General features: G+C 69.9%; 51 protein-coding genes, 2 tRNA genes and 1 rRNA gene. 28 read left to right on the forward strand and 26 right to left on the reverse strand.

The window, feature by feature from the left end; translation table 11 throughout:
* Nucleotides 1-4: 4 nt before the first annotated feature.
* Nucleotides 5-119 (forward strand): 5S ribosomal RNA (gene rrf / locus VPH46_RS14690).
* Between the two features lie 48 nt (nucleotides 120-167).
* Nucleotides 168-244 (forward strand) — tRNA-Met (locus tag VPH46_RS14695).
* Nucleotides 245-592: 348 nt separating this feature from the next.
* Here VPH46_RS14695 and VPH46_RS14700 read toward each other — a convergent pair.
* Nucleotides 593-1,594 (reverse strand): LacI family DNA-binding transcriptional regulator, encoded by a 1,002-nt coding sequence (locus VPH46_RS14700; RefSeq protein WP_416612377.1) that lies wholly within the window; start codon nucleotides 1,592-1,594, stop codon nucleotides 593-595.
* A gap of 121 nt (nucleotides 1,595-1,715) precedes the next feature.
* On the opposite strand from VPH46_RS14700, the gene VPH46_RS14705 reads away from it, so the two are divergent.
* Genes VPH46_RS14705 through VPH46_RS14740 form a run of 8 tightly spaced genes read left to right on the forward strand, consistent with a single transcriptional unit; the run spans nucleotide 1,716 to nucleotide 9,621 of the window.
* Nucleotides 1,716-2,966, forward strand: a complete 1,251-nt coding sequence (locus tag VPH46_RS14705; RefSeq protein WP_416612379.1) for an MFS transporter — start codon at nucleotides 1,716-1,718, stop codon at nucleotides 2,964-2,966.
* Nucleotides 2,963-4,027: a sugar phosphate isomerase/epimerase family protein gene (locus VPH46_RS14710; RefSeq protein WP_416612381.1), complete on the forward strand. Its 1,065-nt coding sequence runs from the start codon at nucleotides 2,963-2,965 to the stop codon at nucleotides 4,025-4,027. Before VPH46_RS14705 ends, VPH46_RS14710 begins: the two co-directional genes overlap by 4 nt.
* Nucleotides 4,027-5,172 carry a Gfo/Idh/MocA family protein gene (locus VPH46_RS14715; RefSeq protein WP_416612383.1) on the forward strand — a complete coding sequence of 382 codons (1,146 nt, stop codon included), beginning with the start codon at nucleotides 4,027-4,029 and terminating at the stop codon, nucleotides 5,170-5,172. Before VPH46_RS14710 ends, VPH46_RS14715 begins: the two co-directional genes overlap by 1 nt.
* Nucleotides 5,169-5,540, forward strand: a complete 372-nt coding sequence (locus VPH46_RS14720) for a c-type cytochrome (RefSeq protein ID WP_125961338.1) — start codon at nucleotides 5,169-5,171, stop codon at nucleotides 5,538-5,540. The genes VPH46_RS14715 and VPH46_RS14720 overlap by 4 nt, the downstream gene beginning before the upstream one ends.
* A 13-nt stretch (nucleotides 5,541-5,553) precedes the next feature.
* On the forward strand, nucleotides 5,554-6,468 hold the full coding sequence (locus tag VPH46_RS14725) for a hydroxypyruvate isomerase family protein (protein WP_416612385.1): 915 nt from the start codon (nucleotides 5,554-5,556) through the stop codon (nucleotides 6,466-6,468).
* Nucleotides 6,469-6,512: 44 nt separating this feature from the next.
* Nucleotides 6,513-7,082, forward strand: a complete 570-nt coding sequence (locus tag VPH46_RS14730) for a gluconate 2-dehydrogenase subunit 3 family protein (protein WP_416612387.1) — start codon at nucleotides 6,513-6,515, stop codon at nucleotides 7,080-7,082.
* Complete coding sequence (locus VPH46_RS14735; protein WP_416612389.1) at nucleotides 7,079-7,921, forward strand: sugar phosphate isomerase/epimerase family protein; 843 nt, start codon at nucleotides 7,079-7,081, stop codon at nucleotides 7,919-7,921. The genes VPH46_RS14730 and VPH46_RS14735 overlap by 4 nt, the downstream gene beginning before the upstream one ends.
* 26 nt (nucleotides 7,922-7,947) lie before the next feature.
* On the forward strand, nucleotides 7,948-9,621 hold the full coding sequence (locus VPH46_RS14740) for a GMC family oxidoreductase (RefSeq protein WP_416612391.1): 1,674 nt from the start codon (nucleotides 7,948-7,950) through the stop codon (nucleotides 9,619-9,621).
* 96 nt (nucleotides 9,622-9,717) lie between these two features.
* On the opposite strand, the gene VPH46_RS14745 is transcribed toward VPH46_RS14740, so the two are convergent.
* The 4 genes from VPH46_RS14745 to VPH46_RS14760 form a co-directional block, all read right to left on the reverse strand.
* Complete coding sequence (locus VPH46_RS14745; RefSeq protein WP_416612393.1) at nucleotides 9,718-11,202, reverse strand: carbohydrate porin; 1,485 nt, start codon at nucleotides 11,200-11,202, stop codon at nucleotides 9,718-9,720.
* A 62-nt stretch (nucleotides 11,203-11,264) separates the two neighbouring features.
* The gene (gene dctA / locus VPH46_RS14750; protein ID WP_317893322.1) at nucleotides 11,265-12,584 is read right to left on the reverse strand and encodes a C4-dicarboxylate transporter DctA; all 1,320 of its coding nucleotides are present in this window, start codon (nucleotides 12,582-12,584) and stop codon (nucleotides 11,265-11,267) included.
* A 35-nt stretch (nucleotides 12,585-12,619) separates the two neighbouring features.
* The gene (locus VPH46_RS14755) at nucleotides 12,620-13,675 is read right to left on the reverse strand and encodes a 4-oxalomesaconate tautomerase (protein ID WP_416612395.1); all 1,056 of its coding nucleotides are present in this window, start codon (nucleotides 13,673-13,675) and stop codon (nucleotides 12,620-12,622) included.
* Nucleotides 13,668-14,339 carry a 4-carboxy-4-hydroxy-2-oxoadipate aldolase/oxaloacetate decarboxylase gene (locus VPH46_RS14760; protein ID WP_416612397.1) on the reverse strand — a complete coding sequence of 224 codons (672 nt, stop codon included), beginning with the start codon at nucleotides 14,337-14,339 and terminating at the stop codon, nucleotides 13,668-13,670. The genes VPH46_RS14755 and VPH46_RS14760 overlap by 8 nt, the downstream gene beginning before the upstream one ends.
* 104 nt (nucleotides 14,340-14,443) lie before the next feature.
* Here VPH46_RS14760 and VPH46_RS14765 point away from each other — a divergent pair, with 104 nt between their 5' ends.
* The 4 genes from VPH46_RS14765 to VPH46_RS14780 are packed head-to-tail and all read left to right on the forward strand — an operon-like array spanning nucleotide 14,444 to nucleotide 18,521.
* Complete coding sequence (locus VPH46_RS14765) at nucleotides 14,444-15,694, forward strand: LysR family transcriptional regulator (protein WP_416612399.1); 1,251 nt, start codon at nucleotides 14,444-14,446, stop codon at nucleotides 15,692-15,694.
* A gap of 27 nt (nucleotides 15,695-15,721) precedes the next feature.
* Nucleotides 15,722-16,609: a DUF1932 domain-containing protein gene (locus VPH46_RS14770; RefSeq protein WP_416612401.1), complete on the forward strand. Its 888-nt coding sequence runs from the start codon at nucleotides 15,722-15,724 to the stop codon at nucleotides 16,607-16,609.
* Complete coding sequence (locus VPH46_RS14775; RefSeq protein WP_416612403.1) at nucleotides 16,606-17,628, forward strand: amidohydrolase family protein; 1,023 nt, start codon at nucleotides 16,606-16,608, stop codon at nucleotides 17,626-17,628. The genes VPH46_RS14770 and VPH46_RS14775 overlap by 4 nt, the downstream gene beginning before the upstream one ends.
* Entirely contained in the window at nucleotides 17,628-18,521 is an 894-nt protein-coding gene (locus VPH46_RS14780) for an amidohydrolase family protein (RefSeq protein WP_416612405.1), read from the forward strand. Before VPH46_RS14775 ends, VPH46_RS14780 begins: the two co-directional genes overlap by 1 nt.
* Nucleotides 18,522-18,536: 15 nt before the next feature.
* Here VPH46_RS14780 and mgrA read toward each other — a convergent pair whose 3' ends face one another.
* The 7 genes from mgrA to VPH46_RS14815 all read right to left on the reverse strand — a co-directional run bounded on the left by mgrA (nucleotide 18,537) and on the right by VPH46_RS14815 (nucleotide 24,690).
* Nucleotides 18,537-19,616: an L-glyceraldehyde 3-phosphate reductase gene (gene mgrA / locus VPH46_RS14785; protein WP_416612407.1), complete on the reverse strand. Its 1,080-nt coding sequence runs from the start codon at nucleotides 19,614-19,616 to the stop codon at nucleotides 18,537-18,539.
* 159 nt (nucleotides 19,617-19,775) lie between these two features.
* Nucleotides 19,776-20,291, reverse strand: coding sequence for a hypothetical protein (locus VPH46_RS14790; protein WP_416612409.1), 516 nt, complete (start codon nucleotides 20,289-20,291; stop codon nucleotides 19,776-19,778).
* Between the two features lie 98 nt (nucleotides 20,292-20,389).
* Nucleotides 20,390-21,469, reverse strand: a complete 1,080-nt coding sequence (gene aroC / locus VPH46_RS14795; protein ID WP_416612411.1) for a chorismate synthase — start codon at nucleotides 21,467-21,469, stop codon at nucleotides 20,390-20,392.
* Nucleotides 21,466-21,993, reverse strand: coding sequence for a GNAT family N-acetyltransferase (locus VPH46_RS14800; protein ID WP_416612413.1), 528 nt, complete (start codon nucleotides 21,991-21,993; stop codon nucleotides 21,466-21,468). Before VPH46_RS14800 ends, aroC begins: the two co-directional genes overlap by 4 nt.
* Nucleotides 21,990-22,793 (reverse strand): enoyl-ACP reductase FabI, encoded by an 804-nt coding sequence (gene fabI, locus VPH46_RS14805; RefSeq protein ID WP_125961322.1) that lies wholly within the window; start codon nucleotides 22,791-22,793, stop codon nucleotides 21,990-21,992. Before fabI ends, VPH46_RS14800 begins: the two co-directional genes overlap by 4 nt.
* Nucleotides 22,790-23,665, reverse strand: coding sequence for a YihY/virulence factor BrkB family protein (locus VPH46_RS14810; protein ID WP_416612458.1), 876 nt, complete (start codon nucleotides 23,663-23,665; stop codon nucleotides 22,790-22,792). Before VPH46_RS14810 ends, fabI begins: the two co-directional genes overlap by 4 nt.
* A 95-nt stretch (nucleotides 23,666-23,760) precedes the next feature.
* On the reverse strand, nucleotides 23,761-24,690 hold the full coding sequence (locus VPH46_RS14815; protein WP_416612416.1) for a DnaJ C-terminal domain-containing protein: 930 nt from the start codon (nucleotides 24,688-24,690) through the stop codon (nucleotides 23,761-23,763).
* Nucleotides 24,691-24,786: 96 nt separating this feature from the next.
* On the opposite strand from VPH46_RS14815, the gene VPH46_RS14820 reads away from it, so the two are divergent.
* Complete coding sequence (locus VPH46_RS14820) at nucleotides 24,787-25,476, forward strand: DUF4197 domain-containing protein (RefSeq protein ID WP_416612418.1); 690 nt, start codon at nucleotides 24,787-24,789, stop codon at nucleotides 25,474-25,476.
* A 271-nt stretch (nucleotides 25,477-25,747) separates the two neighbouring features.
* Here the strand turns inward: VPH46_RS14820 and VPH46_RS14825 are convergent, their stop codons facing one another.
* The 4 genes from VPH46_RS14825 to VPH46_RS14840 form a co-directional block, all read right to left on the reverse strand.
* Nucleotides 25,748-26,629 carry a transglutaminase family protein gene (locus tag VPH46_RS14825; RefSeq protein WP_416612460.1) on the reverse strand — a complete coding sequence of 294 codons (882 nt, stop codon included), beginning with the start codon at nucleotides 26,627-26,629 and terminating at the stop codon, nucleotides 25,748-25,750.
* Nucleotides 26,629-29,115, reverse strand: a complete 2,487-nt coding sequence (locus VPH46_RS14830; RefSeq protein WP_416612420.1) for a circularly permuted type 2 ATP-grasp protein — start codon at nucleotides 29,113-29,115, stop codon at nucleotides 26,629-26,631. Before VPH46_RS14830 ends, VPH46_RS14825 begins: the two co-directional genes overlap by 1 nt.
* Nucleotides 29,116-29,196: 81 nt before the next feature.
* On the reverse strand, nucleotides 29,197-31,704 hold the full coding sequence (gene ligD, locus VPH46_RS14835) for a DNA ligase D (RefSeq protein WP_416612422.1): 2,508 nt from the start codon (nucleotides 31,702-31,704) through the stop codon (nucleotides 29,197-29,199).
* A 127-nt stretch (nucleotides 31,705-31,831) separates the two neighbouring features.
* Nucleotides 31,832-32,773 (reverse strand): Ku protein, encoded by a 942-nt coding sequence (locus tag VPH46_RS14840; protein ID WP_416612424.1) that lies wholly within the window; start codon nucleotides 32,771-32,773, stop codon nucleotides 31,832-31,834.
* A 122-nt stretch (nucleotides 32,774-32,895) separates the two neighbouring features.
* On the opposite strand from VPH46_RS14840, the gene pdxH reads away from it, so the two are divergent.
* From pdxH to VPH46_RS14855, 3 genes are read left to right on the forward strand one after another with little or no spacing between them, the layout of a single operon-like run.
* On the forward strand, nucleotides 32,896-33,477 hold the full coding sequence (pdxH, locus tag VPH46_RS14845) for a pyridoxamine 5'-phosphate oxidase (protein ID WP_416612426.1): 582 nt from the start codon (nucleotides 32,896-32,898) through the stop codon (nucleotides 33,475-33,477).
* On the forward strand, nucleotides 33,474-34,427 hold the full coding sequence (locus VPH46_RS14850) for a cation diffusion facilitator family transporter (RefSeq protein ID WP_416612428.1): 954 nt from the start codon (nucleotides 33,474-33,476) through the stop codon (nucleotides 34,425-34,427). The genes pdxH and VPH46_RS14850 overlap by 4 nt, the downstream gene beginning before the upstream one ends.
* Before the next feature lie 2 nt (nucleotides 34,428-34,429).
* On the forward strand, nucleotides 34,430-35,224 hold the full coding sequence (locus tag VPH46_RS14855) for a PhzF family phenazine biosynthesis protein (protein WP_416612462.1): 795 nt from the start codon (nucleotides 34,430-34,432) through the stop codon (nucleotides 35,222-35,224).
* Nucleotides 35,225-35,425: 201 nt separating this feature from the next.
* Here the strand turns inward: VPH46_RS14855 and mnmA are convergent, their stop codons facing one another.
* Nucleotides 35,426-36,535 carry a tRNA 2-thiouridine(34) synthase MnmA gene (mnmA, locus tag VPH46_RS14860; protein ID WP_416612430.1) on the reverse strand — a complete coding sequence of 370 codons (1,110 nt, stop codon included), beginning with the start codon at nucleotides 36,533-36,535 and terminating at the stop codon, nucleotides 35,426-35,428.
* A 124-nt stretch (nucleotides 36,536-36,659) separates the two neighbouring features.
* Between mnmA and VPH46_RS14865 the strand changes: the two genes are divergently transcribed.
* From VPH46_RS14865 to VPH46_RS14875, 3 genes are all read left to right on the forward strand, one after another.
* Nucleotides 36,660-36,905 carry a hypothetical protein gene (locus tag VPH46_RS14865; RefSeq protein WP_204991305.1) on the forward strand — a complete coding sequence of 82 codons (246 nt, stop codon included), beginning with the start codon at nucleotides 36,660-36,662 and terminating at the stop codon, nucleotides 36,903-36,905.
* Nucleotides 36,906-36,991: 86 nt separating this feature from the next.
* The gene (locus VPH46_RS14870; RefSeq protein ID WP_125961312.1) at nucleotides 36,992-37,291 is read left to right on the forward strand and encodes a DUF1153 domain-containing protein; all 300 of its coding nucleotides are present in this window, start codon (nucleotides 36,992-36,994) and stop codon (nucleotides 37,289-37,291) included.
* Between the two features lie 110 nt (nucleotides 37,292-37,401).
* On the forward strand, nucleotides 37,402-38,691 hold the full coding sequence (locus VPH46_RS14875; RefSeq protein WP_239436083.1) for an adenylosuccinate synthase: 1,290 nt from the start codon (nucleotides 37,402-37,404) through the stop codon (nucleotides 38,689-38,691).
* A 278-nt stretch (nucleotides 38,692-38,969) separates the two neighbouring features.
* Here the strand turns inward: VPH46_RS14875 and VPH46_RS14880 are convergent, their stop codons facing one another.
* From VPH46_RS14880 to VPH46_RS14900, 5 genes are all read right to left on the reverse strand, one after another.
* Nucleotides 38,970-39,878: a prephenate/arogenate dehydrogenase family protein gene (locus VPH46_RS14880; protein WP_416612433.1), complete on the reverse strand. Its 909-nt coding sequence runs from the start codon at nucleotides 39,876-39,878 to the stop codon at nucleotides 38,970-38,972.
* Nucleotides 39,878-40,969: a histidinol-phosphate transaminase gene (gene hisC, locus VPH46_RS14885; RefSeq protein WP_416612435.1), complete on the reverse strand. Its 1,092-nt coding sequence runs from the start codon at nucleotides 40,967-40,969 to the stop codon at nucleotides 39,878-39,880. Before hisC ends, VPH46_RS14880 begins: the two co-directional genes overlap by 1 nt.
* Before the next feature lie 151 nt (nucleotides 40,970-41,120).
* Nucleotides 41,121-41,528 (reverse strand): hypothetical protein, encoded by a 408-nt coding sequence (locus VPH46_RS14890; RefSeq protein ID WP_416612437.1) that lies wholly within the window; start codon nucleotides 41,526-41,528, stop codon nucleotides 41,121-41,123.
* 32 nt (nucleotides 41,529-41,560) lie between these two features.
* Nucleotides 41,561-42,253, reverse strand: a complete 693-nt coding sequence (locus VPH46_RS14895; protein WP_416612439.1) for an RlmE family RNA methyltransferase — start codon at nucleotides 42,251-42,253, stop codon at nucleotides 41,561-41,563.
* Nucleotides 42,250-43,293, reverse strand: coding sequence for a Ppx/GppA phosphatase family protein (locus VPH46_RS14900; protein ID WP_416612441.1), 1,044 nt, complete (start codon nucleotides 43,291-43,293; stop codon nucleotides 42,250-42,252). The genes VPH46_RS14895 and VPH46_RS14900 overlap by 4 nt, the downstream gene beginning before the upstream one ends.
* Before the next feature lie 250 nt (nucleotides 43,294-43,543).
* Between VPH46_RS14900 and VPH46_RS14905 the strand changes: the two genes are divergently transcribed.
* Together VPH46_RS14905 and VPH46_RS14910 are read left to right on the forward strand one after the other, a co-directional pair.
* Nucleotides 43,544-43,617 (forward strand) — tRNA-Gln (locus tag VPH46_RS14905).
* A gap of 114 nt (nucleotides 43,618-43,731) precedes the next feature.
* Nucleotides 43,732-44,601, forward strand: coding sequence for a PEP-CTERM sorting domain-containing protein (locus tag VPH46_RS14910; RefSeq protein ID WP_416612443.1), 870 nt, complete (start codon nucleotides 43,732-43,734; stop codon nucleotides 44,599-44,601).
* A 4-nt stretch (nucleotides 44,602-44,605) separates the two neighbouring features.
* On the opposite strand, the gene VPH46_RS14915 is transcribed toward VPH46_RS14910, so the two are convergent.
* Nucleotides 44,606-45,163, reverse strand: coding sequence for a hypothetical protein (locus tag VPH46_RS14915; protein ID WP_416612445.1), 558 nt, complete (start codon nucleotides 45,161-45,163; stop codon nucleotides 44,606-44,608).
* A 64-nt stretch (nucleotides 45,164-45,227) separates the two neighbouring features.
* Between VPH46_RS14915 and VPH46_RS14920 the strand changes: the two genes are divergently transcribed.
* Complete coding sequence (locus tag VPH46_RS14920) at nucleotides 45,228-45,899, forward strand: glutathione S-transferase family protein (protein WP_125961305.1); 672 nt, start codon at nucleotides 45,228-45,230, stop codon at nucleotides 45,897-45,899.
* Between the two features lie 255 nt (nucleotides 45,900-46,154).
* On the forward strand, nucleotides 46,155-47,006 hold the full coding sequence (locus VPH46_RS14925) for a glucose 1-dehydrogenase (RefSeq protein ID WP_125961304.1): 852 nt from the start codon (nucleotides 46,155-46,157) through the stop codon (nucleotides 47,004-47,006).
* A 60-nt stretch (nucleotides 47,007-47,066) separates the two neighbouring features.
* Here VPH46_RS14925 and VPH46_RS14930 read toward each other — a convergent pair whose 3' ends face one another.
* Nucleotides 47,067-47,690: a YbhB/YbcL family Raf kinase inhibitor-like protein gene (locus VPH46_RS14930; protein ID WP_416612448.1), complete on the reverse strand. Its 624-nt coding sequence runs from the start codon at nucleotides 47,688-47,690 to the stop codon at nucleotides 47,067-47,069.
* Between the two features lie 552 nt (nucleotides 47,691-48,242).
* A complete protein-coding gene (locus VPH46_RS14935) occupies nucleotides 48,243-48,806 on the reverse strand; it encodes a peroxiredoxin (RefSeq protein ID WP_416612450.1) in 564 nt (187 codons plus the stop codon).
* Between the two features lie 111 nt (nucleotides 48,807-48,917).
* Here VPH46_RS14935 and hisN point away from each other — a divergent pair, with 111 nt between their 5' ends.
* Nucleotides 48,918-49,703: a histidinol-phosphatase gene (gene hisN / locus VPH46_RS14940; protein ID WP_416612452.1), complete on the forward strand. Its 786-nt coding sequence runs from the start codon at nucleotides 48,918-48,920 to the stop codon at nucleotides 49,701-49,703.
* Nucleotides 49,704-49,852: 149 nt separating this feature from the next.
* On the opposite strand, the gene mscL is transcribed toward hisN, so the two are convergent.
* Nucleotides 49,853-50,350 carry a large conductance mechanosensitive channel protein MscL gene (gene mscL / locus VPH46_RS14945; RefSeq protein WP_416612454.1) on the reverse strand — a complete coding sequence of 166 codons (498 nt, stop codon included), beginning with the start codon at nucleotides 50,348-50,350 and terminating at the stop codon, nucleotides 49,853-49,855.
* A gap of 82 nt (nucleotides 50,351-50,432) precedes the next feature.
* On the opposite strand from mscL, the gene VPH46_RS14950 reads away from it, so the two are divergent.
* Entirely contained in the window at nucleotides 50,433-51,023 is a 591-nt protein-coding gene (locus tag VPH46_RS14950) for a LemA family protein (RefSeq protein WP_125961300.1), read from the forward strand.
* An 8-nt stretch (nucleotides 51,024-51,031) separates the two neighbouring features.
* A partial coding sequence (locus tag VPH46_RS14955) for a TPM domain-containing protein (RefSeq protein ID WP_416612456.1) occupies nucleotides 51,032-51,878 on the forward strand: 847 nt, incomplete at its 3' end.

Genomic DNA, 51,878 nt, shown 5'->3' on the forward strand with positions numbered 1-51,878 from the left:
ATTGCTTGGTGGCTATAGCGTCTGTGACCCACCCGATCCCATCCCGAACTCGGCCGTGAAACCAGACCGCGCCAATGGTACTATCGCTCAAGCGATGGAAGAGTAGGTCGTCGCCAGGCATTGAAGCCCGTGCACACACAACCCATTCACAATGCAATGCACCCTGGCGCGGGGTGGAGCAGCCCGGTAGCTCGTCAGGCTCATAACCTGAAGGTCACAGGTTCAAATCCTGTCCCCGCAACCAAACACCAAAGGCCGCTTGGTCTAACGACCTCGCGGGCTTTGTTGCGTCCGGGGCATGGGCCAGCCCGAGCTAAAGCAGGGCCGCTTGAGGCGCCCATCCGACCTTCGACGCTGTGGCCTGATCGCAGGCACCCCGCCACTCACCCCCACGCGCCCCGCTCCCCCACAAAGCGCACCCAACTGGACCCCGGCCTCCGCCGGGGTACGAAAAGGGCTGTCTGGAGGCGGGGGCGCCTTGGATCTCGGGCGCCTTGGGCAACTCTAGCGATCTAGCGGCCTAGTGGTCCGCGCAGAGTTGGCGAAGATCCTCAAGCACTGCTGCGGCCGGCCGACCAACTGCGGGAAGCGGCTAGCGGTGGGCTGGGGCGGTGCTGTTGCGGATCACGAGTTCGTGGGTGAGCGTCAGCTGGCGGCGGGCGGGCGTGGTGCCGCGCAGGATGTCGACCAGCAGTTCGACGGCGCGCTGGCCGATCAGGCCCTTGGGCTGGGCGACCGTGCTGAGCGGCGGCGAGAAGAAGCGGGCGAGCGGCAGGTCGTCGAAGCCGATCACCGAGACCTGGTCGGGACAGGAGAGCCCCGCCTGCGCGATCGCGCTGATCGCCCCCATCGCCATCTCGTCGCTGAAGCAGAAGATCGCAGTGACTCCGCCCGCAACCAGTTCTCCCGCGCGCTGGAAGGCGGAGGCGGCGGAATAGTCGCCGGCGCGCAGCTGCAGCTGGTCGCCGAGGCCGTGGCGGTCGGCCGCGCGCAGTGCGCCCGTCAGGCGATCGCGGCTGATCGGGCTGATCGCCGGGCCGGTGATGACGCCGATGTCGCGGTGCCCGAGCGCGATCAGATGCTCGATCGCGTCGCTGCTGGCGGCCGCGTTGTCGATGTGGACGCTCGGCACGCCGATGTCGGGGCTGTACTCACAGCCGTTGACGATCGGCGCTGCCGTCCCCTGGGCGGCGAGCAGCGGCGCGAGGCTGGCGGGCAGGCGGTGGCCGAGGAACACCAGCCCGTCGACCTCGCGGCGCGAGAGCATGTCGGCGTACTGATCCTCCACCTCCGGATCGTGGCGGGTGTCGCCCACCACCACCGAATAGCCGGCATCACGCGCCGCCTCTTCCGCGCCGCGGATGACGCTGGCGAAGAAGGGATTGGAGATGTCCGGGACGGTCAGCAGGATCTTGGCGGCGCGCAGCGTGCGCAGACTGCGCGCGGCGACGTTGGGCTGGTAGCCGAGCGCATCCACGGCATCGAGCACGCGCCGGCGCGTCTGTTCGGCCACGCGCGCAGGCTGGCTGAGCACGCGCGACACCGTCGCGGTGGAGACCCCGGCGACGGCGGCGACCTGGATGATCGTCGTCATCCCCGCTTCATGTCGCCTGCGGCCAAGCGTGTCGATAGGGGTGATGTAATCCTTTACATGCCGGTTCGCGCTGTTAGGCTGCCCCCAAGAGCAGGAAAACTGCAGCGGAGGGGATGAGCGCATGGTCGCTGCCGAAGGGACGTTGACGGGTGACGTGCGCCCGGCGTCGGGAATGCTGACGGGGCGGCTGAGCGCCCTGATGTTCATGCAGTTCTTCGTCTGGGGCGCGTGGAACGTGACCCTGGGCCTGGTGATGCAGACGGTCGGCATCGGCAACCTGATCGCCAACGCCTTTTCCGTGGGGCCGATCGCCTCGATCGTGGGCTCCTTCCTGCTCGGCATGGCGGCCGCGCGCTACTTCAGCCCCAAGATGCTGATGGTGATCCTGCACCTGGTGGGCGGCGTGCTGCTGTTCGTGCTGCCGTCGCTGGTGACGCCCGAGCATGGCGACAGCTTCGTCTGGCTGCTGCTGGGCTACATGATCCTCTACATGCCGACCGTGGGCCTGGCGAACACCATCGCCCTCAAGAGCTTCGGCGAGCGGGTCGACCGCTTTCCGTTCGTGCGCGCGTTCGGCACGCTGGGCTGGATCGCGGCCGGGCTCATCATCGGCTGGGCGGGCCTGTCGGCGAGCCCGCAGATCTTCACCATCGCCGCGGTCGTCTCGATCGCGCTCGGACTCTACAGCGTCACCCTCCCCAATGTGGAGGCGGACGCCCCGCGCGACGAGAGCGTGATCCGCCAGGTGCTGTGCGTCGAGGCGTTCGGCCTGATGCGCCAGCGCTCGTTCCTGATCTTCATCGCCTGCGCGACGCTGATCTCGATCCCGCTGGCGATGTATTACGCCTATGCCTCCGCCTATATCGGTACGGCCGGTATCGAGAACGTCGGTGGCACCATGTCGATCGGGCAGATGTCCGAGCTCGCCTTCATGTTCTCCATGCCGTGGCTCTATCGCCGCTTCGGGGTGAAGCCGCTGCTGCTGGTGGGCATGATCGCCTGGGCGGTGCGCTATGCGCTGTTCGCGATCGGTGACGGCGGTGACTCGCTGTGGGCGATCTACCTGGGCGTGGCGCTGCACGGCGTGTGCTACGACTTCTTTTTCGTGGCGGGCGCGATCTACACCGGCATCATCGCGTCGCCCAAGGGCGTCAACGCGCAGGCGCAGGGGATGCTGACGCTGTTCACCTATGGGGTGGGCATGCTGCTGGGCTCGCAGATCGGCGGGCTGCTCTATGCCCAGCTGCCCGAGACGCCGAGCGTCGCCGACTGGCAGCACATGTGGTGGTACCCCGCGATCGCGGCGGCGGTGGTCGCGATCCTGTTCCAGATCAGCTTCCGCGACGAGACCAAGGGAGAGGCGCGCGCATGACCGCGATGAAGGGGCCGGGCATCTTCCTGGCGCAGTTCCTGGGCGACACCGCGCCGTTCGACACGCTCGACGGGCTCGCCGAATGGGCGGCGGACCTGGGCTTCGTGGGCGTGCAGATCCCGTGCGACCCGCGGCTGATCGACCTGAAGACCGCGGCCGAGAGCAAGGACTATTGCGACGACCTGCGCGGGCGGCTCGCACGGTTCGGGATCGAGCCGACCGAATTGTCGACGCATCTCCAGGGGCAGCTGGTGGCGGTGCACCCGGCCTATGACGCGCTGTTCGACGGTTTCGCGCCGCCCGAGGTGCACGGCAGGCCCGCCGCGCGCCAGGCCTGGGCGGTCGAGCAGGTGACGCTGGCGGCCAGGGCGAGCGCCAACCTGGGGCTGTCGGCGCATGCGACCTTCTCCGGTGCGCTCGCCTGGCCCTATGTCTATCCCTGGCCGCAGCGGCCCGCCGGGCTGGTCGAGGAGGCGTTTGCCGAACTGGCGCGGCGCTGGACCCCGATCCTGGACGCGTTCGAGGATGCGGGCGTCGACTGTGCGTTCGAGGTCCACGCCGGCGAGGACATTCACGACGGCGCGTCCTGGGAGCGGTTCCTGGAAGCGCTTGACGGGCACCCCCGCGCGCGCCTCCTGTTCGATCCGTCGCACTATGTGCTGCAGCAGCTGGACTATCTCGACTTCATCGACCGCTATCACGACCGGATTGCGTGCTTCCATGTGAAGGACGCCGAGTTCAACCCGAGCGGTCGGTCGGGCGTCTATGGCGGCTATGAGAGCTGGGTGAACCGGGCCGGGCGCTTCCGCTCGACCGGGGACGGCCAGGTCGACTTCGTCGGCGTGTTCAGCAAGCTTGCCCAATATGGCTACAAAGGCTGGGCGGTGCTGGAGTGGGAATGCGCGCTCAAGCGTTCCGAGGACGGGGCGCGCGAAGGCGCACCGTTCATTCGCGACCACATCATCCGCGTGACCGAGCGCCCGTTCGACGACTTCGCGGCGAGCGGCGTCGATCGGGCCGCCATCCGATCGCTGCTGGGCCTGAAGGAAGGCGACGCGTGATGCGGCAGCCGCTCCGGCTCGGCATGGTGGGTGGCGGCGAGGGCGCGTTCATCGGCGCCGTGCATCGCATGGCCGCCGCGCTCGACGGCGACTGGCGGCTGACCGCGGGCGCGTTCAGCACCGATGCGGGGCGGAACAGCCGCACCGGCGAGCAGCTGGGGCTCGATCCCGCGCGCGTCTATGACTCGCTCGATGCCCTGCTGGCAGGCGAGCGTGCGCTGCCGGCCGAGGTGCGCATCGATGCGCTGGCGATCGTGACGCCGAACCACCTCCACGCGCCGATGGCGATCGCCGCGCTGGAGGCGGGCTTCCACGTGTTCTGCGAAAAGCCGATGGCGATGAGCGTCGCCGAGGCGGAGGCGATCGCGGCGGCGGCCGAGGCGAGCGGGCGCAAGTTCGCGCTGGCCTTCACCTACAGCGGCTATGCGCTGGTCGAGGAGGCGCGCGCCCGGATCGCGCGCGGCGACCTGGGCGCGATCCGGTTGGTGCAGGTCGAGTATCTGCAGGGCTGGCTGAGCGCGCCGATCGACGAGGCCGGCAACAAGCAGGCCGAGTGGCGCACCGACCCGGCGCGCGCCGGGATCGGCGGCTGCCTGGGCGACATCGCCACCCATGCGTTCCAGCTGGCCGAGCATGTGTCGGGGCTGCGCGCCGAGGCGGTGGCGGCGGACCTGACCATCCATGTGCCAGGACGGCGGCTCGACGACGACGTGAGCGCGCTGCTGCGCTTCGACGGCGGCGCGCGCGGCACGCTGAAGGCGAGCCAGGTCGCGGCCGGCGAGGAAAACGGCCTGAAGCTGCGCATCCATGGCGAGCGCGGCGGGCTGGAATGGGCGCAGATGGAGCCCAACACGCTGACGCTGCGCTGGCTGGACCGGCCGGCGGAGATCTTGCGCGCGGGCGGGCCGGGCTTGAGCGACGGTGCGAGCGGGCTGCTGCGCACGCCCGCCGGGCATCCCGAGGGCTATGTCGAGGCGTTCGCCAACCTCTACCGCGGCTTTGCCGCGGCGTTGCGCGGCGAGGGGGAGCGGTGGTTCCCCGGCGTCGGCGACGGGCTCCGCACCATGAAATTCGTCGAGGCCGTGGTCGCCAATGCGGCCTCGGACCGGAAGTGGACCAGCATCGATCCGGGAGAGAGTGTATGAAGCGTATCATCAGCCTGGGGGCGGCGGCAGCGATGCTGGCCGTCACCGCGGCACCTGCCGTCGCGCAGACCGCGCCGCCGCCGGCCTTTGCCGCCTGCAAGGCGTGCCACACGGTGGACAAGGGCGGCCGCAACGGCGTCGGCCCGAACCTGAACGGCGTGGTCGGCCGGCCCGCGGCTGCGGTGCCGGGCTTCAACTATTCCAACGCCATGAAGGCGTCGAAGCTGCGCTGGGACGAGGCGACGCTGGACCAGTTCCTGGCCGCCCCGACCAAGAAGGTGCCGGGCACGCGCATGCCGATCGGCATGGCCGACGCCGCCAAGCGCAAGGCGATCATCGCGTTCCTGAAGGCGCAGGGCGGCAAATGATCGGGCGGGGGGCATGACGGTCTCGCGTCGCACCGTGCTGGCTGCCGGCGCGGTTGCGCCGCTCGCGGCGAGCGCCGGACTGGCGCAGGGCGGCGGCGGCTCCAACGCCGCCCGCTTTTCGCTCGGCTATGCGCCGCACGAGGGCAGCTTCGCCAGCCGCGGCGGCCTGCTCGAGCAGATCGCCTATGCCGCCGACCAGGGCTTCACCGCCTGGGAAGACAATGAGGCGCGCAGCCGGCCGATCGCGGAACAGCAGCGCATGGCTAAGGCGCTGCAGCAGCGCGGCATGACCATGGGCGTGTTCGTCGCCAGCATGCCGAAATGGTCGCAGTCGCGGCCGCTGCTGGGTGCCAACGACGGGGCCGAGCGCGAGGCGTTCCTGGCCGACGTCCGCAGCGCCATCGACGTCGCCAAGCGGCTGAATGCCACGCGGATGACGGTCGTCACCGGCTTTATGGACCCTAAAGTGCCGGTGGAGATCCAGACCGCGCGGGTGATCGACGTCATGCGCCGCGCCGGCGACATCGTCGCGCCCCACGGCATCGCGATGGTGATGGAGCCGCTCAACACGCGCACCAACCATCCCGGCGTCTACATGCAGAGCATCGCCCAGGGCTATGCCGTGGCGCGCGGCGCCAACAGCCCGGGCGTGAAGATCCTGGCAGACCTCTATCACGAGCAGATCCAGTCCGGGAACCTGATCCCGGTGATGGACGCCTGCTGGAGCGAGATCGGCTATATCCAGTTCGGCGACAATCCCGGGCGCAACGAGCCCGGCACCGGCGAGATCCATTACGCCAACATCGTCCGGTGGCTGCGCCAGCGCCGCTGCGCCGGCGTGATCGGCATGGAACACGGCAACTCGGTCAAGGGCCGCGCGGGCGAGGACCGGCTGATCGCCGCCTATCGGGAAATCGACGCACAATAAGAAGGGGAGGGACGAATGCTCCGCACCACGGGAGGAGAGGCCAAGTGATCGATCGCAGAACGGCGCTTGCCGGCGTCGTCACGATGTTCGGGGCAGGGCTGTTCGCGCCGATCGCGCGCGCGGCCGGTGCGGCTCAGGCATCGCGGGTGCCGGTGATCTCCGACGGCCCGCCGAGCACGGCGGTGTTCACGCCGGACCAGCGCGCGCTGGTGACGGCGCTGAGCGAGCGGATCATCCCGACCACCGACACGCCGGGCGCGATCGCCGCGGGCGTGCCGATGTTCATCGAAAAGCTGCTCGCCGACTGGGGCGTCCCGGACGATCGCAAGCCGATCCTGGCCGGGCTCGACGCGGTCGAAGCCCGCAGCCTGAAGGACTATAAGGTCTCTGCCGCCAAGGCGACGCCCGAGCAGCAGGATGCGCTGCTGACGCTGGCGATGAACGGCCAGATCGCGGGCGGCAAGGACTTCTTCGAGGCGATGCGCCAGATGGTGATCACCGGCTATTACACGTCGGAGATCGGCATCACCCAGGAGCGCGAATATCTGCCGGTGCCGGGCGAATACAACGGCGCCTTCCCCTATTCCCAAGTCAACAAGGTCTACAGCGCATGATCAGCCGCCGTACCCTCCTCGCGGGCGCCGGGGGCGCCGCGGCCCTCGCCCTGTCGGACCGGATCGTTCCGGCCGCCCATGCCGCCCAGATCCCGGCCGTGGGGCTCCAGCTCTATACCGTGCGCGAGCTCTTCCAGAAGGACCCGGTGGCGACGCTGGGACAGGTGGCGCGCATCGGCTATCGCGAAGTCGAGTTCGGCGGCGGCGGCTATGACGCGATGGACCATGCGCTGCTGCGCCGGACGATGGACCGGCTGGGGCTGCGCGCGCCGTCGGTGCACATCGGCTATGACGCGCTGCTCGGCCAGTTCGAGCGATCGGTGACCATGGCGAAGACCTTGGGCGCCGACACGGTGGTGCTGCCGTACATGACGGACCAGCACCGCACGGAAGCCGGGTGGAAGGCGGCGCTGCCCAACATCGCGCGGTTCGGCGCCGATCTGAAGAAGGCGGGGCTGGGCTTTGCCTATCACAACCACGACTTCGAATTCACGGTGAAGCCGGGCGGCAAGAGCCTGTTCGACCGGCTGATCGAGGAGACCGACCCGTCGCTGGTGCAGGTGGAGCTCGACCTCTACTGGGCAGCACACGCGGGCGAGGACGTGGCCGGGCTGATCGAGCGGCTGAACCGCCGCATCTATGCCTATCACGTCAAGGACATGCGCGCCGACCGCAGCATGACCGCCGTAGGCCAGGGCAAGACCGACTTCGCCGCGCTGTTCCGCCTGAAGGGAAGCGCCGGGGTCCGCCACTTCTATGTCGAGAACGACGAGGCGCCCGCGCCCTATCTTCCGGACATCACCACCAGCTTCAAGACGCTCCGCGCGCTGCGGTTCTGAGCACGTACGGGCAGGGGAACAACATCATGGCTTCGACCAACAGGTTCGACGCGATCGTCATCGGATCGGGCGTGAGCGGAGGCTTCGCCGCCAAGGAACTGACCGAAAAGGGACTGCGCGTCCTGATGCTCGACCGGGGCGTCATGGTCGAGCACGGCGAGGGCTATCCGTACGACGGCAAGCCCGCGTTCGAGGTGCCGGCGCGCAACATCATGCCCAAGCCGGTGATGGACAGCAATTACTTCATCGCGCGCCACGGCTATGTGCAGCCCAGCAACCAGCGCTTCTACAACGACGACCGGCAGAACCCCTATGCCTATGACGAGGGGGAGAAATTCTACTGGATCCGTCCGGGCGCGGTGGGCGGCAAGTCGCTGATCTGGGGCCGGTGGAGCTTCCGCTGGGCACCCGAGGACTTCGAGGCGAACAAGCGCGACGGCATCGATGGCGTGTGGCCGATCGGCTATGACGACGTCGCGCCCTGGTACAGCTATGTCGAGAAATATGTCGGCGTGTCCGGCTCGCGCGAGAACCTGCCCTATCTGCCGGACAGCGAGTTCCAGCCGCCGATGCCGATGAACGTCGCCGAGCAGTGGCTGAAGCAGCGGCTGGAGACGAAGTTCCCGGGCCGCAAGCTGATCCACACCCGCCTGTCCAACCTGACCGAGGACAAGCCCGAGCAGAACCGCACCAAGTGCCAGATGCGCAACCAGTGCAGCAACGGCTGCTCGTTCGGGGCCTATTTCTCGACCCAGGCGGTGACGCTGCCGGCGGCGCGCGCGACCGGGCGGCTGACGCTGCAGTCCGACGCGGTGGTGACCAACGTCGAATATGATCCCGCGCGCAAGCGGGTGACGGGGGTGCGCTATGTCGATGCCAAGACGGGCCAGGCGCAGACGGTGTCGGCCGATCTGGTGTTCGTCTGCGCATCGGCCATGGCGTCGGTCCAGATCCTGATGAACTCGCGCGCGCCGGGAAGCGAGCGCAGCCATTTCGACAGCAGCGGGACGCTGGGCCGCTATGTGATGGACCATATCTTCCGCGTGGGCGTGTCGGGCGAGATCCCCGGCATGACCGACCTGATCGAATATGGCCGGCGGCCGGGCGGCGTCTATATCCCGCGTTTCCGCAACATCGGCGGCGAGGAGGGCGTCGGGTTCAAGCGCGGCTATGGCTATCAGGGCAGCGCCAGCCGCGACCCGTCGCCGCCGGTCGGCTTCGGCGCGTCGATGAAGCAGGGCCTGCGCCGCTATGCGCCGTGGAAGTTCAGCATGGGCGCGTTCGGCGAATGCCTGCCGTACAAGGACAATCGCGTCTCGCTCCACGCCAGCAAGGTGGACCGGTTCGGGATACCGCTGATGCGGTTCGACGTGCGCTTCCGCGACAACGAGCTCAAGATGATGGCGGACGCGCGGGTGCAGGGCGAGGCGATGCTGAAGGGCGCCGGCCTCCTCAACGTGCGCAGCTGGGAGGGCGAGCATGTGCCCGGCGACGCCATCCACGAGATGGGCGGCGCGCGCATGGGCGCCGATCCCCGCACCTCGGTGTTGAACGGCTGGAACCAGGCGCATGACGCGTCCAACCTCTATGTGACCGACGGCGCGCAGATGGCGTCGGCCTCCTGCGTCAACCCGTCGCTGACCTACATGGCGATGACCGCGCGCGCGGCGGACCATGCGGTGAAGCAGCTGCGGGCGTAACCGGCAGCGCCCCGGGGGATTGCCCCCGGGGCGCTGCGCCTGACCGCGAGAGGCTTTGCGCGTGCTGCTGCGGGTCGGGTCCGCCCCAGGCGGGGCCTAGCCTCCGAACAGCTGCGCCAGGTGCACGTCAACGCGCAGGCCCAGCACCACGGCGTCCGGAATGTCGGTCTTGCGGCTGGTCGCGTAGATCGGGTCCGGATTGATGACATATTGGACGTTGGGCATGATCCGGAGCCCGGGCAGCGCCGCCCAGCCATAGTTCAGTTCGGTGATGATTTCGTTCGGCTCGGGCGAGCCGGTGCCGCCCGCCTTGGCGCGCAGGTCGCGGAGATAGGCGATCTGCTGGTCGCTGAAATGCGTGTTGGTGACGAGCAGGCCGATCGTGTCGTTGTCGCGCCCCTTGAACGTCCCGGTCTTCACGAACCCCGCCGAGGCGAACCAGTCGATCGACTGGACGTTGCCGGCGTTGAGGAAGAAGCGGCCGAACAGCGCCAGGTTGCGCTTGCTGGCGCCTTGCGCGCGCGACACCGTCTGGTCCGCCATCGCATACAGGCCCAGCCGGTTGCCGCCGCGCCCGGCGCGGGGAAGGCCGCTCAGCGCCGCGGAATTGCCGTTCGCGTCATAATAGGGGCTCTGGCCCCCGTCGGTGTTGAGGTAGAAGCCCAGCCGATAGCGACGCGGCAGGCGCTCCTGCGCGAAGCTGGTCTGGTAGCCGACTTCGCCGGGGATCAGCACGCCCGTCCCCTTGCCGAGCGAGAAGTCGAGCCCGCCCTTGCCCTTGGCGTTGAGGTCGTTGTTGTATTCGAAGGCGCCGGTCTGGACGTACCAGCGGTCGTCGATCGCGTAGCGCGCCTTGGCCGCCCAGGAGGAGTTCGGATAGGCGGTGATGCCGATGTCGCTGATCGCGCCATAGGCGGTGAGGCAGCTGGTGTTGCTCATGAACGCGCAGTTGAGCGGCGAGTTGTTGAAATAGCTGTTCACCGCCGCGCGCCCAACCATCAGGTTGAGCTTGCCGAAGTCGTGCTCGATGTTGAGCTGGGTGAGGCGGGGGCCGGAGACGGGCCGCCACGTCTGCTGGAAGCTGATCGAGTTGCCGATCGAATCCCGGCCCAGGCTGTCGCCGGTGAACCAAGCGCCCTGGACGTGGAGCTTGGTGTCGGACCAGCCGAGCGCCTTTTCGAGATCGATGTCGGCAGCGGCCATCACCCAGTGCGATTCCGCGCTGCCGTGGCGCACGCCGCCGATCGGATTGGCGGCGACGTTGCCGACGAAGTCGAGCGTGAGATCGACGCCCTGGTCGTTGAGCGAGCGCAGCGCCTTGCCGATGGCGTTGTTCCGCTGGAACCGCGCGAAGCCGGTGGGCGCCTTGCTCTGGTCGGCGGGGGCGGCCTGCTTGGCACCGGGGGAGAAAGCGGCGGCGGCATCGCGGCCGCTCTCGCGCTCGCCCTCGCCGGTCAGCGGCGGCGCGCTGGTGGTGGGGGCGGCGGTGGCGGGCACGTCGCGCGTGTCGGGCGGCAGCGGCGCCGCCTGCGCCTGTCCGGCGAGCAGCAGCGCGGCGGCGGTGGTGGTCAGAACGGGCATCGGAATCTCCTGTCCGGCCGCGTTCGCGCCGCGGCCGGTTATCATGGTCGTCGCAGCCGGGATCAGGCGGCGGCGATGTCGTGCTTGGCGCGCAGCTTGCGCGTGCCGATGGTGGCGGCGAGGGTCCGCTCGTCGAGCTTGCCCTCCCACTTGGCGATCACGACGGTGGCGAGCGCATTGCCGATCAGGTTCACGAAGGTGAGCCCTTCGGCGAGGATGCGGTGGATGCCCAGGATCAGCGCGATGCTGGCGACCGGGATGACGCCCGTGGTGTTGAGCGTCGCGGCCAGCACGACGAAGGCCGCACCGGCGATGCCCGCCGCGCCCTTGGACGTGAGCAGCAGCACCGCGATCAGCGCCAGCTCGTGGCCGAAGGTCAGGTGGGTGTTGGTCGCCTGCGCCAGGAACACCGCGACGGTGGTGAGGTAGAGGCAGGTGCCGTCGAGGTTGAACGAATAGCCCGCCGGGATCACGAAGCCGACGACGCTTTCCTCGCAGCCGACCTTCTGCATCTTCTGGATGAGGCGCGGCAGCACCGTCTCGGTCGAGGTGGTGGCGGCGACCACGACGATCTCGTCCCACAGATAGCCGAGCAGGCGCCACAGGCTGACGCCGCACCACCAGGCCACCCCGCCCAGCACCACCCCGGTGAACAGGGCGCAGACGACGAAGAACTCCAGGATCAGCTCGCCCAGCGACAGCAGCGAGGCGGTACCGAACTGGCCGACGGTGAAGGCGATCGCGCCGAACGCGCCCAGCGGCGCGAAATACATGATGTAGCCGATGATCCGGAAGAAGCCCTGCGACGCGCTGTCGATCACGTCGATGACGGGCTTCGCGCGCTCGCCGATGGAGGCGATGGCGATGCCGAACAGCACCGCCACGAACAGCACCTGCAGCACATGCGCCTCGGTCAGCGCGCTCACGAAGGTGTCGGGGATGATCGCCATGAGATAGCTGGTGATCGACTGGTCGTGGGCGGAGGCGACATAGCCCTGGATCGAGGCGGTGTCGATCGCGGCGGCGTCGATGTTCATGCCGGCGCCCGGCTGCCACAGGTTGACCGCGACCAGGCCGAAGACCAGCGCGATGATCGTGATCACCTCGAAATAGACGATCGACTTCAGCGCGACCCGGCCCACCGCGGTCATGTCGTTCATGCCGGCGATGCCGTGGACGACCGTCACGAAGATGATCGGGCCGATCATCATGCGGATCAGCTTGATGAAGGCGTCGCCGAACGGCTTCATCGCGACGGCGGTGCCGGGTGCGAAGTGGCCGAGCAGGATGCCGATCACCGTGCCGGCGAGCACCTGGAACCACAGCTGGCCCAGGATGCCGAACCGTCCGGCCCGCTTCGTCGTCTCTCCTATGCTTGTCATTCTTTTTATCTCTCGTTGGGGCGGCGGGCGGCGGTTCAGCCGAACAACATGCCGTCGAACAATTTGCGGGCGGTGCGCAGCATGGCCGCGCCGGTGATCGTGCCGCGCTCGTCCACGTCGATCACGCAGCCGGTGGCGCCGGTCGGATGCTCGACGTCGAGCGTCTTGGACCGGCCCTCCGGCACCACCGCCAGCGCGTGCGCGGGCGATCCGTCGATCAGGCAGGCGGTGGCGACGCTGACCGCGCCCAGCACGCCGATCGAGGCGTGGCAACGGTGCGGGATGAAGGAGCGCACGCTGATGGCGCCGCCGTGTTGCGCGGCGGCGACCAGCATCATCTTGGGCACCGATTGGTCGGCGACATCGCCCAGGTTCATCATCGGCCCCGCCTCCAGCCGGATCGCCTCGATCCGCGCCTTGAGCGACTCGTCGGCGTCGAGGGTCTCGCGATCCTCATAGCCGGTGATGCCGACATCGGCGGCGCGCAGCACCACGCAGGGCATGCCGTTGTCGATCAGCGTGGTCTCCACGCCCCCGATCACGTCCACGGCGTTGCCGGTGGGGAGCAGCGCGCCGCAGCTGGAGCCGGCGATGTCGGCAAAGGCGAGCGGCACCGGGGCGGCGGTGCCGGGCACGCCGTCGATGCGGGCGTCGCCTTCATAGGTGACGGTGCCGCCGGGGGTGCGGACGGTCGCGGTGGCGAGCTTGCCGGTGTTGACCATGAAGATCGAGACCGGGGTCTCGCCGTCCTGCGCCTCGACCAGCCCGCGCTCGATCGCGAACGGGCCGACGGCGGCCAGCATGTTGCCGCAGTTCTGCGCATCGGTGACGATCGCCTGGTCGACGAACACCTGGAGGAACAGATAGTCGACCTCGGCACCTGCGTGGGCCGAGCGGGAGACGACCGCGACCTTGGACGTCAGCGGGTCGGCGCCGCCCATGCCGTCGATCTGGCGCGGATCGGGCGAGCCGAAGGCGCGCAGCAGGAAGGCGTCGCGTGCGGCCGGGTCGGCGGGCAGGTCTTCGGCGAGGAAGAAGCCGCCCTTGGACGTGCCGCCGCGCATCCACATCGCGCGAATGCCCTCAGACATAGCGAAGGCCCTTCTGTTCCAGCCGCTCGCGCATCGCATAAATGTCGAGGCCGAGTTCGCCCTTGGCCAGCCGCTCGCGCTTCTCGGCTTCCTTCGCCTCGCGCGCCTGCGCCTTTTCGAGCACCGCCGCGGCATCGGCGCGGCGGACCACGCAGACGCCGTCGTCGTCGGCGACGATCACGTCGCCCGCGTTCACCAGCTCGCCCGCGCACACGATCGGCACGTTGACCGATCCCAGCGTCTCCTTGACCGTGCCCTGTGCCGAGATCGCGCGCGACCAGACGGGGAAGCCCATCTCGGTCAGGTCGCGCACGTCGCGCACGCCCGCGTCGATCACCAGCCCGCGGCAGCCGCGCGCCAAGGCGGAGGTGGCGAGCAGGTCGCCGAAATAGCCGTCCTCGCACGGGGAGGTCGGCGCCACCACCAGGATATCGCCTTCTTTCAATTGCTCGATGGCGACGTGCATCATCCAATTGTCGCCCGGCGGCACCGACACGGTGACCGCACAGCCGGCGATGCGGGCGCCGGAATAGATGGGGCGCAGGCGGCTGCCGAGCAGGCCGATGCGGCCCTGCGCCTCGTGCACGGTCGCGACGCCGGCATGGGCGAAACCGGCGACGACGGCCGGATCGGCGCGTTCTACGGTGGTGACGACGCTGGGCATCCTGGCTCCTTCGACAAACTCGTTGCGCCGCTCTCTAGGCCGCCGTTCCGCAATCGGGGACGTGGATTTGCGCACGAGCCATAAGCTGTGCTGAAGTGTGTCACATGATCGCATTTGCTCAGATGAACCTGCGGCACCTGGATGCGGTGGCGCAGGCGGCGCGGCTGGGAAGCATCAGCGCCGCGTCCCAGGCCATGAACCTGTCGCAGCCGGCGCTGACCCAGGCGGTGGCCAAGGTCGAGGCGCAGCTGGGCCACGCAATGTTCGACCGTCAGCCGGGCGGCGTGAGCCCCACCGAGGCCGGGCGGCTGATGACGGCGCGGATCGAGCGGGCGCTCGGCTATGTGGCGCGCGGCGGGCATCGCGTGCGGCGGGGCGCGCGCCTGCCGCCGCTGCCGCGGGTGGAACGGCGGATCACGCTCGGGCAGCTGCGCGCGCTGATCGCGGTGGACGAGGCGGGGAGCTTCGCGCTCGCCTCCACCCGCACCGGCATGTCGCAGCCGGCGCTGCATCGTGCCGCGCGGGAACTGGAGCAGCTGCTGGGCGTGCCGCTGCTCACCCGGCAGGGGCGCACGGTGCAGCCGACCCGGGCGGCGGTGCGGCTGCTGCGCTTCGCCAGGCTGGCGCGTGCCGAGCTGCAGGCGGGCGTGGATGAGCTGGAGGCGCTGCGCAACCAGGGGGCGGGGCGCGTCACCGTCGGCACCATGCCGCTCGCGCGCGCGATCCTCCTTCCGCAGACGCTGGCGCGCTTCGCCCGCGCCTATCCGGGTGCGTCGGTGAACGTGGTCGAGGGGCCGTATCTGGAGATGCTGGGGGCGCTTCGGCAGGGCGACCTGGACCTGCTGGTTGGGGCGATGCGCGATCCCCTGCCGGTGGGCGACGTGGTGCAGGTGCCGCTGTTCCTGGACGATCCGGTGATCGTCGGGCGCGCCGGGCATCCGCTGCGCGCCGAGCCCGGCTTCGCATTCGAACGGCTATTGGATTTCCCGTGGGTCATCGCCGCGGAAGGGGCGCCGGTGCGCGCGCGCTGGGAGCGGATGTTCGTCGATCGCGGGCTGGAGCCGCCGCGGCTGCGGATCGAGTGCGGATCGGTGCTGGTGCTGCGGGGACTGATGCTGGAGGACGACTGGCTGACGCTGATGTCGCGCGACCAGTTCCTGTTCGAGCAGCGCGCGGGGCTGCTGGCCGAGATCGCCGGCGCGGGCGAGACGCTGCGCCGAAGCATCGGCCTCACTCACCGGGACGACTGGCACCCGACGCAGCTGCAACGCGCGTTCGTGGCACTGTTCCGGGAGGTGTGCGCGGACTGGACTTCCGGAAAAGCAATGGAGAGCCAACCGTTCCGATATGCCTGACGAGCCAAGGCGCACTAGCTCGGGAGCATGGACCGAGCAGTATCCCTGGCGTTCATCGGCTTCGGCGAAGCCGCGCAGGCCTTTTGCGAAGGCTGGGGCGCGCAGCCGCCGGGCGCGATCCGCGCCTTTGACATCAAGACCGAAGGCGGGGCCGCCGTCGCCAAGCGCGCCGACTATGCGCGCTGGCAGGTCACCGGCTGCGACCGCGCCGCCGACGCGCTCCGCGGCGCCGGGGCGGTGCTGAGCCTGGTCACTGCGGACCAGGCGCTTGCGGCGGCGAGCGATGCGGCGGCGGGGCTCATGGCCGGAAGCCTGTTCTTCGACATGAACAGCGTCGCGCCCGAGACCAAGCGCGCTGCGGCGGCCGCGATCGAGGCGGCCGGCGGCCGCTATGTCGACGTGGCGGTGATGGCGCCGGTGCGCCCGGCGCTGCTGTCGGTACCGCTGCTCGTGGCGGGGCCCCATGCCGAGGCCGGCCGCGCGCTGCTGGAGCGGATCGGCTTCCAGGCGCGCGTGGTTCCAGGCGACGTCGGGGCCGCGAGCGCGATCAAGATGCTGCGCTCGATCGTCATCAAGGGGCTGGAGGCGCTGACCGCCGAATGCCTGCTGTCCGCGCGCGCCGCCGGGGTCGAGGAGGAAGTGCTCGCCTCGCTCGACGCGAGCTTCCCCGGCTGGGACTGGCGGACACGGGCGGACTACAACCTCGACCGCATGCTCGTCCACGGGCTGCGCCGCGCCGCCGAGATGCGCGAATCCGCCGCCACCGCCGCCACGCTCGGCCCGTCGGGTGCCATGGCGGCCGCGACCGCCGACTGGCAGCAGCGGCTGGGCAGCCTCGGCCTCTCTCCGCTTCCCGAGGGGCTGGCCGCCAAGGCCGATGCCGTCCTCGCCGCCACAGGAAAGCACGACCAATGATCATCGACTGCCACGGACATTATACGACGGCTCCTGCCAAGCACACCGAGTGGCGCGAGCAGCAGAAGGGCGCGTTCAAGGCGGGCGGGGACATCGATCCCGCCTATCCGCAGATCAGCGACGACGAGATCCGCGAGACGATCGAGGCCAACCAGCTGCGCCTGCTGCGCGAGCGCGGGGCCGACATGACGATCTTCTCGCCGCGCGCCTCCGCCATGGCGCCGCACGTGGGCGATGCCGCCACCAACCGCATCTGGGCCGAGCGTTCCAACGACCTCATCAAGCGGGTGGTCGACCTCTACCCCGAGACGTTCGTCGGCGTGTGCCAGCTGCCGCAGACGCCGGAGCTGTCGATCGACCAGTCGATCGCCGAGCTGGAGCGGTGCGTGACCGAGCTGGGCTTTGTCGGCTGCAACCTCAACCCCGATCCATCGGGCGGCAAGTTCAGCGCGCCGCCGCTCACCGACCGCGCCTGGTACCCGTTCTTCGAGAAGATGGTCGAGCTGGACGTGCCCGCGATGATCCACGTGTCGGGCAGCTGCAACCCGGCGATGCACGCGACCGGCGCCTATTACATCGCCGCCGACACCATCGCCTTCATGCAGTTCATCGAGGGCGACCTGTTCCGGGATTTCCCCGACCTGCGCTTCATCATCCCGCACGGCGGTGGCGCGGTGCCCTATCACTGGGGGCGGTATCGCGGGCTTTCGGACATGCTCAAGCGCCCGCCGCTTGCCGAGCACGTCATGAAGAACGTGTTCTTCGACACCTGCGTCTATCACCAGCCGGGAATTGACCTGCTGTTCGAGGTGATCGACGTCGATAACATCCTGTTCGGGTCGGAGATGGTGGGCGCGGTGCGCGGTATCGACCCGCAGACCGGCCAGTATTTCGACGACACCAAGCGCTACATCGACGCGCTGGCGATTCCCGACGCGGACAAGCGCAAGGTGTTCGAAGGCAATGCCCGCCGCGTCTATCCGCGGCTGGACGCGCAGCTGAAGGCACGGGGGCTCTGATGGCCGACTTCCAGATGGATCCGAACTGGCTGTGCTGGGATCCGGCGCCGAGTACGCCGCGCTTCACGCCGCCACCGGGCGCCGTCGACGCGCATTGCCATGTGTTCGGGCCGGGCGACGTGTTTCCCTATGCGCCGGAGCGCAAGTACACGCCGTGCGACGCCAGCAAGGAGCAGCTGTTCGCGTTGCGCGACCACCTGGGCTTCGCGCGCAACGTGATCGTGCAGGCGACCTGCCACGGCGCCGACAATCGCGCGCTGGTCGATGCGCTCGAGGCGGCGGACGGGCGCGCGCGCGGCGTGGCGACGGTGCGTGACACGGTGACGGACGAAGAACTGGCGGCGCTGGACGCGGCCGGGGTGCGCGGCGTGCGCTTCAACTTCGTGCGGCGGCTCGTCGATCCCAAGCCCGACGCCTATTATCGCGCGATCATCGACCGGATCACGCCGCTCGGCTGGCACGTCGTGATCTATTTCGAGGCGGCCGACCTTGAGGAGCGCTGGGACTTCTTCACCTCGCTGCCGACGACGGTGGTGGTCGACCACATGGGCCGGCCGGACGTGACCAAGCCGGTCGACGGGCCGGAGTTCGGCCGCTTCGTCCGGCTGATGGCCGAGCACGAGAATGTCTGGAGCAAGGTCAGCTGTCCCGAGCGGCTGTCGAAGTCGGGTCCGCCGACCTATGACGACGTGGTCCCGTTCGCGCGCACGCTGGTGGAGCGCTTCCCGGACCGGGTGCTGTGGGGCACGGACTGGCCGCACCCCAACATGACCAGCCACATGCCCGACGACGGCGCGCTGGTGGACATCATCCCGCGCATTGCCCCGAGCGAAGACCTGCAGCGGCGGCTGCTGGTCGACAATCCGATGCGGCTCTACTGGGGCGCCCGCTAGGAGCGCCCCGCCCGGTCAGGCGGCGCTGCGGCCGCCGGCCGGCGGGGTCTCGCGGAGGCTGGAGGAGCCTTCCCACAGGTTGATGCCGCCTTCGGCCGCATGGGCGTCGATGCGGGCGAGTTCGTCGTCCGAGAAGTCGAGGCGGTGGAGCGCATCGAGGCTGTCGTCGAGCTGGGCGACGGTGCGCGCGCCGATCAGCGCGGAGGTGACGCGGGGATCGCGCAGCACCCAGGCGATTGCCATCTGGGCGAGGCTCTGGCCGCGCGCCTGTGCGATCTCACCCAGCGCCCGTACCCGCGCGAGGTTCTCCTCCGTCAGCAGCCCCTGCGACAGCGAGCCGCCGCGCGAGGCGCGGGCATCGGCGGGGACGCCGCCGAGATACTTGTTCGTGAGCATGCCCTGGGCGAGCGGCGAAAAGGCGATGCAGCCGGTGCCGAGGTCGGCGAGCGTCTCCAGCAGGCCCCCTTCGATCCAGCGGTTGAGCATCGAATAGCTCGGCTGGTGGATGAGGAGCGGCACCTTGTGCTCGGCGAGGATGGCCGCGGCCTGGCGGGTCAGCTCGGGCGAATAGGAGGAGACGCCGATGTAGAGCGCCTTGCCCTGGGCGTGGATCTGGGCGAGCGCGCCCATCGTCTCCTCCAGCGGCGTGTCGGGATCGACACGGTGCGAATAGAAGATGTCGACATAGTCGAGACCCATGCGCTTCAGGCTCTGGTCGCAGCTGGCGATCAGATACTTCTTGCTGCCGCCGATGCCGCCATAGGGGCCCGGCCACATGTCCCAGCCGGCCTTGGTGGAGATGAGCAGCTCGTCGCGGTGGGCGCGGAAGTCGTGCGCCATCACGCGCCCGAAATTTTCCTCCGCCGAGCCATAGGGCGGGCCATAGTTGTTCGCGAGATCGAAGTGGGTGACGCCGCGATCGAACGCGCGGCGCAGGATCGCGCGGCCCGTCTCGAACACGTCCGCGCCGCCGAAATTCTGCCAGAGGCCGAGGCTGATCGCCGGCAGGTCCAGGCCGCTGCGACCGCACCGCCGGTAAGGCATGCGCCCATCATAGCGGGCGGGATCGGGCTGGTAGGGGGGCTCGAACGACATTCGGCAGGTCTCCGGTTGCGGGGGCCTGCGCCTTGTAGATGCATCGGCGTGCCGGAGCTATTCCGGACGCGGCCCCGGAAAGGGAAAGCGCGCGCCAGCCAGCGGCGCGGTGCCGCCGGCTGGACGTGCGAGGATCCCGGCGGGTGCCGGGAGGAGCGATCAGCGGCCGCCCGAGCTGCCGCCGGTGCCGCCACCCGAGCTGCCGCCGGTGCCGGTGGTTCCGCTGCCGGTGCTGCCGGTGCCCATCGTCCCGGTCGTTCCGGTGCCGGTGGTGCCGGTGCCCGTCGTGCCGGTCGTTCCGGTGCCCGTGGTGCCGCTGCCGCCGGAGCTGCTCCAGCTACCGCTGGTGCCGCCCGAGCTGCCGGGGAGGCCGTCCGGAGACGTGGTGGTCGAGCCGGGCGTGGTCGAGCCGCCCGGTGCGGTCGTGGTGGAACCGCGGTTGGTGCGCGAACCGCGGCGCGACGGGCGATCGGACCGGTCGGGGGTCGTCGTCGTCGACGTGTCCGGGCTGGTGGTCTGCGTGCCGCGCTGCGTGTCCGTCGTGGTTTCCGTGCCGGGGGTCGTGGTCGGATTGGCCGTCGGGTTCGTCGTCGTCGTCGGACTCGTGGTCGTCTGTGCGATCGCGGCGGCTGAGCCACAAACCGCCAGCATACCGATCAGGATTGTCTTGCGCATGATGGGGTTTCCTTCTCCAAAACCGAGGGCTCAACGCCGTGGCTTCGAAGAAGTGCCATGTTTTCGCCAAGATTCTCGGCCGAAAAATCCTTAGATTATCATAGGTTGATTCCACCGCATTGGGCGCGGTGGAGCAGTTTCTGGTCCGCGAGGACCAGCGCGACCATTGCCTCTACTACGGGCACGCCGCGGATGCCGACGCAGGGATCGTGCCGGCCGCGGGTGGCGAGCGTCGTCGCCTCTCCGGCCCGGTTGATGGTTTCCATCGGCGTCAGGATCGAGCTGGTCGGCTTGAAGGCGACGCGCAGGCGGACCGGCTGGCCGGTGGCGATCCCGCCCGCGATTCCGCCGGCGTGGTTGGCGAGGAAGCGGGGGCCGTCCTCGCCGGGGCGCATCGGATCGGCGTTCTCCTCGCCGGAAAGCGCGGCGGCCGCGAAGCCGTCGCCGATCTCCACGCCCTTGACCGCATTGATCGACATGGCGGCGGCGGCGAGCTCGCTGTCGAGCTTGGCATAGAGCGGCGCGCCCCAGCCGGCGGGGACGCCGGTCGCCTCGCAGGCGACCACGGCGCCAAGCGACGAGCCGGCCTTGCGCGCGCGGTCGACCAGGGCCTCCCAGCGGAGGGCGGCTTCGGGATCGGGGCAGAAGAAGGGATTGCGGCAGATCTCGGCGGCATCGAAGCGGGCATAATCGATCGCGTCGCCGCCGATCGCCTCGACCCAGGCGGTGATCGTCACTTCCGGGATCACCAGCCGGGCGACGGCGCCGGCCGCCACCCGCGACGCGGTCTCGCGCGCGGACGAGCGCCCGCCCCCGCGATAGTCGCGGAAGCCGTACTTGGCGTCATAGGCGTAATCGGCGTGGCCAGGGCGATAGGCCTGGGCGACCTCCGAATAATCCTTGGAACGCTGGTCGACGTTCTCGATCATCAGCGAGATGGGCGTGCCGGTGGTGCGGCCCTCGAACACGCCGGAGAGGATGCGGACTTCGTCGGGCTCGCGGCGCTGGGTGGTGAAGCGCGAGGTGCCGGGGCGGCGCGCGTCGAGGAACGGTTGGATCTCGGCCTCCGTGAGCGCGATGCCCGGCGGGCAGCCGTCGACCACCGCGCCGATCGCCGGCCCATGGCTCTCGCCCCAGGTGGTGAAGCGGAACACCCGGCCGAAGCTGTTGACGCTCATGCGGCCTTCCCGAGCAGCGCAATGGCGCCGGCGTGCGTCGCCTCGCCGCGGACGCCGCAGGGCATCGCGCCCTGCTGCAGCGGCAGCGCCATCAGATATTCGCCCGCGTAGGGCGAGGCGAAGCCCTTCGCCCAATCGGCCGCAAAGCCGAAGCGGCCATAATAGTCCGGATCGCCGAGCACAAAGCACAGGTGCACGCCCGCGTCGGCCAGATGCTGGAGCCCGGCGCGGACCAGCGCCTCGCCCACGCCCTGGCGGCGATGCGAGGCGGCGACCGCGACCGGCGCGAGTGCCACCGCGGCGATGGGCTTGCCAGCGATCTCCACGGCCATGCGGCTGAACGCCACCATGCCCGCGAGCATGCCGTCGTCCTCGTCGTCTGCCACCAGCGTCAGCACCATGTCGCCGTCGATGCACAGCCGCTGGACCAGCATCGCCTCATCGGGGGCCGGAAAGGCGGTGCGCAGCAGCGCGTCGATGGCGGCCACGTCCCCGCCCGAGGCCGGGCGGATGGTGATGCTCACGACAGTGCGATGTCCGGCGCGTCCTCGGCCTTCATGCCGATGACGTTGTAGCCACCGTCGACGTGGTGGATCTCGCCGGTGACGCCGCTCGCCAGGTCGGAGAGCATGTACAGGCCGGCGCCGCCGACGTCCTCGATGGTGACGTTGCGGCGGAGCGGCGAGTTCAGCTCGTTCCACTTCAGGATGTAGCGGAAGTCGCCGATGCCCGAGGCGGCGAGCGTCTTGATCGGGCCGGCCGAGATCGCGTTGACGCGGATGTTGTCGCGGCCGAGGTCGACCGCCAGATACTTGACCGAGGTGTCGAGCGCCGACTTGGCCACGCCCATCACATTGTAGTGGGGGACGACCTTTTCCGAACCATAATAGGTCAGCGTCAGCAGGCTGCCGCCGTTCGGCATCATCTCGCGCGCGCGCTTGGCGACGGCGGTGAAGCTGTAGACCGAGATGTTCATGGTCATCAGAAAGTTTTCGAGGCTGGTGTCGTAATAGCGACCGCGCAGCTCGTTCTTGTCGGCAAAGCCGATCGCATGGACGACGAAGTCGATCGTCGGCCACTTCTGCGCCAGCTCGTCGAAGGCGCGGTCGAGCGCGCCCATGTCCGACACGTCGCATTCGATCAGCGTGTCGGAGCCCAGCTGCTCGGCGAGCGGCTTCACGCGCTTGCCCAGCGCCTCACCCTGATAGGTGAAGGCCATTTCCGCGCCCTGCTCGTGGAGCGCCTTGGCGATGCCCCATGCCAGCGAACGATCGTTGGCAAGCCCCATGATGAGCCCACGCTTGCCCTGCATCAGTCCCGTCACGCCGCTGTATCCTCCTTCAACTCGGCCGGCTCCTCTAGCCCCGCTTCGGGGGTTTCCGCCAGCGCCGCGTTCAACTCTGCGCCGACGACCACCCCCAACCCCACGACGAAGAAGAAGATCAGCGCGATCATGACGCCTGCCAGGCTGCCGTAGGTGAGATCATAGCCCCCGAGCAAGTCGAGCGACAGCGGCAGCAGCGCGGTGGTGCCCAGCCACCAGCCCGCCGTCAGCGCCGCACCCGGCCATTTGGGGCACTTGCTGTAGCGGTACTTGCTGGGGGTGAGGGTGTAGAAGAGCATGTAGAGCGCGACGAACAACGCGACCGCCGGCGCCAGCCGCGCGACCGAGAGGATGCGCGCCGTGTCGGTCAGGAACGGCATCACGCGCAGGATGAACTGCTCGACGCCCAAGAGCGCCACCTGGAAGCTGAACGCCGCCATCGCCAGGATCACCGAGCCGACGATCAGGCCGATCGAGCCCAGGCGATATTCCCAGAACGGCCGGCTGAACGGGATGCCGTACGCCTGGCGCAGGATCGAGCGCACCGTCTCGATAAAGCCGGTGGTGGTCCACAGGCCGACCAGCGCGCCCAGCCACAGGAGCGAGCCCGAACGCGCCTGGAGCACGTCCAGGATCGGCTTTTCGAGCACGCTTGCGACTTCGGGCGGGACGGTGCGCAGGAACGCCTCGACCGCATGGACGCCGTCGCCGGTGCGCCCCACCAGCCGCGCGACCGCAGCCGCCACGATGAAGAAGGGGAACAGGGTGACGAGCGAGAGATAGGCGAGGTTGCCGGCGTGGGTGAAGCCGTCGGTGTAGGTGCCGACCGCGACCCGTCTCAGGATCTCGATCACCCGTTCGCTCAGCCCCATGCGCGACAGCAGCGGCGCGCGGCGGTGCCGCCGCGCCTCCGGGCTTTCGGGGGAAACCGCGCCGACCGGAAGGTCGGAGCCGGCGCGGGGATCGGTCACAGGCCGAGCTTCGACCGGGGATCCTGGTCGCGGCCGGGCCAGCCCTGCACGAACTCGACCAGCGCGTCGTCGCCGACCGGCAGGTCCACCATCAGCGTCACCAGCTGGTCGCCGCGACCGCCACCCTTTTTGTGGAAGCCGCGGCCCTTGAGGCGCAGCACCTTGCCCGAGGTCGAGCCCTTGGGCACCTTGAGCATCACCGCGCCCTCGACGGTGGGCACGCGCACCTCGCCGCCCAGCACCGCCTCGGCAAGGCTGATCGGCAGGTCGAGGCGCACGTCGTCGCCGTCGCGGGTGAAGAAGCGGTGGGGCTGCACCTCGATGGTGACGATCGCGTCGCCGGCGCCGCCGGGGCCCGGATCGCCCTTGCCCGCCAGGCGCATCTGGGTGCCGCTTTCGAGGCCGGCTGGAAGCTTCAGGTCGATGGTCTTGCCGTCGCGCAGCATGATGCGCTGCGGGCTGAGCGTCGCGGCATCGGCAAAGGAGACCGCGAGGCGATAGGGGACGTTGGCGCCCTTTGGCGCCTGCCGCCGGCCGAAGCTGCCGCCGCCAAAGCCGCCGCCGCCACGCTGACCGCCGCCGAACAGCCCCTCGAACAGATCCTCGAAGCCGCCGGCATCGCCGCCGCCGCCGAAGTCGAACTGGGTGCGTCCGCCGCCGCCCGGCCGCGGGCCGCCGCCGCCGAAGCCGAAGGGCGCGGTGGGATTGCCGTCGCCGTCGATCTCGCCGCGATCGAACCGGGCGCGCTTGTCCTTGTCGGTGAGCAGGTCATAGGCCTGGGTCACCTGGCTGAAGCGCTCGGCGGCGTTGGGATTGTCCTTGTTCCGGTCGGGGTGCAGCTCCTTGGCGAGCGTACGGTACGCCTTCTTGATGTCCGCTTCGCTCGCGTCGCGGGCCACGCCCAGGGTTGCGTAAGGGTCTGCCATGCCCGTTAGCTAGGCGGTGCAAGGCGCGGCGGCAATGGGGGCATGGCATCCATTTCCGGAGCGGAACGAAGCCGGGGCGCACCCGTTTCGCAGGCCATGACCGCCTGCGCTTCCCCCGCCCGCCGCCGCCTGTTCGTCCAGTCCGCGCTGCTGCTGCCGCTGCTCGCCCTGCCGGGCTGTGCCACGACGCTGGGAAGCTATGGCGTGGAGGAGGGCGTGCGGCGGCTGCTGACGCTGTCGAGCCAGCGCGCCTTTGCCCGGCTGACGGAGCCCGGCGGCTTCTACGACGACCAGCTGACCCGGCTGACGCTGCCCGATACCGGCGGCAACGACGTGCTGGGCGCGCTGCTGCGGACCAATGCGGTGCGCAGCCGGGTGGCGATGGCGCTGAACGACGTGGCGGTGGATGCGGCCGAGCGGGCGACGCCGGTGGTGCTCGATTCGATCCGGTCGATGACCGTCACCGATGCGATCGCGATCCTGCGCGGGGGGCCGACCGCGGCGACGGACCTGCTGCAGCGGCAGGTGGGCGGCGCGCTGGTGGAGGCGATGTTCCCCGAATTCTCGTCCGGCCTGCGATCGGACGCGCTGGAGATCCTGACGGCGGTGGCGGGAGCACGCACCGGCATCGACTATATGGCGCTGGCCCGCACGGGCGCGGAGCAGGCGGGCCAGGCGATCTTCCGTGCGATCGGGCGCGAGGAATCGGCGATCCGTGCCGACCCGCGCAGCACGCGGGACCCGGCGCTGATCGCGCTGCTGACGGGAAGCGCGCTGGTGCGCTGAGGCGCGCGGTTGCGCTGGAGGTATAGCGCGGCGATGGATCCTAGTTTCGGCAGGATACGGTTGGAGCGGAGGGACGCATCCTGCCCCTCTCTTGCCCCCCTCCCTCCGTCCGCCTTCTCCGTTCGCCTCGAGTAGCCGTCGAGTAGCGCCGCCAGGCGCGTATCGAGACGGCGTATCGAGAGGTCGGTGGCCGTACCTCGATACGAGCCCTCGATACGCGGCTTTGCCGCTACTCGGTCTCTACTCGGCACGAACGGGGAGAGGGGGGGCGTCACTCCTCCAGCGGCGCGACGTCTACCGAGACGGACATGGTCTGGGCGCCGGAGCCGAGCACCACGCCGTCGATGGGGGCGATTTCCGGATAGTCGCGGCCGACGGCGACGATGACATGGTCGTTCGCCATCCAGATGCCGTTGGTCGGATCGACCCCGATCCAGCCGAGCCGGTCGCCGCACCACAGCAGCACCCAGGCATGGGTCGCGTCCGCCCCCACCAGCCGCGGCGCGCCCGGCGGGGGGAGGGTGCGCAGATAGCCCGAGGCATAGGCGGCCGGCAGCCCGGCGGCGCGGAGACCCGAGATCATGATCTGCGCGAAATCCTGGCAGACGCCGCCGCGCTGGGCGAAGGCGACGTGCGGGGGCGTGTCGACCAGCGTGGCGGTGGTGTCGAAGGCGAACTCGCGCTGGATGCGCTGGGCAAGCGCGATCGCCGCCTCCAGCGCGCCGCGGTCCGGATCGAGCTCCTCCGCGCACCAGGCGCCGATGTTGCGATCGAGCGGGATGTGGGGCGAGGGGAAGAGGTAGCTGGCGGGGCTCGCCGGGCCGACATCGCGGCTGTCGCGCGCCCAGGCGGCGATCTCTGCTAGGGTCGGGTCGTCGGCGGCGGGCATCGGTAGCGGCCGGTCGACCGTCATCCGCGCGCGGCTCTCGATGGTGAGCTCGCGCTCGGGCTTTTCGACCACCAGCCGCATGACGTTGGCGAGCCCGGCCTGGGCGCGTGCGGGGGCGATCTCGCCGCCCGGTTCCACGGAGAGGTGGTAGTCGTCGAGCGTCTGGCCGGACCAGAGGATCGGCTTCAGCCGGAGGTTGCACCGCGCGAAGCACGCCGCATCGGCATATTCGAAGCGCGTCACGTGCCGGATGGCGTAGCGCATCATGCGAGTGTCAGCCCGGAGCCGCGCAACGGCTCGGCCCCCTGGAGGAAATAGCGCGCGGCGATCGCGTCGGAGAGGTCCATGAGCCTGGCTTCCAGTGCGCCTATGGCGGCTGGGTCGAGGCTGGCGGCCGTGGCGGTAGTGACCATCGCCTGGACCGCGGTCGCGAGCGCCTGCTGCGGTTCGGCGATGCCGGAGTCGGACAGCACGGGTAGCCGGGCGAGATGATCGGCGATCGCTCCCACCTGAAAGGCGATGGCGCGCGGGTTGCCGGGGTCGAGCGCGACCAGGTCCAGCACGGGCAGGCGCCCGAAGCTGGTGAGATAGCGCTGGCGGTAGCTGATCTGGCTGTTGGCGAGGTCGAGCAGCGTGGAGAGATCGTCCGAGGTCGCCTCGCAGCCGGCAAAGGTGCGAAGCGCGCGGGTGATCGCGAGCGCCCGCTCCAGCCGGCGGCCGAGATCGTGGAAGCGCCAGGCGTCGGTGCGCGCCATATGCTCGGCCGAGAGCCCGGCCAAGGCGGCGTAGCGGCGCTGGAGCGAGCCGGCACGGTCGAGGAGCCCGCCTCGCGTTGGATGGGGCGCGTCGAGCAGGCGCATCATGTCCGCCGACAGCCGATCGCGCGAGATGGCGCCGATGCCGGCGGCCAGCCGGTTGATCTGGCGGACGTTGTGCCACTGGCCCTCGGTACCGTCGATCGCGACGCGGGCGAACTCGACGAGCTCGCGGCGGCGGCGACCGGCAGGCGCGGGGGCGGCGCCTGCGTCGGCGATCAGCGCGACCAGCCGCGCGACGGTCTCGTCGGCGAGCGCGGCGCCGGTGTCGGCGCTGATCGAATGGCCGAGCAGCACGCGGGTCGCGCCCAGCAGCGCCTCGCCCCGTTCGAGATAGCGGCCGAGCCAGAAGAGATTGTCGGCGACGCGGCTGGGCAGGGTGCCGGGGTTGCGGCGCAGCTCGACCGCGCCGGCGACGGGCAGGAGCGAGACCGGGGGCACCGGATCGGCGCCGTGGACGCAGACGTCGGCGGACCAGCTCCCCTCGCCCATCACGGTCGCGCGGGTGTCCGCCTCCCCCCCGATGCGGGCGAAGCCGCCGGGCAGCACCGCCCACCGGCCGTCCGCATCGCGCGCGGCGAAGACGCGCAGCGTGAAGGGGCGGGGGGCGAGCCGCTCCCCCTCGACGAAGGGCATGGTCGAGAGGCGCACCACCTCATGCCCGACATAGTCCTGCGGCCGGCGGGCCATGTCCTCGGCCAGCAGGCGGCGGGCGTCGGCATCGAGATCGGCGCCGAGCACGGGGCCGCCGCCGGGCAGGCCGAGCGGGACGGGGCCGAAGGCGGGCGCCACCACCATCTGATCGAGGTTGGCGAGCACGTGCGCGCGCTCGGCCGGCTGCCCGCACCACCAGGTGGCGATGTTGGGAAGCTGGAGCGGGGCGCCGTTCAGCCGCTGTGCGAGCGCGGGCAGGAAGGCGGAGAAGGCGGGTGCCTCGAGCATGCCCGCACCCGGCGCGTTGGCGACGACGACGTTGCCGGCCGCCATCGCGTCGACGAGGCCCGGCACGCCGATCGTCGAGCTGGCGTCGAAGGCGAGCGGATCGAGCAGGCGCGGATCGACCCGCCGGCACAGCGCGTCGATGCGCTTCAGCCCGGCGATGGTGCGGACGTAGAGACGGTCGTCGCGGACGGCGAGGTCGGCGCCCTCGACCAGCAGGAAGCCCAGGTAGCGCGCGAGATGCGCCTGCTCGGCATAGCTGGGGTTGAGCCGGCCGGGGGTGAGCAGGCCGATGCGCGGCTCGCTGCGGCGGCAGGTGGCGGCGAGGCCGTCGCGCATGGCGGCAAAGAAGGGCGCGTGGCGGCGAACGTTGAGCCGGCCCTGGAGACCCCCCAGCGTGCGCGCGATCGCGAGCCGGTTCTCCAGCGCATAGCCGGCGCCGACGGGGGCGCGCAGATGGTCCGCGAGCACGCGCCAGCGCCCGTCCGCGTCGCGGCAGAGGTCGGCTGCAAAGAAATGGAGGTGGTGGCCGCCCGGCGGCGTCACCCCCACCATCGGCCGCAGGAACAAGGGGCTGCCGGTGACCAGTGCGGCGGGAATCGCCCCCTCCGCCACCAGCCGCCCAGGGCCGTAGAGATCGGCGGTCACCGCCTCGACCAGTTCGGCGCGCTCGGCGATGCCGGCGGCGATCGCCTGCCACGCGTCGCTGTCGATCAGTAGCGGGACGGGCGACAGCGGCCAGCGGCGCTCCTCGCTCTCACCGGGCATGCGGTGGCCGAGGCCGACGTCGTCGGCCTGGCGCTGCGCACGTTCGCGGGCGTGATCGAGCGAGTCGCCGGTGGTGGCGGCAAGCTCCTCCAGCGCGGCGAGCCAGGCGGCGCGATCCGGCGAGTCGCACAGCACGTCGCCGGCGGGCGCCTGCGCGCAATAATCGGCGGCCCAGCGGCCGGCGATGGTGCGAGCGTCGAACAGGCTGGCTAGGGCGCGGCTCGCCAATTCAACACTCCGGTTGCAGATGGAGGGTGTCGACCATAATCCGTGCTGCGGCGCAACCGTTCGCGATTGCAGCGTGCCCCGTCAAAGATCGGGCAAGGGCTGGTCGGCGATGCCCCAGCCGGCGAGGCCGCGGCCGTTGGCGCGCTCGATCAGCTCGGCGGCATCGTGGATCGAGAAGCGCTTGGGGGTCTCGATGTCGCCGAACTCGGCCCAGCTGACCGGCGCTGCGACATGGGCGCCGGGGCGGGCGCGCGCGGAATAGGGCATGACGGCGGTGGCGCCGCGCTGGTTGCGCAGCCAGTCGATGAAGATGCGGCCGACGCGCTTGGCCTTGGACATGGTGGCGGTGAACCGCTCGGGCTCGGCCGCGGCGAGTGCGCGGGCGAAGCGATCGGCAAAGGACTTCACCGCCGGCCATTCGGCCTGGGGGGTGAGCGGCACGACGACGTGCACGCCCTTGCCGCCCGACAGCATCGGGAAGCTCGCGAGGCCCATGTCGGCCAGGTGGCGCTTCAGGTCCTCGGCCGCGCGCTGCACGTCCTTCCAGTCGAGTCCCTCGTCGGGATCGAGGTCGAACACCAGCCGGTCGGGGCGCTCGACATCCTCGGCGCGCGATCCCCAGCCGTGGAACTCGATCGTGCCCATCTGCACGCAGGCCATCAGCCCATCGAGGTCGCGGACGTAGAGATAGGGCTGGGTCGAGCCGTCCTTCTCGCGGATGTCGACATGGTCGACATGGTCGCCGAAGCTGCCGGCGTCGTGCTTCTGGAAGAAGCATTGCTTGGCGCGACCCTGGGGACAGCGGACCAGGCTGATCGGGCGATTGGCGACCCAGGGCAGCATGATCGGCGAGACCTGGGCGATGTAGGTGGCGAGGTCGCCCTTGGTGGCGCCGTCCTCCGGGAAGATCACCCGGTCCGGGTTGGTGATCTTGATCGAGGAAGTCGGCACCTCGGCCTTGGTCCGGGCCGGCGCGGCCTCGGGCGTTTCGGCGACCACTTCCTCCGGGCGCTTGTCCTCGCGCAGGGCAATGAAGCTCGCGTGGCGGATGACCTGCTCGGCGGTGAATTCGGCGAAGGCGACTTCGGCGACGAGCTTCGGCTTCACCCACTGCGCGCCGCGTGCCGCCGCGCGGGGGACGGAGACCGGCGGGGTCTTGGTGGCGATCTTGTCGAGGCGCTGGCGCAGGTCGTCGATGGTGTCGGCGTTGAAGCCGGTGCCGACCTTGCCCGCGTATACGAGCCCGTCCGGACCGTTCACCGCCAGCAGCAGCGAGCGCAGGCCGCGGCTGGCGGCGGTGGAGGGCGACCAGCCGACGATCACGAACTCCTGCCGGCGAATGCACTTGGTCTTGAGCCAGCCCTTGGAGCGGGTGCCGCGATAGGGGGCGTCGGCGCGCTTGGAGACGACGCCCTCATAGCCTTCGCGGCACATCGCCTCGAACAGCTTCTCGCCCGCGCCGACGACATGCTCGGAATAGTGGAGGCGGGCGTCGACGTTCTCGATGAGCGGGCGCAGCCGGTCCTTGCGCTGCACCTGGGGAAGGGCACGCAAATCCTCGCCATCCACTTCCAAGAGGTCGAAGGCGAAGAAGGCCATCTCGCCGCCGTTGCTGATCGCCTCCTGCAGCGTCGAGAAGTCGGGGCGGCCGTCCTTGAAGGCGACGATCTCGCCGTCGATCAGCGCGCTGCCGGCGGGGATTGCGGCCGCCGCCTCGGCGATCCCGGGGAACTTGGCCGTCCAGTCGAGGCCGCTGCGGGTGTAGATGGTGGGACCGCCCTTGCCGATCGCGACCAGCGCGCGGTAGCCGTCGTACTTCACCTCGTGCAGCCAGCTGTTGCCGGCGGGCACGGCGTCGACCAGCGTGCACAGCTGCGGTTCGGTGAAGGCGGGGCGCTTGCCGGCTTGCGCGGTCTTTGCGCGCGACTTGGCGGGGGGGCGGGGTTCGGGCCTGGCGGCGGCTTTGGTGGCCGTCTTGGCAGCCGGCTTCGCCTTGGGCTTGGTCGCGGCCTTCTTGCCAGCGGCGATCTCGTCCATCGTCCTGCCGGTCTTCACGCTGGTGAGCGCGGTTTCGACCAGCGTGTCGGCGCCGCCGGCCTCCGCGTCGTCGATCTTGCGCAGCAGCCAGTTCTCGTTCTTCTCGCGGCCGCGCGGTTTCAGCCGGATCAGCAGCCACTCGCCCTTCATCCGCTGTCCGTCGAGGACGAAGTGGAGATGGCCCTTCTCCAGGTCCTTGGCCGACTTGCCGGCGATCGGCGCCCAGGTGCCGTCGTCCCACAGCATCACCGTGCCGCCGCCGTACTCGCCCTTGGGAATGGTACCCTCGAAGTCGCCGTAGGAGAGCGGATGGTCTTCGGTCCGCACGGCCAGCCGCTTCTGGTCGGGATCGAGGCTGGGGCCGCGGGTGACCGCCCAGCTCTTGAGCACGCCGTCGAGCTCGAGGCGGAAGTCCCAGTGGAGGCGGGTCGCGTCGTGCTTCTGGACGATGAAGCGGTTTCCGTGGCCGGGCTCCAGCGTGCCCGCGGGCTCGGCGGTGCGGCTGAAGTCGCGCTTGGCGTTGTAGAGGGCGAGGGGGTCGGTCTTGGGCATTTAGCGGGTCCTCCCCTCGCGTACCCCGGCGGAGGCCGGGGTCCAGGTGGGACTCACTGGCCGTTGCACTGCTGGGCTCTGGATCCCGGCCTGCGCCGGGATACGGGTGTGGGATGCAGGGCGGGCGTCAGGCACGTTTGCGGGCCGGGGCCTTGGCGGCGGGCTTGGCAGCCGGCTTCTTTGCGGCCGGCTTGCGCGCGGGCTTGTCTTCGGCGGCGTCGTTCGCGGCCGCCTTGCTCGTCGTGCGCTTCTTGGGCGCGGGCTTGCCGCTGGTGTCGCCGGGCTTCTCCAGCGACTTCTTGAGCGCGGCCATCAGGTCGACGACGTTGGAGCCGGTGGGGCGGGCGTCCTCGTCGTCGGTGGTGTCGACGATCTTGCCCTTGGACTTCTTCTTGCGCTCGATCAGGTCTTTCAGTGCATCGACGTAGCGGTCGTGGAATTCCTGCGGATCGAACTTCGCGGTCTTCTTGGCGATCAGCGTCTCGGCGAGGTCGAGCAGGTCCTCGTCCGGCTTCTCGTCGGGGATGTCGCGGAAATAGCCCTGCGCGCGGTGCACCTCGTCGGCGTAGCGCAGCGTCTCCAGGATCATGCCGCGCCCGCAGGGTTTCAGGCTCACCACATATTCGCGGCCGCGCAGCGCCAGCTGGCCGAGGCCCACCTTCCTGCTGCGGCGAAGCGCCTCGCGCAGGACGATGAACGCCTCTTCGGCGAGATCGTCGGCCGGCACCACGAAATAGGGCTTTTCATAGTAGAGCACGTCGATCTCGTCGGCGTCGACGAACTGGGTGAGCTCGAGCGTCTTCTTGGACTCGAGCTTCACGGCGTCGATCTCATCCTGTTCGAGCAGGATGTAGTTGCCCTTCTCGACCTCATAGCCCTTGACGATCTCGTCGGGATCGACCGGGCCGACGCCCGCCACGCTCTTTTCATACTTGATCGGCTTGCCGGTCGGCTCGTGGATCTGACGGAAGGAGACCGCGGCACCCGACTTGGTCGCCGAATAGATTTCCACGGGGATCGACACCAGCGCGAGCCGTATCTGCCCCTGCCAATACGCCCTTGCCGCCATCGCCGTTTCCTTGTTGCGCAACCGATTCAATTCCCAGGAGAAAGAGTCGTTCCCGGCTCCGCTCGGAATCGGCACGAGGGCCAGGGGTGCGAAACGGGCCGAAGCGGCGTATAGGGCCGCGCATGACGACCGACCCTTTCGCGCTGTTCGACACCTGGCTGGACGAAGCCGCGGCGAGCGAGCCCAACGACCCCAATGCCATGGCGCTGGCGACGGCGGACGCGGGCGGGCGCCCGTCGGTGCGCGAGGTGCTGCTGAAGGGCCATGGCCCGGAGCTGGGCTTCGTCTTCTACACCAATCGCGAGAGCCGGAAGGGCACCGACCTGGCCGCCAATCCGCAGGCGGCGCTGCTGTTCCACTGGAAGGGGCTGCGCCGGCAGGTGCGGATCGAAGGCGCCGTGGTGCAGGCGAGCGATGCCGAGTCGGACGTGTATTTCGCGTCGCGGCCGCGCGACTCGCAACTGGGCGCCTGGGCGTCGCTCCAGTCGCGGCCGCTGGAGGCGCGCGAGCGCTTCGAGGAGCGGTTCGCCGAGGTGCAGGCGCGCTTTGCGGGCGGCGACGTGCCGCGCCCGCCGCACTGGGGCGGCTATCGCGTCGTGCCCGACACGATCGAGTTCTGGCAGGACCGCGCCTATCGCCTGCACGAGCGGCGGCTGTTCACCCGCACGGCGGACGGCTGGACCGAGGGGCTGCTGTTCCCATGACCGAGGCCGAGCGCGGGCGGATCATCCCCTATGCGGTGCGCGCCGCGATCGCGTCGGTCGCGATGGCGCTGGCGCTGCTTTCGCTCAAGGGCGTGGCGGCCTGGACCACGGGGTCGGTGGCGATGCTCGGCAGCCTGGCCGATACTGCGCTCGACCTGCTCGCCAGTCTCGTGACGCTGTACGGCGTGCGGCTGGCGGCGACGCCGGCGGACCACGACCACCGCTTCGGCCACGGCAAGGCGGAGGCGCTGGCGGCGCTGTTCCAGGTGGCGCTGATCGCGGCTTCCGCCGTCGGCATCGCCTGGCGCGCCATCGCCGCCTTTGCCGAGCCGGGCGAGACTGCCGACCCGGAGTTCGGCATCGGCGTGTCGATGGTGGCGATCGTCGGCACCTTTGCGCTGCTCGCCTACCAGCGCGCGATCATCCGCAAGACCGGATCGGTCGCGGTGCGCGCGGACAGCGTCCACTATCAGTCGGACCTGCTGCTCAACCTGGCGGTGATCGCGGCGATCGCGCTCGACCACTATGTCGGCTGGTCCGGCGCCGATCCGGTGTTCGGCATCGCCATCGCGCTGTGGCTCGCCTGGGGTGCGTTCCGCGCATCGAGCCAGGCGATCGACCAGCTGATGGACAAGGAGTGGCCCGAGGCCGAGCGGCGGGCGTTCCTGGACGTGGCGGCGCGCCAGGAGGGGCTGCGCGGCATCCATGACTTCCGCACGCGCCGCTCCGGCAGCCATGACTTCGCGCAGTTCCACATGGAGGTGGACCGCACGCTCAGCGTCGCCGAGGCGCACGACATCGTCGAGGCGGTGGAGAAGAACCTGCGCCGCGCCTATCCGCGGGTGGAGGTGCTGATCCACCTTGACCCTGAAGGGCACGTCGACACCGACAACCCGCTGGTGGAAGCGGACGTGACGCCGCACTGGTTCGGCAAGCGGGTGGGAGGATGAGCATGCGGGTACCGTTCACGCAGGTCGACGCGTTCGCCGACGTCGCCTTCGGCGGCAATCCGGCGGCGGTGCTCCAGCTCGATGCCTGGCCCGAGGACGCGGTGCTCCAGCAGGTCGCGGCCGAGAACAATCTTTCGGAGACCGCCTTTCTGGTGCCCGACGCGAGCGGCGAGGCCGATCGCGAGCTGCGCTGGTTCACCCCCACCGAGGAGGTGATGCTGTGCGGCCATGCGACGCTGGCGAGCGGCCACACGCTGCTGTCGGCCGATCCGGCGCTGGAGCGGGTGCGGTTCCGCACGCGCCGTGCCGGGGTGCTGGAGGTGGCGCGCGACGGGGACGGCTATGCGATGGTGCTGCCGGCCTGGGCGCCCGAGCCGAAGCCGCTGCCGGAGATCGTGGCGGCGCTTGGCTGTGCGGTCGAGGAGACGCTGTGGCACGCCAACGGCTATGCGCTGGCAGCGGTGGCGCATGCCGAGACGGTCGAGCAGCTCCAGCCCGATCCCGCGGGGTTGATGGTGGAGGGGGAGGCGATCGTGATCGTCACCGCGCCGGGCCGCGACACCGACGTGATCAGCCGGGTGTTCGCACCGGGCTGCGGCATTGCCGAGGACCCGGTGACGGGCTCCGCCCATGCGGTGATGGCGAACTATTGGACGCAGCGCCTGGGGCGCGACCGCTTCACCGCCTATCAGGCAAGCGCGCGCGGCGGCCGGCTGAACGTGCGGCTGGACGGGGAGCGCGCGGTTCTGGGCGGGCGCTGCGTCACGGTGATCGAGGGGAGTTTCCTGCTGCCGTGAGGGTGGGGGCCGATTTTCTCCCCCGTTCGTGCCGAGTAGAGATCGAGTAGCGCCGCAAGGCGCGTATCGAGAGCTCGTATCGAGGTGCGGTTCCGGGCGCCAACCTGTCTCTCGATACGCCCTCTCGATACGCGGCTGCGCCGCTACTCGATGGCTACTCGAGACGAACCGGGATGGGTGGTGCCGGGGTGCTGCTCAACCTCAGGCCGCCAGCGCCATCGCGGACTCAGTCTCCGCGATCCAGCCGCCGCCGAGCACGCGGTCGCCGGCGTAGAGCACCGCCGCCTGGCCGGGTGCCACGCCATATTCCGGAGCCTCGAACACCAGCCGGTCGCCCTCTAGCCGCGCGGGCACGGGCTTGGCCATCGAGCGGACCTTGGCGGTGAGCGGCTGGCCGCGGTCGCCGCCCAGCCAGTTGATGTCGGCAAGCCGCGCCGCGCCGACCGCCAACGCGATGCGCGGACCGACCACCAAACGCCGGTTCTCCGGCTCCAGCCGGACCACATAGAGCGGCTCGGGCTGGCCGCCGATCTCGATGCCGCGGCGCTGGCCGACGGTGAAGCCGACGAGGCCGGCGTGGTGCCCGAGGACGCGGCCTTCCAGGTCGACGATCTCGCCGCCGGCGTCGGCGCCTGGGCGCAGCTTGCGGACCAGCCCGGCATAGTCGCCGTCGGGCACGAAGCAGATGTCCTGGCTGTCGGGCTTGGCGGCGACCCCCAGGGCCATTTCGGCCGCGATCTCCCGCACCCGCGCCTTGGGCATTCCGCCCAGCGGGAAGCGAATGAAATCGAGCTGCGCGCGGGTGGTGGCGAACAGGAAATAGCTCTGGTCGCGCGCGGGATCGACCGCGCGGTGGAGCTCGGCACCCTCGCTCCCCAGCACGCGGCGGACATAGTGGCCGGTGGCGAGGCAATCGGCGCCCAGATCGCGGGCGAGCGCGAGCAGGTCGGTGAACTTGGGGCCCATGTTGCACTTCACGCACGGAATCGGCGTGCGGCCGGCGAGATATTCGTCGGCGAAGTCGTCGATCACGGTCTCGCGGAAGCTGGTCTCGTGGTCGAAGACATAATGGGCGATGCCCAGGCTGTCGCACACCGCGCGCGCGTCGCGGATGTCGCGGCCGGCGCAGCAGCTGCCCGCCCGGCCGACGGCGGCGCCATGGTCGTAGAGCTGGAGCGTGACGCCGATCGTCTCGGCACCCGTGCGCGCGGCCAGTGCGGCCACCACCGAGCTGTCGACGCCGCCGGACATGGCGACGACGATGCGGCGCGCGCGCACCGGGGACTCGAGCTGGAAATCGCCTTCGATCATGCGCGGCCACATAGGAGGCGCGACGAGCGGATGCAAAAAGCAGGACGGAAGGGAGCCGCTTTTACGGGCTGTTTAGCATCTTTCCCTAGACCGGACGGCTACCGAACGGTTGGAAGGAGCCTCGTTGGACCTGAGTTTCGCCCGATTGGAGCGCGGCATTGCGGTCACCGCCCTGCCCGTCGATCTGGCCGTGCTGCTTGCGGGGGCAAGCGCGCGCCAGGCGGCAAGCGCCACCGCCCGGGTGCAGGCAAAGGTCGCCATGGCACGGGCAAGCGAAGGCTTGCTGTCGCCGCGCCACGGGGCGTTCCATCCGGCGGTTGCGGAAGCGCTGCGCCCGCCGCGCGTGGCACCGGGGGAAGGGCAGGGGTGAAGGGAATCTTTACCCGCGAGGCATAACAGGGATCAGAACCGGGAGTCGGTCGTGTTGGGGCAGGCCGGCGCCCCTAGAGGTAGAAGATGATCGAGAACCAGAAGATCCGTCCCGCAAAGGTGATCGGGCCGCTCGGCGAGCCGCTGACGCTCGATTCGCTGCCGCCGCCCGATACGACGCGGTGGGTCGTCCGGCGCAAGGCGGAGGTGGTCGCGGCGGTGAACGGCGGGCTGCTGACCATCGACGAGGTCTGCAGCCGCTACAGGCTTTCGCCCGAGGAGTTCGCCAGCTGGCAGCGCGCGATCGACCGGTCCGGCATGCCGGGGCTGCGCGTGACGCGCATCCAGCATTATCGCTCGCTCTACGAGCGCCAGCAGAAATACTGATCGGCCGGCGTCCCGGCTGCCCGCTGCGCCGCGCGTGGCCTCTACGGGTGGACGCGGACGCCCCCGCGCTTTAGGGCGGCCCCGCTTTTCACGCATATAAAGGAACTGGCGTGGCGAACGTGGCGGTAATCGGCGCTCAATGGGGCGACGAGGGCAAGGGCAAGATCGTCGATTGGCTGGCGGAGCGCGCCGATGTGGTGGTGCGCTTCCAGGGCGGGCACAATGCCGGCCACACGCTGGTGGTCGACGGCAAGACCTACAAGCTGTCGCTGCTGCCGTCGGGCATCGTGCGCGGCACGCCGTCCGTCATCGGCAACGGCGTGGTGCTGGACCCCTGGGCACTTCGGGACGAAGTCGCCCGCCTGCGCGAGCAGGGCGTCGAAGTCACCCCCGACACGCTGCGCATCGCCGACAATTGCACGCTGATCCTGCCGTTCCACCGCGATCTCGACGGGCTGCGCGAGGATGCGAGCGGCGCCGGCAAGATCGGCACCACCCGCCGCGGCATCGGCCCGGCCTATGAGGACAAGGTCGGCCGCCGCGCGCTGCGCGTGTGCGACCTGGCGCACCTCGATTCGCTCGAGCCGCAGCTCGACCGCCTGTCCGCGCACCACGACGCGCTGCGCGCCGGCTTCGGCGAGCCGCCGATCGACCGCGCCGCGCTGCTGGAGCAGCTGCGCGAGATCGCGGGCTTCGTGCTGCCGTTCGCACGGCCGGTGTGGCGCGACCTGAACGAAGCACGCACCCGTGGTCGCCGTATCCTGTTCGAGGGCGCACAGGGCGTGCTGCTCGACATCGATCACGGCACCTATCCGTTCGTCACCTCGTCCAACACCATCGCTGGCACCGCGGCGGGCGGTTCGGGCTTGGGCCCTGGCGCCGTCGGCTTCGTGCTGGGGATCGCCAAGGCGTACACCACCCGCGTCGGATCGGGTCCGTTCCCGACCGAGCTGGAGGATGCGACCGGCCAGCGGCTGGGCGAGCGCGGCCATGAGTTCGGCACGGTCACGGGCCGCAAGCGCCGCTGCGGCTGGTTCGACGCGGTGCTGGTGCGCCAGTCGGTGGCGGTGTCCGGCGTGACCGGCATCGCGCTCACCAAGCTCGACGTGCTCGACGGGTTCGAGGAAATCTCGATCTGCACCGGCTACAAGCTCGGCGACGAGACGCTCGACTATTATCCCGCCCACGCCGCCGACCAGGCGAAGGTGGAGCCGATCTACGAGACGATGCCGGGCTGGCAGGAGTCGACGGCAGGCGCGCGCAGCTGGGCCGAGCTTCCGGCGCAGGCGATCAAGTACATCCGCCGCGTGGAGGAGCTGATCCAGTGCCCGGTGGCGCTGGTGTCGACCAGCCCCGAGCGCGAGGACACGATCCTGGTACGGGATCCGTTCGCGGACTGAGGCGCCGTACTTGTGCCCCGGCGGAGGCCGGGGCCCAGGTGGGAAGGCGGTGGTGGGCCGCGGCACACCCGCCGCGCGCTGGCTCAAGAAGCCGGCCCGTTCGCCCCTTCACTGTATCCCCGCGCAGGCGGGGATCCAGGGCCAAACAGAGCAACGGCGGTTTTGCTCGGAACCCTGGGCTCCTGCCTTCGCAGGAGCACGGCGAGGATATGCTCCATCACGGCCTGCTGCCCAACTGGGCCCCGGCCTTCGCCGGGGTACGGTACGGGCTCTTCCCCCTATTCGTGGCTGCGGCCGAAGTCGGCGCGGGCGTCGTCCTGGCCTTGCTCGACGATCGAGCGGCGGATCGCGCGGGTACGGGTGAAGCGGTCGAACAGCTCGTCGCCCTGGCCCCACCGGATCGCGCGCTGGAGTGCCGACAGATCCTCCGAGAAGCGCTGGAGCATGTCGAGCACCGCCTCGCGATTGTTGAGGAACACGTCGCGCCACATCGTCGGATCGGACGCGGCGATGCGGGTGAAGTCGCGGAAGCCGCCTGCCGAATATTTGATCACCTCGCTCTGGGTCACTTCCTCGAGGTCGGAGGCGGTGCCGACGATGGTGTAGGCGATCAGGTGCGGCAGGTGGCTGGTGACGGCGAGCACGCGGTCGTGGTGCTCGGGCGCCATCTGCTCGATGTCGGCGCCCAGCCGACGCCAGAATTCGGCGACCCGCTCGATGGCGACGGGGTCGGCGTCCTCCGCCGGCGTCAGGATGCACCAGCGGTTGCGGAACAGCGTCGCAAACCCCGCTTCCGGCCCCGAGCGTTCGGTGCCGGCGACCGGGTGGGCGGGGACGATGGCGACGCCGGGAAGCGCCTCGGCCAGCGCCTGGGCGACGCTCGCCTTGCTCGATCCCACGTCGGTGACGATCACGCCTTCGGGCAGGTCGGGCGCGAGCTCGGCGGCGACGGCGCCGATCGCGCCGACCGGCACGCACAGCACCACCAGCTCGGCATCGAGCACGGCGGCACCGGGATGGTCGGCGACGTCGTCGACGAGGGCGAGCGCACGCGCGGTCTCGCGCACCTGGGGGTCGGCGTCGTGGCCGGTGAGGCGGATGCCCGGCATCGCCTCGCGCACCGCACGCGCGACCGACGAGCCGATCAGCCCCAGGCCGATCACGGCGACGCGGGCGAAGGGCAGCATCAGCCGACGATCCCGCGCAGCGCCTCGGCCAGGCCGCGCATCTGCTCTTCGGTGCCGATGGTGATGCGCAGGCCGTTGGCGAGACCCTGGCCCGGCAGCCAGCGGGTGATATAGCCCGCGTCCATCAGCCCCTTGTACGCCGTCTCGGCCGAAACCGGCCCCTCGAACAGGACAAGAAGGAAGTTGGTTTCGGACGGCACGGCGCGCAGGCCGGCGTTGCCGAGGGCTGCGACTTCACCCGCCAGCCAGTCGCGCCACTGGCGGTTGTGGGCGCGGCTGCGCTCGACGAAGTCGGTGTCGCCGACGGCGGCGATCGCCGCCATCTGGCCTGCGGTGGTGACGTTGAAGGGCGCGCGGATGCGGTGCATCGCGTCGATCGTCGCGGCCGAGCCATAGCCCCAGCCGATCCGCTCGGCGGCAAGGCCGTGGATCTTGGAGAAGGTGCGGGTGACGAAGACGTTCTCATGCGCCTCCACCAGCTGCAGGCCGAGATCGTCGTCCTCCGGCTCCAGATATTCGGCATAGGCCTGATCGAGCACCAGCAGCACATGCGACGGCAGTCCGGCGTGCAGCCGTGCGATCTCGGCCGCGGGCGCGAAGGTACCCGTCGGGTTGTTGGGGTTGGCGACGTAGACCAGCGTGGTGCGATCGGTCACCGCCGCGAGGATCGCGTCGACGTCGGTCGCATAATCGCGGTCGAGCGCCACCACCGGGGTCGCACCCACGCGGCGGATGGCGATGTCGTACACCGCAAAGCCGTAGCGGACGTAGATCGCCTCGTCGCCCGGGCCGGCATAGGCGCCGGCGGCCAGGTGGAGCAGCTCGTCGGAGCCGGTGCCGTAGATCACGCGCGCAGGGTCCAGGCCGTGGGCGGCGGCGAGCGCCTCGCGCAGCGCGGTCGCGCTGGGGTCCGGATAGCGCTCCAGGCTCGCGTGCGCGCCCTCGAACGCGGCGCGTGCGGCAGGCGAGGTGCCCAGCGGGTTCTCGTTGGCCGAGAGCTTCACGACCGGCCGGCCGCCGTCGTTGGTCGCGCGGCCCGGGATATAGGGCGCGATGTCGAGGACCCAGGGCTTGGGAGCGGGAGCGTTCATGCGCCGGGGAGTGGCGCAACGCCTCGCCGAAGGCAAGGCGTGGGCGGGGGCGTGGAAACACGGAGCCGCTGGAGGCTGGAAGGGAAGGTTGGGCGGACGCTGTTCCGCCTGCGCCGAGAATCAATCGACGGGAACGTCCGCTAGCATTCCATTAGCGGACGTTTGGGGCGCCGTCCGAGTTCGCCGGCATCTTCCCGACCAGCCACCCCAGCGCAATCGGAACCAGAAGTAGAAGATTGGCTGCGTACAGAACCAACCATCCGGAGCTTTCCCATTTCGGCCCGAAGGTCGGACTGATGATCATCAGGACCAACCAATTTGCCGACAGGTTCGCATCCCGGAGGCGATGATAAGTGATCCCGACGAGAACTATGTAAATAGGGAGGCCCAGCAGAAAGGCGAGCCACTCCGGTCCACCAAGGGACGCGACGGCTGCCACGTCCAACCCCAGGAGCACAACAAGCGTGAGACTTGCCAGTCTGTAAGGGCGTTGCCGTGCGTAGCTTTTGAGGAAGTCCCGCATGCCGGGAGCGTAGCTATGAAGAAGTTCGCTTTCCACCCACTCCCGGCAGTCCGTTCATACGCCTACGGCTAGTTCTCCGTCGAGTCTTCCGCCGCCACCTTCGACCGGCCCTTGAAGCCTTGGGCAATGACATACCATTCCGACGAACCCTTGCGGCTCGCCGGGGGCTTGGCGTGCTTCACGGTCTGGAAGTTGCGCTTGAGTTCGGCGATCAAGGCGTTGTCGGCGCCGCCCGCCAGCGACTTGGCGACAAAGGCGCCGCCGGGGCGCAGCACTTCGCAGGCGAACATCACGCCGGCCTCGACCAGTGCCATGGTGCGCAGGTGATCGGTCTGGGGATGGCCGACGGTGTTGGCGGCCATGTCCGACATCACCAGGTCCGCCTCGCCGCCCAGCGCCTCACGCAGGAGGTCGGGCGCGGTCTCGTGCAGGAAGTCGAGCTGGAAGATGGTGACGCCCTCGATCGGATCGACGGGCAGGAGGTCGATGCCGGCGATGGCGGCGGAGGGCGCGAGCTTGCGCACCACCTGCGACCAGCCGCCCGGCGCGATGCCGAGATCGACCACGCGCTTGACGCCGCGCAGCAGGTGGAAGCGCTCGTTCAGCTCCAGGAGCTTGTAGGCGGCGCGGCTGCGATAGCCTTCGGCCTTGGCGCGCTTGACGTAGGGATCGTTCAACTGGCGTTCGAGCCAGCGGGTCGACTGCGCGGTGCGGCCGCGGGCGGTGCGGACGCGCTGGCGCCCCGGAGGCGCGCCCCTCATGCGTAGCGCCCCTGCATCAGGCGGCGCAAAATGCCCTCGCGGATGCCGCGATCGGCGATGCCGAGGCGCTCGGCCGGCCACAGGTCCAGGATCGCCTCCAGGATGGCGCAGCCGGCCACCACCAGGTCGGCGCGCTCCGGACCGATGCAGGGCACCTTGGCGCGGCCGGAGAGCTCCAGCCCGGCGAGGCGGCGGCTGACCTGGCGCATCGCGTCGGCCGGCACGATCAGCCCGTCGATCGCCGAGCGATCATAGCTGTCGAGCCCGAGATGGACGCTGGCAAGCGTGGTAACGGTGCCGCTGGTGCCCAGCAGCCGGCGCTGGCCGGTGACCTCGGGCAGGCGCGCGGCAAAGGGTGCGAAGCTTTCGGACACGCAGGCGCGCATCGCGTCGAACGCGCCGCTGGCGATCGGCGCGGCCCGGCCGGCGCCAAGGCTTTCGGTCAGCGACACCACGCCCCACGGGGTGCTGTGCCAGTCCACGACCCGGGGGACCGACCCCGCGGTGTCGAGCAGGACCAGTTCGGTCGAGCCGCCGCCGATGTCGAACACCAGGGCGGGGCCGTCGCCCGGCTCCAGCAGCGCATGGCAGCCGAGCACGGCGAGGCGGGCCTCCTCCTCGGCCGAGATCACGTCCAGAAAGATACCGGTCTCCTCATGTACGCGCCGGATGAAGTCGGCGCCGTTGGTCGCGCGCCGGCACGCCTCCGTCGCGACGGCGCGCGACAGGGTGACGTTGCGGCGGCGCAGCTTGTCGGCGCAGATCCGGAGCGCGGCGATGGTGCGTTCGATCGCGGCTTCGCTCAGCCGGCCGGTCGCCGCAAGCCCTTCGCCGAGTCGCACGATTCGCGAAAAGGCGTCGACGACCGCGAAGCCCGATCCTTGCGGCCGCGCGATCAGCAGCCGGCAGTTGTTGGTGCCGAGGTCCAGCGCCGCGAAATGGCGCGCCTTGGCAAAGCGCGATTGCGCTGGTGCATGTGGTCCCGAACGGGCGGGGGCGACGCCCCGCCGGTGCGGCAACCGGGCGGTCGATTCCCCCATGCCGTCACTTTCTTCTTATGTTCTGTTCCGTCACGGCGGAGATCCGCCGCTCGGTGCTTGACGGAAAAGCTAGCGGAACCTTCTGGCAACGGCAAGGCGAGGCTGGAACCGGAACGGCGGCGAAGACGGGTTCCGCGACGGGGCGCCCGCTGGGATCGCCGGAGCGTGCGCGGCGCGTCGATCGCGCATCCGTGTGAAAACAGGCTTGACCGCGTCGCGCGCGCCCCCTAACAGCGCGCCCTCACGACGTTGCCCTGTCGTCTAATGGTAAGACTACGGACTCTGACTCCGTCAATCGTGGTTCGAATCCACGCGGGGCATCCACTCTCCCACAGTGCCGGATCTTTTCTCCCGCCTTGTGCAAAGGCGGTTGCAGTTGCGCGCCGAATGCCGATGAAGCGGCGGGCGGCCGAAGAGGCGGCGCATCGGGAGAGAGGCATGAAGTTCGCACGCTGGATCGGGATCGTGGCGGCCACGCTGCTGGCGGGGGCTGTTCCCGCGGGGGCGGAGACGATCCTGTTCGTCGGCAACAGCTTCACCTTCGGCGCCAACTCGCCTGCATGGAAATATCGTCCCGACACCGTCACCGACCTGAACGGCGAGGGGCTGGGCGGCGTGCCGGCGCTGTTCAAGCGGTTCGCGGACCAGGCCGGGCTCGACTATCAGGTGTCGCTGGAGACGGCCGGGGGCCGCACGCTCAACTGGCACTGGCAGAACCGCCGCGACCGCTTCGACCGCGCCTGGGACCATGTCGTGCTGCAGGAATACAGCACCCTCGATCCGGAGAAGCCGGGCGACCCTGCCGGGCTGGTGGAGGGCGTGCGGCGCCTGTCCGCCCTGTTCGCGGCACGCAATCCGAAGGTCGACCTGCGGCTGATGGCGACCTGGTCGCGGCCGGACCTGGTGTTCCAGAAGCCCAGCCCCTGGAAGGGCAAGCCGATCGAGACCATGGCCCGCGACCTGCGTCGTGCCTACGACCGGGCGGCGACGGTGCGGCCGGGCACGCGGGTGCTGCCGGTGGGCGAGGGCTTCAACTGCGCGATGGCGCGCGGCGTCGCGGATGCGAACCCCTATGACGGCATCGCTTACAATCAGGCGCCGCTCTGGTCCTACGACCAGTATCACGCGAGCGTGTACGGCTATTATCTGGAGGCGCTGATCGTGTTCGCCGAGATCACCGGCCGCGATCCGCGGACGCTGGGCCGCGACGAGGCTTCGGCGATCGAGCTCGGCATCGGCAGCGACATGGCGGAGCGATTGCAGGCGGTGGCGTGGGAGGCGACGCGGCCGGGCACCCGCTGCCGCTGAGGCGTCAGCCGATCCGCGCCTGTTTGCGCTGGCGGACGGCGAGCCAACCGAAGGCGGCGTAGATGCCGAGTGCCGGCCAGCCGCCGTCGGTGACGAACAGATAGGCGATGCCGATCGCGGCGCTGCCCGCCAGCAGCGCCGCCCACCACTTGGGCGGGAACTCGCGCGCCAGCAGCATTCCGCCGGCGATGGTGAGCGCGAGGGCGTTGGCGGCGAGCCAGAGGTAGGAGGCGGTGGCGCCGATCGAGCCGGCGAACGGCAGCTTCACCGTCGCATAGCCGGTCATGGCGTTGGGAAAGGTATCGGCGGCGACGTGCAGGCCGATGCCGAGCGCGAGCCCCGCCGCCGCGGGACGCCAGCGAGGTGGCCCGAGCAGCAGCAGGGCGGGCAGCAGCGGCCCGTGGGTCAGGATGCTGCGATGAACCAGGCCCAGCGACAGGTCGAGGTCCGGCAACGTCGTGCCCGACAGGCAGGCGAGCAGCACCACGCCGGCGCAGGCGGCACGGTGGCGCGACAGTTCCGCCAGCAGGATCGCGCCCGCAAGCCACAGCACTGCCGTCATTCTCTATGCCCGTCCTGCATCAAGCCCCTTCCGCCCGCCTTCCCGCCCGCCTAACAGCAAAGCCATGTGGCAGCTCCTGCAATTCCCGCTGTGTCCCTTTTCGCGCAAGGTCCGCCTGCTCTTGTCGGAAAAGGGCGTTGGTTACGAACCCGTGCGCGAATCGCCCTGGGCGCGCCGCGACGAGTTCCTCGACCTGAACCCCGCCGGGCAGACGCCGGTGATGGTGGATGTCGAGCGCGGCGTCACGCTGATCGATTCGATGGCGATCTGCGAATATTTCGAGGAGACGGTCGACAAGGCGGCGATGCTGAACGGTACCGCGGCCGACCGGGCGGAGATCCGCCGGCTCGTTACCTGGTTCGACACGCATTTCTTCCGCGAGATCACCGGGCCGTTGCTGCTGGAGCGGATGGAGAAGCGCATCGTCCATCGCCTGCCGCCCGACACGCGCGCGCTGCGCGACGCGATGAAGGCGGCGGTCGAGCATCTCGACTACATCGATTATCTGCTCGACCACCGCGCCTGGCTGGGCGGGGCGACGATGAGCCTGGCCGATCTGGCGGCGGCGGCGCAGATTTCCGTCGCGGACTATCTGGGCGGGATCGACTGGAAGACGCATACGACGGCCAAGCGCTGGTACGTCGGCATGAAGAGCCGCCCGAGCTTCCGCCCGCTGCTGGCCGAGCGGATGGAGGGCGTGGCCCCGCCGCCGGACTACGAGAAGCTCGACCTGTAAGGTCGCTCGACGTTGCGGGCGAGCGTGGACTCCTCGCCTTCCGTTCGTATCGAGCAGCCATCGAGCTTGTCGAGATGGCGTGTCGAGAGACCGGTTACGGTGGCTCTCTCGATACGGGCTCTCGACGGGCTCGATCCCTACTCGAGACAAACGGGGTGGGCGTAAGGGGCAATCGGGCCGAGGCGACCACGTCGGAACATCGGCTGCGGCCTCCCGTTCTCCGGCTAACCCCCAGAGACGAAAAGGCCTTCCGCGATGAGCGACTTCGACCCGATGATCCATGAGGATGCGCTGCCCGGCCATGAGAGCCGGATGGACGACAAGCCGGACTGGACGCCGCGCTATCCAGGCTCCGGCAGGCTGAAGGACAAGGTGGCGATCGTCACCGGTGCCGACAGCGGCATCGGCCGTGCGGTGGCGGCGCTCTATGCGCGCGAGGGCGCGGACGTCGCGATCGTCTATCTGTGCGAGCACGACGATGCCGAGAAGACTGCCGAGATCGTGCGCGGCGAGGGGCGGCGCGCGCTCACCATCGCGGGCGATGTCGGCGACAAGGCGTTCTGCGAGCAGGCGGTGGCGCAGGTGATCGCCGAGTTCGGCAAGCTCGACGTGCTGGTGAACAATGCCGGTGAGCAGCATGCCGACAAGGAGATCACCGACATCACCGAGGAGCAGCTGCGCCGCACCTTCCAGACCAACATCTTCGGCATGTTCTTCCTGGTGCAGGCGGCGATGCCGCACCTGAAGCCGGGCGCGGCGATCGTGAACTGCACCTCCGTCACCATGTACCAGGGGTCGAAGGAACTGCTGGACTATTCGTCCACCAAGGGGGCGATCACCGCCTTCACGCGCAGCCTGTCGGAAAACCTGATCGAGAAGGGCATCCGCGTGAACGCGGTGGCGCCGGGGCCGATCTGGACGCCGCTCAACCCCTCGGGCGGGGCGACGCCGGAGAAGCTGGAGAGCTTTGGCGAGTCGACGCCGATGGGCCGGCGCGGCGAGCCCAATGAGGTGGCGCCGTCCTTCCTGTTCCTGGCGTGCGAGGATGCGAGCTACATGTCGGGGCAGGTGCTGCACCCGAACGGCGGCACGATCGTCAACGGGTAGGCCAGAACCGGTGCTCCCGCGCGGGTGGGAGCACCGGATACCGCGTCGCCGTCGCGCCCATCAGGCGGGGGACGGCACCGCGCTTCCGACCGGGCCGATGTCCGCGGGCTCGTCGCGCGAATAGGTGGCGGTCAGCAGGCCGGCGGCAAGCACGCGGCCGGCCATGGCATGGACGACGGCGCCGCGGCCGGGGGTGGGATCGAGATCCTCGCCCGGGCCGAGCGCGAAGAGCTGGAAGACATAGCGATGCTCGCCATGGCCGCTCGGTGGATCGGGGGGCAGCCAGCCTTCGCGCAGATAGCTGTTGCGGCCGACGTCGCTGCCGTCGAGCGCGCCGTCGCCATCCGCCTGGATCGCGCCCTCGCGCAGCTGGTCAGTCGACGGCGGCATGCCCCAGACGATCGCGTGCACCAGCGGCTGGGCGGCGGGGGCGTCGGGATCCTCCACCACCAGCGCGAGCGACTCGGTGCCGGCCGGGACGCCGGTCCAGTAGAGCGGCGGCGACACGCCGGTGCCGTCGGCGGTGAAGCGTTCCGGCAGCCGCGCGCCGTCTGCGAAGGCCGGGCTCGCGAGGTTCAGCGCGGCGAAGTCGCCCAGCGCCGGGTCCACGATGGTGAGCTTGCTCGCCCCGGCGCGCACGTCGTGCAGCAGCGCGCCCAGCCAGCGTGGTAGATGTTCGAGCATCCCAGTTCCTCTTGCTGCTTTCCGCCTTGGAGAACCGCTGAGCGGCGGCTTGGCTCCGCGGCACACCCTGAAGGTCGTTGCGGAGACGGAACAAGAGGCGGGCGCAAAGAGGGGTTCGCCTCAGGCGATGCCGCCGGTGAAGGGCATGCTGGTCGCGACGATCACCGTTGCGGTGGTGACGAAGGATGCGAGCGCGATGAGAAAGGGGCGCATGGCAGGTCTCCGGTTCGAAGGAGAAGCTGTCCCGGTCAGGCGACCGGGACGACCGATGCGGCGGCGCTGATCGTCAGCGAGGCGAAGGCGACGGCGGCGACGAGCGAAGCGAAGCTGAACTGCAGCGTCTGGAGACGGGTCGACATGGTGGAAACTCCCTAGTTCTTTCGGCCGCCGGACCATCCGGCGATCGATGCCAGGGACTTTGCAGGGGTCGTGCCAGTTTCCTAAGTACTTGAAAACGCGAGGGCGGGAACGGCCGCGTGCTTCATGTTGGCGAAAGTCACCGAGCGCTTGCGGTGTGATGCGCCACCAGTTGGTGTGGGGCGCGGAGACGGGTCAGCTGCGCCCGCCGCCGTGCTGGCGGTGCCAGCTCTGGACCGCCGCCAGCGTGCGCTGAACGTGTTCGAGCGGGCTCGCGTCGTCGTGGGCGTAGAGGATGCGGCCGTCCGGCGCGATCACATAGCTGGTGCGGCTGGTGCGGACCGGCGCGTTCTTGCCCGGAGCCTTGGCCCCCAAGGCGACGTCATAGCCGCGCACCACGCGGGGGGTGGCGCTCGCCACCGCGAACTTGCCTGCGCAATGCTGGGCGGAGAACGCCTCCAGCTTGTCCAGCGGATCGGCCGACATGCCGATCACGGTGGCACCGGCGGCGCGGAAGTCGTCCACCGCCTCGGCAAAGGCGCGTGCCTCGGCATTGCAGCCGCCGGTGAAGGCGGCGGGGAAGAAGTAGAGCACCACCGGCCCCTTGCGGAGCTGGGAGCGCAGGTGGAGGGTGAAGGGCTTGCCCGCGATCGCGCCCTTGGCGACGAAGTCGGGCGCCTTGGCTCCCGGCGCGAGTGCCGCACTGGCGGGCGCGGCGAAGGGCAGCAGAAGAGAGGCAATCAGCAGCATCGGACGCATGGTCGAACTCCCGCAGGACATGCGCCAGCCTAGCCGGGCGGCCAGGCCCCGTCACGCGGCTTCGCGCCGCTTGGTGGTTGGCGCGCGGCCGTGCCGGGGGTAGGGATGGGCATGGCCGTTTCCCAGACCGACATCGACCTCGCCCTGCGCCTCGCGGATGCCGCGGGCGCCGCGATCCGCCCCCGCTTCCGCGCCGAGTTCGGGCTGGAAACCAAGGAGGATGCCTCCCCGGTGACGCTCGCCGACAAGGAGGCGGAGGCCGCGATGCGCCGGCTGCTGATCGCCGAGCGGCCGATGGACGGCATCCTGGGCGAGGAGGAAGGCGAGCGCGCCGGCACCAGCGGCCGGCAATGGGTGCTCGATCCGATCGACGGCACCCGCGCCTTCATCGCCGGACGGCCGATCTTCGGCACGCTGATCGCGCTGGTGGAGGACGGCTGGCCCGTGCTCGGCATCATCGACCAGCCGATCCTGCGCGAACGCTGGCTGGGGGTGGTGGGGCGCCCGACGACGCTCAACGGGCAGGAGGCGCGCACCCGCCGCTGCCGCGACCTGGCCGACGCGCTGCTGGCGACGACCAGCCCCGCGCTGTTCACCGACGATCAGCTCCATGCGTTCGAGCATGTCGACGGGGCCGTGCGCAGCACCGTGCTGGGCGGCGACTGCTACAATTATGCGTGCCTGGCTTCCGGCCACCTCGACGTGGTGATCGAGGCGGGGCTGAAGCTCCACGACTTCGCCGCTCTGGTGCCGGTGGTGGAGGGTGCTGGCGGGCGGATGTGCGACTGGGCGGGCGACCCGCTCCACGCGGCGAGCAACGGCGAGGTCATCGCCGCGGGCGACCCGGCGCGGATCGAGGAACTGGTCGAGGCGCTCGCCTGCCGCGGCGGGCACTGAGGGGCGGGCCCGCCGGCGCACGGCGCTGCCGTACCCCTGCGCAGGCAGGGATCCAGGGCCAAGCAGGGCAACGGCTTGCGGCGTTTGGAGCCCTGGGCTCCTGCTTTCGCAGGAGCACGGTAAGGGAAGGTGCGGAGGTGCCGCGTCCGTCAGGATGACGAAGGGGGTGAAGAGGGGGCGATGCCCGCATCGTCCCTGCGCGCGCGCAGTTCGTCGCGGATCTCGCGCAGCAGCGCCACTTCGGGCGGGTCGGCCGCGGGGGGTGCGGTGCCGGTCTTCTGCTCCTCGTGCACGACCGCGATCGCGCGGTTCACGAACTTCACCAGCAGGAACACGATGAAGGCGAGGATGATGAAGTTGATCACCACGCTCACGAACTGGCCGTAGCCGAACAGCGGCACGCCTGCGGCCTTGAGCGCCGCGTAGTTGTCGGGCGAGCCGGTGTAGGTGGCGGGGATCGGCCCCAGGCGCAGGAAATAGCTCGAGAAATCGAAGCCGCCGAACAGCCAGCCGATCACCGGCATGATCATGTCGTCGGTCAGCGACTTGGTGATGGTGCCGAACGCCGCGCCGATGATGACGCCGACCGCCAGGTCGAGCACGTTGCCGCGCGCCACGAACTTCCGGAACTCGTGCAACAGCGTCATGAATCCCTCGTTGATCGATTGCCCTTCGCGGAGCGTTCCTGCCCCGCTACAAGCGACGATGGCAAGGCTTGAGGAGAGACAGATGCGCTTTCGGACGATGCTGACGATGCTGGGTGCGGGGCTGCTCGCGGCCTGCGGGGTGAACAGCGTCCCGACCGCGGAGGAGAATGTGAACGCCAAGTGGGGCGAGGTGCAGAACCAGTACCAGCGCCGCGCCGACCTGGTTCCCAACCTAGTCGCGACCGTGAAGGGCTATGCGGCCCATGAATCCGGCACGCTGACCAAGGTGACCGAGGCACGCGCGCGTGCCACCTCGATCAACATCACCACCGACGACCTGTCCGACCCGCAGCAGTTCGAGAAGTTCAGCCAGGCGCAGAACCAGCTGACCCAGGCGCTGGGCCAGCTGCGCACGGTGGTGGAAGCCTATCCGCAGCTGACGGCGAACCAGAATTTCATGGCGCTCCAGAGCCAGCTGGAGGGCACCGAGAACCGCATCGCGATCGCGCGGCGCGACTATAACGAGGCGGTGCAGGCCTATAACACCCGCATCCGCACCTTCCCCGACGCGGTGGGCGCGCGCATCTTCTATGGCGCCAAGCCCAAGGTGCCGTTCCAGGCGCAGGCGGGCGCGGAAACCGCACCCACGGTCAACTTCGGCAACGCCAGCTGAGCCGGGCCATGGCGCTGGTTCGGCTGCTGCTGGCGACGCTGCTCGCGCTGGGAAGCGCGGGCACGGCGCAGGCGCAGGACTTTCCCCAGTTCACCGGCTTCGTGGTGGATGCGGCGAACGTCCTGCCGCCGGATCAGGAGGCGGCGCTCACCCAGAAGCTCGACCAGCTCCAGCAACAGACCAACCACCAGCTGGTGGTGGCGACGGTGCCGGACCTGCAGGGCTATCCGATCGAGGACTATGGCTATCGGCTGGGCCGGGCCTGGGCGGTGGGCCTGAAGGACGCCGACAATGGCGCGATCCTGCTGGTGGCCCCCAACGAGCGCAAGGTACGGGTCGAGGTCGGCTATGGCCTGGAGCCGGTGCTGACCGACGCCTATTCGAGCGTCGTCATCAACGGCACGATCCTGCCGCGGTTCAAGGCGGGCGACCTGGCGGGCGGGATCGTCGCGGGCGCCGATGCGCTGGCGACGCAGCTGTCGCTGCCGGACGCCGACGCGCAGGCGCGGGCCAAGGCGGCGGCCGCCGAATATGACCGCACCCACAGCACCGCGGCCGAGCGCGGCAACGGCGGCGGCTTTCCCCTGGGGCTGGTGTTCTGGGGCATGGTGCTGCTGTTCGTGCTGCTGTCGATGTTCCGCGGCCGGGGTGGCCGGAGCGGGAGCGGAGGCAAGTGGCGCGGGCGGCGCTATCGCTCCCGGGGCGGCGGCGGCAGCGACTGGCCGATCGTGCTGTGGACCTGTCTCTTATACACATCTGGCTTGAAAAGGGGGGGGGGGGGGGGGGGGGGGGGGGGGGGGGGGGGGGGGGGGGGGGGGGGGGGGGGGGGGGGGGGGGGGGGGGGGGGGGGGGGGG

The sequence above is a fragment of the Sphingomonas sp. MJ1 (PH-R8) genome (genome assembly GCF_048058635.1).
Classification (GTDB): domain Bacteria; phylum Pseudomonadota; class Alphaproteobacteria; order Sphingomonadales; family Sphingomonadaceae; genus Sphingomonas.

What these genes read in the sequence shown, in the direction of transcription:
- VPH46_RS14700 (WP_416612377.1), bottom strand. Translation starts at nt 1,594, where the DNA reads ATGACGACGATCATCCAGGTCGCCGCCGTCGCCGGGGTCTCCACCGCG.
- VPH46_RS14705 (WP_416612379.1), top strand. Translation starts at nt 1,716, where the DNA reads ATGGTCGCTGCCGAAGGGACGTTGACGGGTGACGTGCGCCCGGCGTCG.
- VPH46_RS14710 (WP_416612381.1), top strand. Translation starts at nt 2,963, where the DNA reads ATGACCGCGATGAAGGGGCCGGGCATCTTCCTGGCGCAGTTCCTGGGC.
- VPH46_RS14715 (WP_416612383.1), top strand. Translation starts at nt 4,027, where the DNA reads ATGCGGCAGCCGCTCCGGCTCGGCATGGTGGGTGGCGGCGAGGGCGCG.
- VPH46_RS14720 (WP_125961338.1), top strand. Translation starts at nt 5,169, where the DNA reads ATGAAGCGTATCATCAGCCTGGGGGCGGCGGCAGCGATGCTGGCCGTC.
- VPH46_RS14725 (WP_416612385.1), top strand. Translation starts at nt 5,554, where the DNA reads ATGACGGTCTCGCGTCGCACCGTGCTGGCTGCCGGCGCGGTTGCGCCG.
- VPH46_RS14735 (WP_416612389.1), top strand. Translation starts at nt 7,079, where the DNA reads ATGATCAGCCGCCGTACCCTCCTCGCGGGCGCCGGGGGCGCCGCGGCC.
- VPH46_RS14740 (WP_416612391.1), top strand. Translation starts at nt 7,948, where the DNA reads ATGGCTTCGACCAACAGGTTCGACGCGATCGTCATCGGATCGGGCGTG.
- VPH46_RS14745 (WP_416612393.1), bottom strand. Translation starts at nt 11,202, where the DNA reads ATGCCCGTTCTGACCACCACCGCCGCCGCGCTGCTGCTCGCCGGACAG.
- dctA (WP_317893322.1), bottom strand. Translation starts at nt 12,584, where the DNA reads ATGACAAGCATAGGAGAGACGACGAAGCGGGCCGGACGGTTCGGCATC.
- VPH46_RS14755 (WP_416612395.1), bottom strand. Translation starts at nt 13,675, where the DNA reads ATGTCTGAGGGCATTCGCGCGATGTGGATGCGCGGCGGCACGTCCAAG.
- VPH46_RS14760 (WP_416612397.1), bottom strand. Translation starts at nt 14,339, where the DNA reads ATGCCCAGCGTCGTCACCACCGTAGAACGCGCCGATCCGGCCGTCGTC.
- VPH46_RS14765 (WP_416612399.1), top strand. Translation starts at nt 14,444, where the DNA reads ATGATCGCATTTGCTCAGATGAACCTGCGGCACCTGGATGCGGTGGCG.
- VPH46_RS14770 (WP_416612401.1), top strand. Translation starts at nt 15,722, where the DNA reads ATGGACCGAGCAGTATCCCTGGCGTTCATCGGCTTCGGCGAAGCCGCG.
- VPH46_RS14775 (WP_416612403.1), top strand. Translation starts at nt 16,606, where the DNA reads ATGATCATCGACTGCCACGGACATTATACGACGGCTCCTGCCAAGCAC.
- VPH46_RS14780 (WP_416612405.1), top strand. Translation starts at nt 17,628, where the DNA reads ATGGCCGACTTCCAGATGGATCCGAACTGGCTGTGCTGGGATCCGGCG.
- mgrA (WP_416612407.1), bottom strand. Translation starts at nt 19,616, where the DNA reads ATGTCGTTCGAGCCCCCCTACCAGCCCGATCCCGCCCGCTATGATGGG.
- VPH46_RS14790 (WP_416612409.1), bottom strand. Translation starts at nt 20,291, where the DNA reads ATGCGCAAGACAATCCTGATCGGTATGCTGGCGGTTTGTGGCTCAGCC.
- aroC (WP_416612411.1), bottom strand. Translation starts at nt 21,469, where the DNA reads ATGAGCGTCAACAGCTTCGGCCGGGTGTTCCGCTTCACCACCTGGGGC.
- VPH46_RS14810 (WP_416612458.1), bottom strand. Translation starts at nt 23,665, where the DNA reads ATGGGGCTGAGCGAACGGGTGATCGAGATCCTGAGACGGGTCGCGGTC.
- VPH46_RS14815 (WP_416612416.1), bottom strand. Translation starts at nt 24,690, where the DNA reads ATGGCAGACCCTTACGCAACCCTGGGCGTGGCCCGCGACGCGAGCGAA.
- VPH46_RS14820 (WP_416612418.1), top strand. Translation starts at nt 24,787, where the DNA reads ATGACCGCCTGCGCTTCCCCCGCCCGCCGCCGCCTGTTCGTCCAGTCC.
- VPH46_RS14825 (WP_416612460.1), bottom strand. Translation starts at nt 26,629, where the DNA reads ATGCGCTACGCCATCCGGCACGTGACGCGCTTCGAATATGCCGATGCG.
- ligD (WP_416612422.1), bottom strand. Translation starts at nt 31,704, where the DNA reads ATGCCCAAGACCGACCCCCTCGCCCTCTACAACGCCAAGCGCGACTTC.
- VPH46_RS14840 (WP_416612424.1), bottom strand. Translation starts at nt 32,773, where the DNA reads ATGGCGGCAAGGGCGTATTGGCAGGGGCAGATACGGCTCGCGCTGGTG.
- pdxH (WP_416612426.1), top strand. Translation starts at nt 32,896, where the DNA reads ATGACGACCGACCCTTTCGCGCTGTTCGACACCTGGCTGGACGAAGCC.
- VPH46_RS14850 (WP_416612428.1), top strand. Translation starts at nt 33,474, where the DNA reads ATGACCGAGGCCGAGCGCGGGCGGATCATCCCCTATGCGGTGCGCGCC.
- VPH46_RS14855 (WP_416612462.1), top strand. Translation starts at nt 34,430, where the DNA reads ATGCGGGTACCGTTCACGCAGGTCGACGCGTTCGCCGACGTCGCCTTC.
- mnmA (WP_416612430.1), bottom strand. Translation starts at nt 36,535, where the DNA reads ATGATCGAAGGCGATTTCCAGCTCGAGTCCCCGGTGCGCGCGCGCCGC.
- VPH46_RS14870 (WP_125961312.1), top strand. Translation starts at nt 36,992, where the DNA reads ATGATCGAGAACCAGAAGATCCGTCCCGCAAAGGTGATCGGGCCGCTC.
- VPH46_RS14880 (WP_416612433.1), bottom strand. Translation starts at nt 39,878, where the DNA reads ATGCTGCCCTTCGCCCGCGTCGCCGTGATCGGCCTGGGGCTGATCGGC.
- hisC (WP_416612435.1), bottom strand. Translation starts at nt 40,969, where the DNA reads ATGAACGCTCCCGCTCCCAAGCCCTGGGTCCTCGACATCGCGCCCTAT.
- VPH46_RS14895 (WP_416612439.1), bottom strand. Translation starts at nt 42,253, where the DNA reads ATGAGGGGCGCGCCTCCGGGGCGCCAGCGCGTCCGCACCGCCCGCGGC.
- VPH46_RS14900 (WP_416612441.1), bottom strand. Translation starts at nt 43,293, where the DNA reads ATGGGGGAATCGACCGCCCGGTTGCCGCACCGGCGGGGCGTCGCCCCC.
- VPH46_RS14910 (WP_416612443.1), top strand. Translation starts at nt 43,732, where the DNA reads ATGAAGTTCGCACGCTGGATCGGGATCGTGGCGGCCACGCTGCTGGCG.
- VPH46_RS14915 (WP_416612445.1), bottom strand. Translation starts at nt 45,163, where the DNA reads ATGACGGCAGTGCTGTGGCTTGCGGGCGCGATCCTGCTGGCGGAACTG.
- VPH46_RS14920 (WP_125961305.1), top strand. Translation starts at nt 45,228, where the DNA reads ATGTGGCAGCTCCTGCAATTCCCGCTGTGTCCCTTTTCGCGCAAGGTC.
- VPH46_RS14925 (WP_125961304.1), top strand. Translation starts at nt 46,155, where the DNA reads ATGAGCGACTTCGACCCGATGATCCATGAGGATGCGCTGCCCGGCCAT.
- VPH46_RS14930 (WP_416612448.1), bottom strand. Translation starts at nt 47,690, where the DNA reads ATGCTCGAACATCTACCACGCTGGCTGGGCGCGCTGCTGCACGACGTG.
- VPH46_RS14935 (WP_416612450.1), bottom strand. Translation starts at nt 48,806, where the DNA reads ATGCGTCCGATGCTGCTGATTGCCTCTCTTCTGCTGCCCTTCGCCGCG.
- hisN (WP_416612452.1), top strand. Translation starts at nt 48,918, where the DNA reads ATGGCCGTTTCCCAGACCGACATCGACCTCGCCCTGCGCCTCGCGGAT.
- mscL (WP_416612454.1), bottom strand. Translation starts at nt 50,350, where the DNA reads ATGACGCTGTTGCACGAGTTCCGGAAGTTCGTGGCGCGCGGCAACGTG.
- VPH46_RS14950 (WP_125961300.1), top strand. Translation starts at nt 50,433, where the DNA reads ATGCGCTTTCGGACGATGCTGACGATGCTGGGTGCGGGGCTGCTCGCG.